The sequence below is a fragment of the Streptomyces sp. NPDC037288 genome (genome assembly GCF_055603265.1).
Window position 1 is genome coordinate 19029 of record NZ_JBVJVY010000011.1, and the last position, 56186, is coordinate 75214.

A 56186-nucleotide genomic window follows, 5' to 3' on the forward strand; every position below is an offset into this window, starting at 1 on the left:
ACACTGGGGACGGCAGCGGGGGGGGGTGTGGTGTGGGGGGGGGGGGGGGGCGAGGGGGGGGGGGGGGGGGGGCCCCCCCCCCCCCCCCCCCCCCCCCCCCCTCCCTCATGTCTTCTACTGGTTGCCGGGGTCGAGCGGGTCCTCGGGTGTGACGGGGTCCGTCGGCGGCGGGGTCGTCGGCGGCTCGGTCGTGGGCTGCGTGGGCGGCGGGGTCGTCGGCGGCTCGGTCGGCTTGTGCGAGTGCTTCGGCTTCGGCTTCGGCGAGTGCGACGGCTTGGGCGCCTTGCTGGTCGGCGTGTGCGACGGTGTGCTGGACGGCGTCGGGGAGTGCGACGGCGGCACGGTCGGCTGGATCGCCGCGCCCTGGGTGGTGTCCAGGTCGAACTTGGTGACGCCGTCCATCGCCTCGAAGGTGTAGGCGGCCCAGATCTTCGCCGGAATGGCGCCGCCGTTGATGCGGGCGGGGCGGCCCAGGTTGTCGAGCATGCCGGTCGCACCGGTCAGCGGCACCTGCGCGTGGGTCTTGGAGTCCTCGCCGAACAGGCCGACCGAGGTGACGAGGTCGGGCGTGTAGCCGGTGAACCAGGCCGACTTGTTCTTGTCGGACGTACCGGTCTTGCCGGCGACCTGCTGGCCGTCGCGCGCCGGGTTGGCCGCCACCGACTGGCTGGCCGTACCGTCGTCGACCACGCCGGTGAGCACGGAGGTGACCGTGTCGGCGGCCTCTTCGGGGATCACCTGGTCGCCGATCGGGTTCGGGATGTCGACGGTGCGGTCCTTGTGGTCGGCCGACTTGATGATCGCCGGGGTGACCTTCTTGCCGTGGTTGTCGAGGGTCGCGTAGATGCCGGCCATCTCCAGCGGGCTGGCGCCCATGGAGCCCAGCGTCTGCGCGGGCACCGGCTCCATGCCCTTGGTGTCCATACCGAGCTTGCCGGCGACGTCCATCACCTTGTCCATGCCCACGTCGATGCCCATCTGCGCGAAGACGGAGTTGACGGACTGGTTCATGGCCTTCTGGACGGTGATGGGGCCGTAGCTCTTGTCGTCCTCGTTCGGCGGGCCGAAGCCGACCTTGCTGCCGTGGTCCACGGCCTGGCGGCCGCTGGTGCCGTCGTAGATCGTGCTGGCGGTGATGGGCTGGCCGTCCTGCGTCGTGGCCCCCTCGGCCAGCGCGGCGGCCAGGATCACCGGCTTGAAGGTGGAGGCGGGCTGGTAGTCGGTGCGCGTGGCGTTGTTGCGGTAGTGCTTGAAGTAGTCCGCGCCGCCGTACATGGCGAGGACCCTGCCCGTCTTCGGGTCGACGGACACGGCACCCGGCTGGACGTCGGCGTCGACGGAGCGCTTCTTCGCGTTCAGCTGGCCGGTCAGCTGTTCCTTGACGGCCTGCTCCAGCTGGTGCTGCTTCTTCTTGTCGACGTTGAGCGTGATGGTCCAGCCGCCCTTTCTCACCAGCGCCTCGGCGTCACCGATGGTGGCGGCCTGGCCCTGGGCGACCAGCTGCTTCTCCAGCGCCGCGTTGGCCGCGTCCACCAGGTAGCCGGTCTGGCCCTTCATGCCGGGTGCGGCCTTGGGCGCCTTGGGCGTCGGGAACTGCATGGCCTGGCGCTTGCCCGCGTCCAGCCAGTGCTGCTTGACCATGTTGTCCAGCACGTAGTTCCAGCGGGCCACCGCCAGCTTCTTGCCGGTGTCGGTGGCGAGCGCGAAGTCGTACTGGTTCGGCGCCTGGAGCAGCGCGGCGAGGTAGGCGCCCTCCTGGACCTTGAGGTCCTTGGCGTCCTTGTGGTAGTACGCCTGCGCCGCAGCCTGGATGCCGTAGGCGCCGCGGCCGTAGTAGCTGGTGTTGATGTAGCCCGCGAGGATGTAGTCCTTGGACTTCTGGCGGTCCAGCTTCAGCGAGATGACCAGTTCCTTCAGCTTGCGCGAGACGGTCTGGTTCTGGTCCAGGTAGTAGTTCTTGACGTACTGCTGGGTGATCGTCGAACCGCCCTGCGTGCCGCGCCCCATGACGGTGTTGAGCACACCGCGGGCGGTGCCCCTCAGGTCGACGCCGGAGTCGTGGTAGAAGCTCTTGTTCTCGGCCGCGACGAAGGTGCGCTGGACGTCCTTGGGGACTTCGGCGAGGTCGACGCTCTCCCGGTTGAGCTGGCCGGTGCGGGCGAGCATCGTGCCGTCGCTGTACTTGTAGATGTTGCTCTGCAACTGGGCGTCGGCGTTGCCCTTCGGGATGTCCACGTACATGTACAGCCCGATGAAGGCCGCGATCACCAGCAGGCAGAGCGTGAAGAACGTGCCGAGCACCTTCTTCCAGGTGAACAGCCGGCGTATTCGGCCCTTGGGCGGCTTGCCGCCTGCGGGAGCGGCCGCCGCGGGCGCGGAGCGGCGGCGCTGGGGCGCCGCGCGGCGGCCACCGCGCTGTCGCGCTCGTCTCTCTTCCGCTCGTCCCATGGGTCCCTACGCTCGCTTCCGTCTCGGGGTCAGCTTCGAAAGCTAACACTCGCCTATATGACAAAGGGCGTCCGATCCGTTCTTTTGCGGACGTGAGAATCAGCACCTGCCCCGAGAGAACCGACGGTTCTGGCAGCCCCGGGGTTGCTTCGGGCGCTAAAAGTGCTATCACTTAGCTAGACGCAAGCTAGGCCTGCCGCCGCGGCAGGCCTCAATGAGAAACGGGCAGCACCCATGTCCGCACACGACCCGGCCGGATCGCCGAGGCGGACATCGTGGAACTGGACGAGGAACGGAAGGCGGCGATGGTGTCCAACCTGATGGTCGTGCTGTGCGGGGACCGGGCCCCGCAACCGGTCCTCAACACCGGGACCCTCTACCAGTGACGGACCCCTCGGAGACTCCGAAGCGACGACCGCAGCAGCGCAAGCAGGTGCTGCTGCGGCTGGACCCGTCGGTCTACGAGGCGCTGGCCCGCTGGGCCGGTGACGAGCTGCGGTCGGCCAACGCGCAGATCGAGTTCCTCCTCAGGAAGGCACTGGCGGAGGCGGGACGGCTGCCGAAGGAGACCGGCCCGCTGCCGCGCCGGGGCAGGCCTCCTGTGTCATAACCGTGACAATAGGCCGCCACCTGCACCGCCGTACCGCCCGCCATGATCTCCCCACTCCGCGTATACATGCGGCGTATACACCATGTGTAGAGTGCTCTGCATGTCCATCGGTCACACTCTTCTGGGGCTCCTGGAGTCCGGCCCGCGTCACGGTTACGACCTCAAGCGGGCCTTCGACGAGAAGTTCGGTCACGACCGGCCGCTGCACTACGGCCAGGTCTACTCCACGATGTCCCGGCTGCTGAAGCACGGCCTCGTGGAAGTCGACGGGATCGAGGCGGGCGGCGGGCCCGAGCGCAAGCGGTACGCAATCACCGACGCGGGCATCACCGACGTCGACCGATGGCTCGGCACCCCGGAGAAGCCCGAGGAGTACCTGCAGTCGACCCTCTACACCAAGGTCGTCCTCGCCCTCCTCACCCACCGCGACGCCTCCCTCATCCTCGACACCCAGCGCGCCGAGCACCTGCGCAGCATGCGCATCCTGACCGACCGCAAGCGCAAGGGCGACCTCGCGGACCAGCTGGTCTGCGACCACGCGCTGTTCCACCTGGAGGCCGACCTGCGCTGGCTGGAACTGGCCGCGGCCCGCCTGGACAAGCTGCGTGCGGCGGTGGCCGCGTGACTCCTCCCCCCGGCTCCCTGCTCGCCGCCGAGAACCTGTGCAAGGCCTACGGCCCGACGGTCGCGCTCGACGGCGCCGAGTTCTCCATCCACGCCGGCGAGGTCGTCGCCGTGATGGGCCCCTCCGGCTCCGGCAAGTCGACCCTGCTGCACTGCCTCGCCGGCATCGTGCCGCCCGACTCCGGGTCCATCACCTACGACGGCCGGGAACTGACCGGCATGAGCGACACCGAACGCAGTGCGCTGCGGCGCAGCGAGTTCGGGTTCGTCTTCCAGTTCGGTCAGCTCGTCCCGGAGCTGACCTGTGTGGAGAACGTGGCGCTGCCGCTGCGGCTGAACGGCGCCTCCCGCAAGCAGGCCGAGCGGGCCGCGCTCACCTGGATGGAACGGCTGGAGGTGGACGACCTCAAGGCCAAGCGGCCCGGCGAGGTCTCGGGCGGCCAGGGGCAGCGCGTCGCGGTGGCACGGGCGCTGGTCACCGGACCCCGGGTGGTGTTCGCCGACGAGCCGACCGGCGCCCTCGACTCCCTCAACGGCGAACGCGTGATGGAGTTGCTGACCGACGCGGCCCGCTCCACCAACGCGGCCGTCGTCCTGGTCACGCACGAGGCCCGGGTGGCCGCCTACTCCGACCGCGAGATCGTCGTACGCGACGGCAAGTCCCGGGACATGGAGCGCGCCGTATGAACGCCCGCCAGTGGTCCAGAGACCTCGGTATGGGCGTCCGGTTCGCCTTCACCGGCGGGCGCGAGGGCTGGATCCGGGTCCTGCTGACGGCGGTCGGGGTCGGCCTCGGCGTGGCACTGCTGCTGCTGACGACCGCGATCCCGAACGCGCTGGCCGTACGGCAACAGCGCGAGGACGCTCGCCAGGACTACACCTACGGCCCGTACCGGCCGAAGGCCGCCGACACCCTGCTGATCTCCGACGCCGACACCGTCTACCGCGGCAGCGACATCCGCGGCCGGCTGGTGGAACCGGAGGGGCCGCGGGCGCCGCTCGCACCGGGCCTGTCGAAGTACCCGGCGCCGGGCGAGATGGTCGTCTCCCCCGCGCTGAAGGACCTCCTCGGCTCCGATGCCGGAAAGCTGCTGCGCGAGCGGCTGCCGTACCGGATCGTCGGCACCATCGGCGAGCCCGGACTCATCGGCTCGCACGATCTCGCCTACTACGCCGGGGGGAAAGACCTGGCCCCGCAAGTCAACGGCTGGCGGACGGCCCGTATCACCCGCTTCGGACCGCCGCAGGAGGTCCCGCCCGACAAGACGGACCCGATCCTCCTGCTGCTCGTACTGGTCGTCTTCGTGGTGCTGCTGACACCGGTCGCCGTGTTCATCGCCACGGCCGTACGGTTCGGCGGCGAGCGGCGCGACCGCAGGCTGGCCGCGCTGCGGCTGGTGGGCTCCGACAGCCGGATGACCCGGCGGATCGCGGCGGGCGAAGCGCTCGCCGGCTCCCTGGTCGGACTGGTCTTCGGCACCGTCTTCTTCCTGCTCGGCCGTCAGCTCGCTGGCTCGGTCGAGATCCTGGACATCAGCGTCTTCCCCAGCTACCTCGACCCCTCCCCGGCGCTGGCCGCCCTGGTCGCGGTCGCCGTTCCGGCGGCGGCGGTGCTGGTCACCCTGTTCGCGCTGCGCGGGGTGGTCATCGAGCCGCTGGGCGTGGTCCGTGCGGCCAGGCCCAGGCGCCGCCGGCTGTGGTGGCGGCTGCTGCTGCCGCTGGGCGGACTGGCGTGCCTCGCGCCGATGATCGGACAGGGCCGCCAGGGCGACTTCAACCGGTATCTGGTGGTCGGCGGCGTCCTGCTGCTGCTCTTCGGCCTGACGGCGCTGCTGCCGTGGGCGGTCGAGGCGGCGGTGGCCCGGCTCGGGCGCGGCGGGGTGGCCTGGCAACTGGCGGTACGGCGGCTGCAGTTGAGCAGCGGTTCGGCGGCCCGGATGGTGAACGGCATCGCGGTCGCGGTGGCCGGGGCGATCGCGCTGCAGATGCTGTTCGCGGGCGTCCAGGGCGACTTCACCAAGTCCACCGGGCAGGACACCGACCGGGTGCAGATGCAGGTCAACCTGTCCCAGGGTCTCCCCTTCCGCCCGGCGGCCGAGAAGTTCGCCACGACCAAGGGCGTGCGCAAGGTCACCGCGCTGGGCAGCACCGACCTCGGCGACCGGCGCTTCCGCTCCGACGAGGGGCCGGAGAACTCCGTCGGCCTCACCGTCGGCACCTGCGCCGCGCTGCGCGAGGTGGCCGACCTGCCGGACTGCCACGACGGGGACGTCTTCACGGCGACCGGCGGGGAACGGGACGCCGACGTGGCGAAGCTCGCCCGTCCGGGCCGCACCCTCCACGCCAACTCGAGCGACGGCCTGCGCGACGGCCGCGACGTCGTGTGGACCGTGCCGAGGGGGCTGAAGCAGGCCCGGGCGATCACCAGCCCGAACGGGATCAAGGAGAGCGGCCTGCTGATGACACCGGCCGCCGTGCCCGGCCGGTTGAGCAGCACGCTGACCGGAGCGATGTACCTCTCGCTCGACGAGTCGGTGCCGGACGTGCACGACCACGTCCGCAACACGGCCGCCCGGATCGACCCGTTGGCGGACACGATGGTGTATTCGGCCATCGACCGGTCGGCTCAGTTCACCTCCATCCGCACCGGAACGTTCGCCGGCGCCCTCTGTGTGCTCGCGCTGATCGGTGTGAGCCTGCTGGTCTCCCAGCTGGAGCAGTTGCGCGAGCGCAGGAAGCTGCTGTCGGCGCTGGTCGCCTTCGGCACCCGGCGGCGCACCCTGGGCATGTCGGTGCTCTGGCAGACGGCGATCCCGATCGCCCTGGGCCTGCTGCTCGCCCTGGCCATGGGGCTGACGCTGGGCGCGGTGCTGCTGAACATGGTGGGCACGGCGGTGAGCGTGGACTGGCCGGGCGTGCTGTCGATGACCGGCGCGGGTGCGGCCGTCATCCTGGCCGTGACCTTGCTGAGCCTGCCGCCGCTGCTGCGGTTGATGCGGCCGGAGGGGCTGCGGACGGAGTAGAGCGGGGCTGGGACCCCGTCCCCGCAGCGCTAGTCCAGCACCCGTACCGGCAACGCGCACAGCGCCTCGCGCAAAGCGGCGGCCAGCTCCTCGTACTCCGCGGAGCGCGCCGCCCCCGACCGCATCGCCAGGGCGACCCGGCGGCTGGGGGCGGGCTCGGCGAAGGAGCCGGTGAGGAGCTGGCTGCTGCGGGTCGTCTCCAGCCTGAGCGCCGTACGCGGGAGCAGGGTGCACCCGAGGCCGCCCGCGACCAGCTGGACAAGGGTCGACAGTCCGGCGGCCGTGGTCGTCACCGGCGCGTCCTCACGCCCCGCCTCCCGGCAGATGTCCAGGGCCTGGTCGCGCAGGCAGTGGCCCTCGTCCAGGAGGAGCAGGTTCAGCTCCTTCAGCGCCTCGCGCGGAATGCCCTCACGACCCCCGAGCCAGTGGTCGAGCGGGGTGACGAGCACGAAGTCCTCGTCGAACAGGGGGAGTTCGACGACTCCGGGGACACCTAGCGGGACCGCCAGCAACAGCAGGTCGAGACGGCCGGAGCCCAGGCCGTCGATCAGGCTGGCCGTCTGCTCCTCGTGGACCTGGAGGTCGAGGTGCGGGTAGCGGTCGTGGACGAGCCGCAGCACCGTCGGCAGCAGATACGGCGCGACCGTGGGGATCACGCCGAGGCGCAGGACTCCGGTGAAGGGCGCCCGGACCGCCTCGGCCTCCTCCAGCAGCACCCCGACCGCGTCCAGCACCGCCTTCGCCCGTACGGCAAGACGCTCCCCGGCGGGCGAGAGCAGCACCTTGCGCGTCGTACGCTCGAGGAGGGTCACGCCCAGGGTCTCCTCCAGCGCCGAGACGGCGCCCGACAGGGCGGGCTGGCTCATCCCGATGGCCGCCGCCGCGTCCCGGAAGTGCAGATGCTCGGCGACGGCGGCGAAGGCACGCAGCTGCGCGAGGCTCGGCTGCCTCCGCTTCCCGTTACTCATGGTCACTGATAACCACCTCCGATCAACCTGACCGAGTGTAGCTATTTCACTAATCAATGCACCCTGTGCCAACATCGACAAAGTCCAACCCATGGGAAACATCCTCAAAAGGGGTGTTTCTTCGCTGCAAGGAGAGCATGTGCTCACTGTCGGTGACAAGTTCCCCGAGTTCGAACTGACCGCCTGCGTCTCGCTGGAGAAGGGCAAGGAGTTCGAGCAGATCCACCACAAGTCCTACGAGGGCAAGTGGCTGGTCGTGTTCGCATGGCCGAAGGACTTCACCTTCGTCTGCCCGACCGAGATCGCCGCGTTCGGGAAGCTGAACGACGAGTTCGCCGACCGCGACGCCCAGATCCTCGGCTTCTCCGGTGACTCCGAGTTCGTCCACCACGCCTGGCGCAAGGACCACCCGGACCTGACCGACCTGCCGTTCCCGATGATGGCCGACTCCAAGCACGAGCTGATGCGCGACCTGGGCATCGAGGGCGAGGACGGCTTCGCGCAGCGCGCCGTCTTCGTCGTCGACCCGAACCGCGAGATCCAGTTCACGATGGTCACCGCCGGTTCCGTGGGCCGTAACCCCAAGGAGGTCCTGCGGGTCCTGGACGCCCTGCAGACCGACGAGCTGTGCCCGTGCAACTGGAGCAAGGGCGAGGACACCCTGGACCCGGTCGCGCTGCTGGCTGGTGAGTGACCCATGTCGCTCGACTCGCTGAAGTCCCGCGTTCCGGACTACGCCAAGGACCTCAAGCTCAACCTGGGCTCGGTCATCGGCAACTCCGACCTGCCGGCGCAGCAGCTGTGGGGCACGGTGCTGGCGACCGCCATCGCCTCCCGTTCCCCGATCGTGCTGCGGGAGCTGGAGCCGGAGGCCAAGGCGAACCTCTCGCCGGAGGCGTACACGGCCGCCAAGTCGGCCGCCGCGATCATGGCGATGAACAACGTCTTCTACCGGACGCGTCACCTGCTGTCCGACCACGAGTACGGCACCCTGCGCGCCGGTCTGCGGATGAACGTCATCGGCAACCCGGGCGTTGAGAAGGCCGACTTCGAGCTGTGGTCGTTCGCGGTCTCCGCCATCAACGGCTGCGGCCTGTGCCTGGACTCGCACGAGCAGGTGCTGCGCAAGGCCGGCGTGGAGCGCGAGGTCGTCCAGGAGGCGTTCAAGATCGCTTCGGTGATCCAGGCGGTCGGCGTCACCCTCGACGCGGAGGCCGTGCTGGCCGAGTAGGGCCCGCGGCTCCACAGGCCCCGCTCACCCCACGTGAGCGGGGCCTTCCGCGTTCTCCTCGACGGTCCCGTCCGCGAGCTCCGCGGCGGCCTTCCGCTGCTGCAACTCCTCCGAGTACTGCCGCAGATACCCCACCACCGTGTTCGCCACCGCCACCAGCGGTACGGCCACCACCGCGCCGCCGATGCCGGCCACCATGCCGCCGGCCGCGACCGTGAGGACGACCGCCAGCGGGTGGACGCGGACCGCGCGGCCGAGGATGAACGGCTGCAGGACGTGGCCCTCGATCTGCTGCACCGCGAGGACGACCACCAGGGTCATGACGGCCGTGAAGACGCCCTGGGTCACCAGCGCCACGATCACCGCGAGCGCGCCGGAGGCGACCGCGCCGACCAGCGGGATGAAGGAGAACAGGAAGATGAAGACGGCCAGCGGGACGGCCATCGGCACGTCCAGGAAGTAGATGCCGATGCCGATGAAGATGGCGTCGATCAGGGCGACCAGGACCGTGCCGCGGACGTAGGCGGTCAGGGTGCGCCAGGCGCGCGGACCGGCGCCCGCCACGCCCGGGCGGGCCGCGGCGGGCACCAGCCTCAGGAACCACTCCCAGATGCGCTTGCCGTCGTAGAGCAGGAACAGCGTCGAGAAGAACACCAGCAGGATGCTGGTGAGGGTCTCGATGATGACCTGAACGCCCTCCAGGCCCGCGGACGTTATCTGGTCGGCGTTGGCGCCGATCGCCTCGCGGAGGTTCTTGGCGATCTGGTTGATCTGCTTGTCGGTGACGTGGAAGGGGCTCTTCAGCAGCCAGTCGCGCAGGTCGTCGATGCCGGACTGGATCTGGGTGGAGAGCGTGTCGATGTTCTCCATGACCTGCCAGGTCACGAACCAGCCCATCAGCCCGATGACGACGAACCCGCTGATCGCGGTGAGCGCGGTGGCGAGGCCGCGCGGGACTCCGCGGCGGGTGAGCCGGGCGACCGTCGGCTGCAGCAGCGCGGTGACGAGCAGGGCGATGACGAAGGCGAACACCACCAGCTGGACGGCGCTGATGACGCGCATCAGGACCCAGACGGTGCCGGCGAGGACCAGCAACCGCCAGCCGGCCTCGGCCGCCACCCGTACGCCCCAGGGCACGGCCTCGGCGGGGTCGGGGCGGGGACCGCCGGCCGGGGGTGCGGGCCGGCTGGCGGGGGGCGGGGTCTCGGCGGCGGCCGGGGCGGGAGGCGGGGACGCGGCGAGCGGATCGCTGTCCTGCTCCACCTCCGCGCGCCGCTCGTCGAGGCGCTCGCTCATCTCGGTGAGACCGGCGCCCAGCCGGCCGAGCCACCCTGGCACTCGCGACATGATCCGTCCTCTTCCCCCGCGTCCCCGCGTGCTCGCCACCTCTCCTCCCCCTGGAGGTATGCCGGGTACGACCGTACAGGGCGAAAGCCCCTCCCCTGAGGACGGGGAGGGGCTGCGCAAGGTTGAGCGTGGCCGACCGGGCCTAGTACCAGTGGTTGGCCGACCAGAACGACCAGGCCTGGCACGGACTGCCGTACCGGCTGTTCATGTAGTTGAGGCCCCACTTGATCTGGGTGGCCGGGTTGGTCTGCCAGTCGGCACCGGCGGACGAGTACTTACCGGCGGGCAGGGCCTGGAACAGGCCGTAGGCACCGGAGGAGGCGTTGACCGCCTGGTAGTTCCAGCTGGACTCGTGGTCCACGATGTTGCTGAAGCACTGGAACTGGTCGCCCGCCACCATCTGACGCGCCATCGCCTGGATCTGCGCGACGGTGTAGCTGCTCCGGACGGGGAAGCTGGAGGAATCGCGCGCGGCGGAGCGGCTGGCCACCTTCTTGGCCTCGGCGCGTTCCTTGGCCTCCTTGGCCGCCTGCTCGGCCGCCGCCTTCTTGGCGACCGCGGTCTCGGCGGCAGCCTTGCGGGCCGCCTCCTCGGCGTCCTTCTTGGCGCTCGTGTCCGCGGCGATGGCCTGGGCGTCGGCCTGCTGCGTCAGGGACGCGGACTGCACCTGGGCCTGCTGGCCCGCGGGTATGTCCGCGAGGAGCGTGGTGTCGGCTGCCGTCGCCTCGGCGTCGTTGTTGTTCTGCTGCGCGACGCTGCCCGAGGCAACTCCGACGACGCTTCCGACGGCGGTGACCGCGGTGGCCGAGGCCACTGCGAATCCCCGGACCGAAATCCGGCTCACACGGTTTCCTTCCAGCATCGCCCGCTTCGGTGACCCTGGCGGACGCAATCGTGCCCCTGACACTGGCCTCCCAACTGCGGGGTCACGGGAGGCACGGGCCCGGTGGGCAACTCCCCTTCGGGGAGCGCCGCGTGGTGCTCGGGCGGCATACGACGAACTCTATGGAGTTGGTGGTGCTTCTGTGGTGCTGTACCGCTGGGGGTACAGGTGTGTCGTATGCGGGGCCTGACAGGACTGAGACTCTGCCGTAACCGGACGCCGAGTGGCAATTCTGCGTTGAGTGTGAAAGGTCACATCTCGTTTGGCCCTCGGGATTTTCGGAAAGCTCCACACGCCGAGGCGCCGCCCGGCTAGGCTCTGATGCCTTTGCCGGACGGCGCCAACTGCGGTGCGGAACGGGTCAGATGTGGCCGTCCTCCAGCATTTCGGTCACAAGCGCGGCAATCTGGGACCTCTCGGACCGGGTCAGTGTCACGTGCGCGAAGAGCGGGTGTCCCTTCAGCTTCTCCACGACGGCGACCACACCGTCGTAGCGACCGACGCGCAGATTGTCCCGCTGTGCCACGTCATGAGTGAGAACCACTCGTGAATTGGCGCCGATTCGGGACAGAACGGTGAGAAGTACGTTCCGTTCGAGCGACTGCGCCTCGTCCACGATCACGAACGCGTCGTGCAGCGAACGGCCGCGGATGTGGGTGAGCGGGAGCACCTCCAGCATGCCGCGCGCGGTGACCTCCTCGATGACCTCGCGGCTGGTGACCGCGGACAGCGTGTCGAAGACGGCCTGCGCCCACGGGCTCATCTTCTCCGCCTCGGAACCGGGCAGATAGCCCAGCTCCTGTCCGCCGACCGCGTACAGCGGCCGGAAGACCATCACCTTCTGGTGCTGACGGCGTTCCAGGACCGCCTCCAGCCCGGCGCACAGCGCCAGCGCCGACTTGCCGGTGCCGGCCCGGCCGCCCATCGAGACGATCCCGACGTCCGGGTCGAGCAGCAGGTCGAGCGCGATGCGCTGCTCGGCGCTGCGGCCCTTGATGCCGAACGCCTCCCGGTCGCCGCGCACCAGACGGACGTTCCCCTCCGCGGTGATGCGGCCGAGGGCCTTGCCGCGCTCGGACTGGATGGTCAGGCCGGTGTGCACGGGGAGGCCCGAAGCCTCCGGGACATACACATGGCCTTCCTCGAAGAGGATGTCCACCTGTTCCCCGGGCAGCGTCAGTTCGGACATTCCGGTCCAGCCGGAGTTCTCCGTGATGGCGAGTTCGGCCCGGTACTCCTCGGCGAGCAGCCCGACGGAGGACGCCTTGATCCTCAGGGGCAGGTCCTTCGACACGACCGTGACGTCGTACCCCTCGGCCTGCAGGTTGCGGGCCACCGCGAGGATGCGGGAGTCGTTGTCCCCCAGGCGGTAGCCGGTGGGCAACACGCTGGGGTCCGAGTGGTTGAGCTCGACACGGACGGTCCCGCCCAGCTCCCCGATCGGGATGGGGGCGTCGAGGCGACCGTTCTTCACCCGGTAGTCGTCCAGCAGGCGCAGGGCCTGGCGGGCGAAGTAGCCGAGTTCCGGATGGTGCCGCTTGGCCTCCAGTTCCGTGACCACCACGATGGGGAGCACGACCTCGTGCTCGTCGAAGCGGGTCAGGGCGTTCGGGTCGGCCAGCAGGACGCTGGTGTCGAGAACATAGGTGCGCCGATCTGGCTTGTGGCGCTTTGTGCTGGTCACCACGGAAGGACGTACCCCCTCGGATGAGGTCGGGGAGCGACGAGGCTGAGCTGGACCGGTGTCTGGCCCCCGCGTACGGCGGGCCGTGAACCGGCCCTCCGCGGCTGCTTCCGTGCAGTGACCGCACGATCGGGCTGGTGCAAAGGGCCTCCCGGGCGGACGGCCCCGAGCCGCCCGCTGAGATCCGACACCCGTGGTTCGGGTGTCGACCTGTTTGCCTTATGCCCTCGAACATGCGCCGCCATGCAAAAGCGGCCATCGGCGTGCCGGTGAACTCCTTGTTAAGTCCGCCCGAACCGGGGTAAGCGGAACGCCCCGCTGCCGTGGCGGCCAGCGGGGCGTCCGGTGTGTCTCAGCCGCCGTAACGGCGGTGACGTGCGGCGTAGTCGCGCAGGGCGCGCAGGAAGTCGACCTTGCGGAAGGCGGGCCAGAAGACCTCGCAGAAGTAGTACTCGGAGTGCGCGGTCTGCCACAGCATGAATCCGGACAGCCGCTGTTCGCCGCTGGTGCGGATGACGAGGTCCGGGTCGGGCTGGTCGCCGGTGTAGAGGTGACGGCCGATCATGTCGACGTCGACGGACTCGGCGAGGTCCTCCATCGCGACGCCCTTGTCCCGGGCGTCGAGGAGCATGGAGCGCACGGCGTCGGCGATCTCCTGCCGTCCGCCGTAGCCGATGGCCACGTTGACGACTATGCCGTCGATGGGGGCGGTGGCCTCCTCGGCCTCCTTCAGGGTGCGCTGCATCCCGGCCGGCAGCAGGTCCATCGTGCCGACGTGGTGCACGCGCCAGCGGCCGTCGGCGGCCAGGGTGCGGACGACGTCCTCGATGATGCCGAGCAGCGGGACCAGTTCGTCCTGGGGCCGGTCGAAGTTGTCCGTGGACAGCAGCCACAGGGTGACGACCTCGACGTCGGTCTCGGTGCACCAGCCGAGGAACTCCTCGATCTTCTCGGCACCGGCCCGGTGGCCGTGGACGGTGGTGGAGCCGGACGCCTTCGCCCAGCGGCGGTTGCCGTCCATGATGACGCCGATGTGCTTGGGCACCTGATCGTGGTCCAGGTGTCCCTCCACCCGGCGCGCGTAGAGCCTGACGAGCAGGCTGCGCAGGTTGTCGCGCAGGTTCACGTGGCCCTCCGGGGTCTGGCGTGGGGGTCGGTGCGGACGGTTGCCCGAGCAGTTGAGCCTACCCCCGCCGGGGGCTTGGTTCTGGCCCGGGTTCGGGGATCGGGGGGCCGGTGTGGCCGCAACCTCGTCGCCGCCTGCCGGCCCGCCGTGGCCGGTCGCGCCCACGCTGCGGAACCGCATACCGAGCACAGTCCCGCGCCCCTGGGACTGGGACGCTCGTCGCATGCCGAGGGGTTCCCGGGGATTCCCGGAGTTCCCGGGGAAAGGCCCGCCGTCTGCCGGGGGACGAAAAAACGGGCCGGTCCGTGGGGGGGAGACGGACCGGCCCGAGGGGGGTTTCCACCATAACCCTTCGTAAGGGATGGTGGGTGCATCGGCGACCGACAACTACTCTCCGAAGTCACCCGGCGACGCCTCGGTGGGTGCGGAACGGTGGATTCAGGGGTGTTTCATGGCCGGTTCACAGCGCAATCCCAGGGAAAACCGGTCGGATACGAAAGGATTCGGAGGGGTTCCGGAAGGTTTGAGCCATCTTGAGGAGGGTCGGCGGGTCGCGGGCGGGGTCCCCCCGACGGGCTACCCGTGGGTGAATGCCGACTTGACGGTTCCGCTACGGGACGCGGGGGAGGACCACCCGGTTCACAGCGCCGCGCAGCCCCCTCCACTGCGCGGCGCCGCCCGCGCAGCTTTGCTTGCGCGAATAACCTTGGTCTGAACTTACGTGACCGGTGGGACAGGTGTGAACCGGAGCCGATAACAATGTGGAAACCCCAGGGAACGTCAGGGTGAACGACGTCGGTTTTCAGCTGTTTTCTCCGGATCGCCCGGTGCCTCAGCGAGTCGGCTTGCGGGCGTCGAAGAGGTGCCGGGAACTGTGCGCCACGAAGGGGCCCTCCTGCTGGATCCGCCCGTGCAGTGCGCGATCGACGGCGCGACCGGTGACCGTCCTGCGGTCACCGGCTCGGGCTCCGGCTGACCGTGTCGTACACCGTCTCGTGACTGACAACGCCCTGCAACGCCCCGCCACGTGCGGTTACGGCACCAGCGGCCGGACCTCCTCCGCCGCGAACCGCACGAACCCCTCCGGGTCGGGCTCGTCCCCGGTCGGCTGCAGTACGACGGTGTGGGCACCGGCCTCGGCGAGCCGTCGTACGGCCGCGGCGACGGCACCCGCGTCCCCCGCGACGCCCACATCCGTGGCTGCCTGCAGCCCCTCGGCGGCGAGTTCGGCCCGCAGCCGGTCATCGGCTCCGGCCCCGGTGGCAGCCAGCAGATAGACAACGACCCTGTGCTGCTCACTGCGCCCCGCCTCCCGCTGCCCCTCCTCGATGAGCCGCCGGGCCTGTCGTACGCCGTCCGGGGAGGTGGAGGCGGTGAGGAGCGTACCGTCCGCCTTGGCGCCGGAGAGGCGGAGCGTGCGTGGCCCGGTGGCGCCGGCGAAGACCGGCACGGCGTGCTCCGGGGGCCAGTCGAGGGCCACGCCGTCCAGCGTGACGTACCGCCCCTGGACGCTGAGCGTCTCCCCGTTCAACAGGGCACGCAGGGCGTCGAGATGCTCGCCGAGGAGGGTGAGCGGCGAGGCGGCCCGTGCCCCGACCTGCCCCATCCAGTCCTGCACGCCGTGCCCGACGACGACGGTCGCGCGGCCGGGGAACATCCGGTGCAGCGACGCGGTCTCCATCGCGGTCACGGCGACGTTCCTCAGGGGCACGGGCAGCAGCCCGACACCCACGCGCACACGTTCCGTCCACGCGAGCGCCGCGGCGGCCGTCGAGATCCCGCCCTCCAGGAAACAGTCCTCCCACAACCACAGCTCTTCGAGCCCCACGTCATCCGCTGTGCGGGCCACCGCCCGCAGCCGCTCGGGCGGAAGCTGGGGGCGAAACACGACACCGAGTCCTGTCATGGGTCTCTTCCTAGTGGGAGGCGGTCGCCCGGGCAACTCCTTTGATTTCTCGGCACCTTCCACCTGCAGGCGTCGCCCGCAGCGCTGTGGGTACCGTCACTGCGGAGGTGGCCTTCGGATGGCACGGTGGCGGGACGGACGGGGTCGGCTGGTCGTGCAGGGGAGCGGTGACGACGCCGCGGTCTCCGTTCCCCTGGAAATCGCGACCTCCTACCGGGCCCGTACCAGGGGGTTGTTGGGCCGCGACTCGGTAAAGGGGGCCATGCTGCTCTCCCCCGCCGGCGGAGTGCACACCTTCCGTATGCGGATCCCCATCGACGTCGCCTACCTCGACCGCACCCTCACCGTCATCGCCGTCCGGACAATGAAGCCGGGCCGCCTGGGCCTGCCTCGGCTGCGGTCGCGGCATGTACTGGAGGCGGAGGCGGGGGCAATGGCGGGCTGGGGAATGAAGACAGGCGTTCGGGTCGCCGTCGAGGCCGAGTAGACCTACCAAGTCACCAACGCGACCCTGGCGAGGGATTTGCGTTCTGGTTCGACGAACCGGCGGGCGGCCCGTCTCCAGTGCTTCGACCACGGAGGTGAACATGGCCCGCACGCTCGGTCACACCACAGCGCAGCGGTCGACCAGGTCCGGTTCGACTGGGACCCCGGAAAGGCCACTCCGATCGGACCGACGACCGTGACCGATGCGGACATGGCTCGTCTGCACAGGACGGGACTGGCGAAGGAGTACGACATGAGAGGCAGTGGGACGGTGCGGCACTACGACTTGGGCACCGGGTCGGGTTCGCTGCCTGCCCCCGCCGATCCCGGACGGGACGGGACGCGCACGGGCATCGGGCGCAACGGAGACGCCCGATGAGGAACACGCCCTCTCGCCCGATCTGCTCCGCGCGCCGACGCCGAGCGGTTCTCGGCGCCCTGTGTGCGGCCCTGGCCTGCTCGCTGGTTGCCTGTTCATCGTCTGCCGCACCAAGGTCACCGGCACATGAGGGGTCCGAAGGCGGACGCCGCATCCCGTACTGGGTCGAAGGCAAGACCCCCGCGCAGGTCGCGACACTCATGAATGTGACGCTTCCAGCGCGGGCCGCCGATCTCAGAGCCGCATACCAGCGAGGGTTCCAGGACGACGGCGTACTACTCGCCTTCACGCTGCCCAACGCCGACACCAAGGCATTCATTCGAAAGCTGCGTCCCGAGAGCCCCCTGCTGCATCGGAACACCCCTGTTACCTCGGGAAGGGAACAGTCGCCGACCACCCCCTTCGCCCACCTGGGCTTGAAGGAGCCGGAGACACTCGCCGATGTCAATGAAGGCCCGGTGTGCACCGTCTGTGACGGAAACTTGAACTGGCTGAACATCGCTGTGCATCCCATCAACGCTCAGCGCAACCAGGTGTACCTCAGCGGCGCCGTTTAGTTCTCAGGCCTGGGTCCGGGGGAACGACACCTCCACCCGGCGGTTCTTCCTCCGGCCCTCCTCCGTGGAGTTGTCGGCGATCGGGTACTGCTCGCCGTAGCCGCGGACCTCGAAGGTGATGTCCGGGTCGTTCAGGTCCTGGTCCAGGACGGCCTGTACGGCGTTGGCCCGCTGCCTGGACAGGATGTCGCCGTGGGCGGAGGAACCGAGGTCGTCCGTGAAGCCGAAGACGCGGACCTGGGTCGCGTTCTGCTTCTTGATCTCCTCGGCGATGGTGGCGATCCGGGCCTTCGCCTCGTCGCCGAGCTTGGCACTGTCCTTGCCGAAGAGGACCTCGGCCTGGAGTGCGAAGGTGACGTCGGCGTTGGTGTCCTCGCGGCGCTCGTCCCCGCTCTGGTCCTCGACGACCGACTTGATGTCCAGCACCTTGGGCGCGGCGAGGGTGGCGCCCTCGGGCAGCTTGAGGTCGGGGTCGGTGGGGTCGATTCTGACGGGGGCGGTGGCGGACGGTGCGGTGCCGGGGGGCTGACTCGGGTCCGTGCCGCCGGCGTGGGCCGGGGTGGCGGTGAGGAGGAGGGCGGCGGCGAGGGCGAAGGTGGCGACGGGGAGGCGGGTGGGGGTCACTTTGGCCTCATCAGGAGATCTTGATGGTGGCAGAGGAGAACGTCGGCAGCTGGAAGTCCACCTCGGCGGTGTTCGCGGGAGGGGAAGGGAACTGCATGAACACCGCCAGGGTGTCTCCGGCCTTGAGTGCGGAGAAGCCGGTGGTGGTCAGCGGCCGGCCCTCGGTGTCGCGCAGCACGTAGTACCGCTTCTTGCCCTGCGGATCGACCAGCGTGGCGCCGCCGAAGGACTTGCCGTTCTTGATGATCTCTGTTTCGTTTCCGCTCAGCGCGGAGGGAATCACCACGGTCTGAGCCCCGTCGTTCTTCAGGGTGCCGTTGACCGTCACGAAGCCGCCCGCATCACGTTGAGCGGAGGCGATCTGGAACAGCAGACCGTCGGTACCCTTCAGTTCGGCCAGCGGCTGGTCCGACTGCCCCTCCTGCGCGCTTGGCGCGGAACCACTTGTCCTGGAAGCCGACGCTGAACCGTCCGGCTTCTTGTCGTCTCCGCCGCTTCCACCACAACCGGCCACGCCCATGGCCAGACCAGCCGCAACGGTCAATGCGACCATCCCCCTGCGGGCCTTCGCAGTGAACCGAATGCTCATCGCTCCGCTTCCTTCGTCATCATTGATCGTTCGCTGGTGAGTCGGCCAGGTGGACGTCGAAGAGGTCTTCAGGCTTCGGGAGTCCTGCGGTGTCGTCCGGCTTCAGACGCCAGACCTTGCCGCCCCTGCAGGTGAGTTCGGGCAGCTCATCACCCTTGGCACCCTCATCGGGGAGCTTGAACTCGCAGAGGCGTTGGACCTCGGCGACGGCGGAAGCCGTGGACTTGTGGTTCTCACTGCCGGGTACGACAGATCGGCCGACGTCCTTGTTCGTCTGCACGTCCACCCGGTACTTCAGCAAGCCCGACGGAGAGCAGTTGTTCAGCGAGGCGTCGTTCAGTACCGCGAGCTGGCCGGCCTGTCGACATGGCTTGTCGGGGTCGTCGAGCGGCATCCTGCCGTCGAAGACGTTCTGCCACTTCGTGGGGTCGCGTAGCACCTTGCGCCACTCATCCGTGAGTTGGTGACGCTCGTCCTGGGCCGCCGCGAGCGCTGCCGCATCCGCCGCTGTCTGGGCCCCGCTCCGGTTCACCGACGCCTGTCCGACGGCGAGGTAGGCCAATGCAAGAAAGAGCAGGCCCGCCACCACCGTGAGGTATATGGGGAAGGCCTGCCCAGCGTCGCTACCTGGAGGAATCAGCCGCCGGTCACCTCGGTGATCTTGTTGGTGATCGCATCGAAGATCGTCTGACCGATACTCGTCCCGGTGATCGCCAACACGATCGCCACCACCACCGCGATGATGCCGAGGTACTCCACCGCGGTCTGACCCCTGTCGCTGCGAGCAACACGGGCCTGCAGATACGCGACGGTGGTGTTGAACCAGTTGCTCATGGTGGTCCCCTCCGGGTTCGCCTCCGATCCGGAAAACGTATGCCCGGCGGTGGCACCCGTCAGAGGGCCCCAGGACCCAACCCCGGACCCATTCACGGCCCTTGCCGCTCCCCCGCGCCCCCACCTCAGACCACCCCCAGCCACTTCGCGGCCGCCTGTGACCGGGTGGTGGTCTGGAGTTTGGCGAAGATGCGGTTGATGTGGTTCTTGACCGTCTTCTCGGAGATGAAGCAGGCGGCGGCGATCTGCTGGTTGGTCATGCCGGACGCGATGAGGTCCATGATCTCCGCCTCCCTCGTACTCAGCCGGAAACGCGAACGGAACGACTCTCCCACAGGGGATTGCAGTTGCGAAAGGGTTTGACTCCAGTTTTCCGCCAGAATGTCCGGCACTTGAGAATCTGTGTGTGCAGGTGCACTTATCCGTAAGGTCGCCAGCAACGCCTTCGCCGCCCCCGGTGTCACATGCGGCCGGCCCTCCCTGACATCCCGCACCGCCCGCACCAACTGCTCCGTCGTGAACTCGCCGTGCACCAGGTATCCCCCCGCGCCCAGCCGCAACGCCTCCCGCACGGTCTCCGTCTCGTGGCTGTAGGTGAGCATCATGACCGGCGCCAGCCGCACCAGGTGCGGCAATGCCGAGATTCCGTCGACTCGGGGCATCCGGACGTCGAGGAGGATCACGTCGGGGCGGTGTCGCAGGGCCGCCTCGTAGGCCTCGCGGCCGTCCGCGGCCTCCGCCACGACCGTGGTGTCCCCGCGGTCCGAGAGCAGGGCCGTCAGGCCCGCCCGGACCACCGGGTTGTCGTCGGCCACCAACAGCCGCAGCGGCGGAGGCGGCGGCGCGGGGGGATCCGGCCACGGGTGACTGTGCTGCATGGTCTGCCTCCTCTCAGGGGTTCCGGGGGGATGGACCGGGGCAGTGCGGGGCCGGTAGGGGGACTTCCACGCGGACCTCCGTGCCCCGTTCACGGCCGCCCCGGCCGATACGGATCCGGGCGCCCGCCTGCGCGGCCCGTTCCACCATGCCGAGCAGGCCGAAGTGGCCACGCTCACGGAGTCGTTCGAGCGTCGTACCGGGCGGGAGGCCGTGGCCGTCGTCGTGGATCGTCAGGCGCAGTACGTTGCCGTACACCGCCGCGTGGACGTCGACGCGGGTCGCGCCCGCGTGGCGGTGGGCGTTCTCCAGCGCTTCCGTGGCGATGGAGAAGAGGTCGCGGGCCACGGGTGCGGGCAACGAGGGAAGTGCGGGATCCGCATCCGGGGTGTCCGGCGGATTCGGCCAGGAGCAGGTGACCCGGAGGCCCGTGCGCCGTGCGAAGTCGCGGGTGAATGTGGTCAGCTCCGCCCAGAGGGCCGTCTCCCCCGGCGCGTCCGGGCGCTCCCGTCGCAGGTCCGCCAGCAGTTCCCTCGACTCCGCCGCCGCCCTGCGCGCCGAGCGGGAGACCAGTTCCGCCTGTTCCCTGATGCGGGCCGGATCGGGGGCCTCGGCCGAGGCCGTCGCCGCCAGGCCGTCCGCCGCGAGGGCCACGCCGTAGAGGGTCTTGGCCACGGAGTCGTGCATCTCGCGGGCCAGCCGGGCGCGTTCCGCGCTCACCGCCTCCGCCGCGGCCAGGCGTGCCCGGACCGTCGTCAGGGCCTGGGTCGCCGCACCGAAACGGAGCATCAGGTTGCGCAGGGTCGAGCCCATGGCCCCGGCGATGACGCACAGGCCGGGCAGGAGCAACGCCTCGGCGACCGGCGCGTGGCGGTCGGCCTTCAGGGTGGCGTGGACCAGCAGCAGGATCAGGGACTGGAGGGAGGCGAAGAACGCCGCGCCGCGCCAGCTGTAGACGAGGCCTGCCAGAAGCGGGGTGCAGACGCTGACGTAGGCCAGGGTGGTGTCCGGGCCGGCCGAGATCAGCAGGAACGAGCCGAAGAGGGTGTCGGCGGCCAGGAGGCTGGGGTGGCGCAGGAGGAGGGGGCCGAAGCGTTCCCAGTCGCGGAAGAGGACGTAGGACACCATGAAGGTGATGACGACGGCCGCGCCGACCAGGCGGACGCCCAGGCCGGGGGCCGCGTTGAGCAGGGCGGCGGGGGCGGCCACGGCGATCATGGCCAGGCGGAAGCCGAAGACCTGCCGGCACATCGCCTGCAGCGCGCTGACCTGGATCTTCTCCGAGGGTTCGGCAGAAGCGGTGGCGGGATGCGTCGTACCTGCGGTCGGCCTCCGGCGCCGTGACAACCAGCCCGTCATCCCCTTCAGCCGGCTCAGGCGGCCCTCGAAGGCCGAGTTCCCTCCACGCCCCGTCCACCCCATCACCGTCACGTCCGCCTCACTTCCCCGTGAGGGATCCGAAGTCCACTCCGGAGCCGAGGATCAGGCCCGCGCCCAGCAGGAGCATCGTGGCCGGGACCATGAAGGTGGTGATCATCAGCGTTGCCTTGGGCACCGCGCGGGCGGCCTTGCGGCGGGCGTTCTGCGCGTCGGTCCGACGCATGTCCTTCGCCAGGGAGACCAGCGTGTCCACGATGGGCGCGCCGAGTTCCTCCCCCTGCTGCAGTGCCGTCACGAACATCGCCACCTGTTCCGAGTCGTTGCGCCGCCTCAGTTCCGCGAAGGCCTGGCGGCGGCTCATGCCCAGGTCCATCTGGCGGAGCGTGATGCGCAGTTCGTCCGCCCAGGGGCCCTCGTAGCGGGAGGCCACCCGGTCCAGGGCCTGGCGGAAGCCGAGCCCCGCGCTGACCACCACCGCCAGCACGTCCAGGAAGTCCGGCAGGGTGCGCTCGATGACGTCCTTGCGGACCCGGATCGCCGACCAGATGCCGACCTCCGTCCAGAACGCCCCGAACAACAGCAGGAGTACGGCCACGAACCACTGGCCGCGCAGCAGGAAGACCAGGAAACCGACGGATCCGAGCGCGCCGTAGACCGCGCGGCGGGCCGCGTAGCGGTCGATGGTCAGGCCTCCGGGGTTGCCGGCGAGGTCGATCTTGCGGCGGTACCTGGCGACCAGGCGCGGGCCCATCAGGCGCAGCACGGCGGGGGCGTAGCGCATGCCCATCCGGTCGATGACCGAGCCCACGGCGCCGGTGCGGGTGGCGCCGACCTCCAGGGCCACCGCCAGGTCCCCGGGGAGTTTCGCGTCCGCGCGGTACATGCGGATGCCCGCGAAGGCGCCCCAGACGCCGAGGCCCGTCAGCAGTGCCAGCAGGAATCCCACCATCAGGCCTGCCCTCCCCTCACACGTCGATCCGGCTCAGGCGCCGGATGAGGACGAAACCGACCGCGTACATCCCGAAGGCGATGAGTACGCAGGCCTGGCCGACCGGTGAGCCGGTCATACGGGCCAGCGCGCCGTCCTTGACGCCGTTCATCAGGAAGAGCGCGCCGACGCCCAGGACGGGGACGGCGTACGACGTCATCGTCACCTGACTCAGCTGGGTGCGGATCTCACGCCGGGTCTCCTTGCGTTCCTCCAGGGTCTCGGTGAGGTTCCGCAGGGCGGACACGACCTGGCCGCCGGCGCGGTTCGAGAGGACCAGGGTGGTGACCAGGACGACCAGCTCGCGGGACGGGAGGCGGTCGGCCAGCTCACCGAGCGCGTCGTCGAGGGACTGGCCGATGGCCAGTTGGTCGGCCACCTTGCCCAGTTCCTCGCCCGCCGGGGCCTCCAGTTCCTCCGCCGCCATGCCGATCGCGGTGCGCAGGGCCAGGCCTGCCTGGGTGGCGTTGGCCAGGATGCGGGCCAGTTCGGGGAGTTGGTTGATGAAGCGCTCGATGCGTTTCTGACGCTGCCAGTTGAGGAACTGGACCGCCGCCCAGATGCCGAGCAGGCCGGCGAGCGGGCCGAAGAAGGGGGCCAGGGTGGCCTGGCCGATCAGCCAGAGCGCGGCGACCGTGGCGAGCATGTGGACGAAGAACTCGCCCGGGGTGACGTCCAGACCGGTCGCCGCCAGGCGCAGCTCCAGCCAGCGGCCGACGCGGGTACGGCGCAGCCGCCGGTCGAGGTCGCGGAAGCGGCGCCTGCGGCCGGTCCCCGGGACCGGACCGGTGTGGGTGAGCCGGTCCACGAGGGCGGCGCGCTGGGCCCGGCCCGAGGCGTAGGCGTGCACGCCGGCCACCGCCAGTGCGCAGGTCAGCAGTGTCACGCCGGTGGTGAGCTGGACGAGGGTGTGGAGTTCCATGGGGGCCTACCTGGCTTCTCGGGTGGCGAGCTGGTCCGCGGAGTGGGCGACTCCGAAGGCCTGCGGGATGGGCTGGCTCGCCATGTAGAGGCGGTCGGCGGTGCGGCGGGGCAGCGGGAAGTACTGGAAGGCGCCGTACACGCGGCCGTCCGGGGTCATGGGCCGGGCGTCGAACCGGGCCGCGGTCGCGAGCCGGTACGGCTCGCCGCCGTGGCTGTCGAGGAGGGCGATCTCGGTGATCCGGCGGGCCCCGTCGGCGAACCGGGTGAGCTGGACGATGACGTCGACCGCACTGTTGATCTGGTCGTGCAGCGCGACGAAGGGGACCTCGACGTCGGACATGGAGGCGAGGGTCTGGAGCCGGGTGAGCGCGTCCTCCGCGCTGTTCGCGTGCACCGTCGCGAGCGATCCGTCGTGCCCCGTCGACATCGCCTGGAGCATGTCGAGGGACTCGCCGCCGCGGACCTCGCCGACCACGATCCGGTCCGGGCGCATCCGCAGCGAGTTGCGGACCAGGTCGCGGATGGTGACCTGCCCCTTGCCCTCGACGTTCGGCGGCCGGGACTCCAGACGGACCACGTGCGTCTGCTGGAGCTGGAGTTCGGCGGAGTCCTCGATGGTGATGATGCGCTCGTGGGAGGGGATCAGCCCGGAGAGGGCGTTCAGCAGGGTCGTCTTCCCGGTGCCCGTGGCGCCCGACACGATGACGTTGAACTTCGCCTGCACCAGCCCCGCCAGCAGATACACCATGTGCTCGTCCAGCGAGCCGAAGGAGACCAGCTCCTGCAGGGTGAAGGAGCGCGGGAAGCGGCGGATGGTCAGGATCGGGCCGGTGAGCGACAGCGGCGGGATGATGACGTTGACGCGCTCGCCGGAGGGCAGGCGGGCGTCCACCATCGGGTTCGACTCGTCGACCCTGCGGTTCACCGTCGAGACGATCCGCTCGATGGTCTGCATCAGCTGGTCGGCGGAGACGAAGCGGAGCGGCAGCTGCTCCACGCGGCCGCCTCGTTCGACGAAGATCGCGTCGGGGCCGTTCACCATGATCTCGGTGATCGACGCGTCCTCCAGCAACGGCTCCAGGATGCCCAGGCCCAGCGCCTCGTCCACGACCCGGCGGATCAGCTGCGAGCGCTCGGCCGTGGAGAGCACCGGGCCCTCACGGCTGATGATGTGCCCGAGCACCCGCTCAAGGCGCGCCCGGCGTTCGGCCGCCGCGAGCGAACTCATCTCCGCGAGGTCGATCTCCTCCAGCAGCTTGGCCCGGTAGGAGGCGACCAGATGCCCGTCCTCACCCCGGCTGCCGTGCTCCTCCGGAGTGCTGATGCGTGCCCGCAGGCTCATGTCGGCATCTCCTCGCCTAGTGGTCGAGCGGCATGGTGGCGGACTTGACGGCGCGGCCGAAATCCCAGCCGGGGACGATCCGGGGGATGTCCACGGTGGCGGTGACGGTGACCGTGCCGGCGCCCTTGGCGTCGCCGCACGACACCCTGAGCGGCCCGCTGACGGCCTCCGCGCAGGCCTGCGTGTACGACTGCCCGAGCGAAGCCGCCCGCGCCCCGGCCCTGGCCGCCGTACCGGCCTGCTCGGCGGCGTAGGCGATCGCCCCGATCTGGATGCCCGCCATGGCCACGATCAGGAGGACCGGGACGAACCCGAGGTACTCGATGGCCACCTGGCCCGCGTCCCGTCGTCTGCGCCGGTACGACATCTCAGTCCTTCACCTCCTCGACGGCTCCGGCGTGGCCGTGCACGGTGGCGGGGAAGGAGATCAGTCCGGGAAACAGGACCGGGACCGTGAGCGAGACGTCGGCCGTGACATACCCGGACCGACTGCAGTCCACCGACGCGTCCCCCTTCCACGCTCCCGACAGGTGCTTGATCGCCGCCGCCGAGCAGGCCGCCTGCCGTGCGTCACCCCGCGGCGCCGCCGTCCCGGCCCGTACCCCTTCGTCCGCAGCGTTCCCGGCCAGCGTGAAGGTGTATCCCACCAGTACGGCCTGCCACACGAGCACCAGGGTCAGAATGATCAGCGGGGTCATGCCCAGGAACTCGATGCTCACCTGTCCCCGGTCCCCGCCCGGCCTTCTCCTTCTCATGGAGCGCTCACTCCTTCCGCCGCCGGAATCCGGCCGAGCCCCGCCCGCTTCCGCGATGCGTCCCCTCGGCCGCCTTCACCAGTCCCAGCTCTCCGGCGAGCGCCCACAGCGCCTGCTTCACCGTGCTCCTGCCGTCCAGCTCGTGCAGCCGTCCCGCGTCCACCACCCCCTGCAGCTCCTTGAAGTTGGCGGGGACGGCGGTACGCGCCAGAGCGGTCCCGGTGATGCGCTGCACCAGCGCCGGCTGGATCTCCGTGCTGCGCGTGTGCCGGTTGACGACCGCCGTGGTCTCCTCGGCCTTGCGGATCTGCAGCCGGTCCCACATCCGTACCGTCCGCTTGGCCGCCCGTACGGAGATCACGTCCGGGGTGGTCACCAGCAGCGCGGTGTCGGCCATCTCCACCGCCGCCGCACCCGCACCGCTCAACTGGGCTCCGCAGTCCACCACGACCACCTCGTAGCGGGAGCGCAGCGCGCTGACGATCTGGCGGGCGGCGCGGTCGGTGACCTCCTCGCCGCGTTCGCCCTCGGCGGGGGCGAGGAGCAGGGCGAGCCCGGTGTCGTGGCGGAAGACGGCGTCGGCGAGGACGCGTGGCGAGATGTCGGTGATGGTGGCGAGGTCGACCACGGACCGGCGGAACTGGATGTCCAGGTAGGAGGCGATGTCACCGGTCTGCAGGTCCAGGTCGACCAGGGCGGTCGCCCGCCCGGAGGCCTGCGCGGCGAGGGCCAGCTGGATGGCCGCCAGCGTCGCTCCCACGCCCCCCTTGGCACCGCTGACCGTGACGACCGTGCCGCCGACTCCGCCGAAGACGTCCGCGCTGTGGCCCAGGTGGCGGCGTACCCCCGTCGACCACTGGGCGACGGCCTGGACGCGGCTGGCGAGTTCCTCGTACGACAGCGGGAGGGCGACCAGGCCGCGGGCGCCGGAGTCCATCGCGGCGGAGAACAGGCCGGGGCTCGTGTCGGTGGTGACGAGGATGACGCCGACGGCGGGGAAGCGGAGCGCGACCTCGCGGATCAGTTCCAGGGCCGGGACCGGGCCGATCCGCTCATGGACGACGACGACCTCGGGCAGTTCGTCCACGGACTCGGCGGCGAGCCGGGCCAGGGTGTCGACGAGCTGGGTGGAGTCGCCGACCGGTGGCTGCGGCTCGGCGTCCGGGAGCTGGCTGAGCAGAGTGGTGAGGGAGCGTACGGCGTCCGGGTCGGCTCCGGCCGGAAGGATCCTGGTAGGCATGCGGGCCGCCTCTCACTTGTCCGTCGCGAGTTCGTAGGTGCGGTCCTTGTCCGGGACGCTGGTCTCGCTGCCGGGGGCCACCAGCGCGAGCCGGACGCGCTGGGCGAACGACTCGGCGTAGGTGATGCGCTGGGCGTCGAGGGTGGACAGCGCGAAGGTGATGGGGACGGCCTGGCTGGGCTGCTGCTGGTTCTTGCTCTGGTCCGGGTCGAGGGCGGTGATCTGGCCGACGTCGAGGACCCGGGCGTCGGTGACGATGATCTTCGACTGGTCCGGGTCGCCCTCCTTCTTTCCCGCGAAGGTGGCGAACACGTTGACGTGCGATCCCGGAGTGATCTTCCCGGCCACGCCCGTCGCCGCGTCGATCATGATGGCGACCTCCTGCTGTCCGGGCTGGAGGGCGGGCTGGTCGACGATCATGTCGCTCTGGAGCAGTGAGCCCGCGCGCAGGGTGGTGACGGCGATCTTGCCCTGGATCTGCCGCAGGTCGGTGACCGCGTTCCCGGACAGCCAGCGCTTCGGCATCGTGGTCTTCTCGAACTGACCGGCGTCCAGCGCGGTGTACGGCTTCACGTCGGACCGGACCCGGTAGGCGGTGACCTCGGGTCCGACCTTGGAGTTCACGTCGTGGACGACGGAGAGCACGCCGGCGAACGCGCCGAGAGCGCACAGGACCGACAGGATCAGGAGTATCACGCCGCGGCGCTGACGGGAGTTCATGAGCCGTGCAACCTCATTGGGGGAATCGGTCGAGCGGGGTGTGGACTGGCGGAGCTGGTCAGGCGGACGTGCGCTGTTCCAGGGCGCGGGGTGCGGCGGGTTCGTAGCCGGGCGGGGTGGCGGAGCAGAAGACACAGCGGTCGCCGATGACGTCCAGGCCGCACCAGTGGCAGCCGGCCTGCCGGACCGACGTGACGAGTTGATACAGAACGGACAGGTCGGCGAGGTAGCTGCAGAACTCGGTGATCCGGGCCGTCCCCCACCACGCCGCGGACTCGGCGGGCAGGGGGACCTCGCGCAGACCGTGCACGCTCCACTGCCCGGCGAGTCCGGCGACCCAGTCGCCCTGCATCTGCCGCGCCTTGGCGACGAGCATCCAGGTGTTGAACTCGGGCCCCTTGAGGGTGACGCCTGGCACGACCTTGACCAGCTGCGGCTCCGGATGGGCGAGTACGGCGAACTGACTGCCGGGCATCCAGGACTTGGCGTGCGCCTTCAGCCCGACCGGCACCCGGTCCAGCTTGGCGACGGAGCCCAGGACGGCTCCGGCGTGGACGTAGTGGGTGAGCAGCCGCCCGGCGGAGGCGAGGACACCCGGGCTCAGGTCGCAGGAGGCGAGCTGGCGGAGCTGACGGGCGAGCACGGCGACGCCGAGGGGCGGCAGTTCGGGCCGGAAGAGGGCGATGCGGTCGCTCTCCAGCAGCGAGCGCAGGGTGTGCAGGCGCCGTACGACGGGTTCGGGAGTGGCGGCCGAGCAGACGACGACGACATAGCCGTACTGCTCGGTCAGGGCGTGCAGTTCGGTGAGCGCCTGCTCCAGTGGCCGCTGGTCGAGGCCGCTGAGCACGACGGCCGGCATGGTCCGTTCGTCCTGCGCCGGCAGCGCCATGTCGGCACTGGTCACGGCGATGGCAGTTGGCACGCGCAGCTCCCCGCTCTTCACACCCGCCGGCCCACCGGGGTAACTCCCGTGTGCCAGGACGACTTCACTGCGTGACTACCTGAGCACTGTATCCACGGCCCTATGGCCGGAGAACAGCGTTTGTGAAGCTCGCGTGGAACTTCCCGGTCACAACTCCGGCCAAATCCGGGCAGCTTGAGCGGATACCCGGAAACAGTTTTGGTCTGAACCTCTTGACACCCAGATTGGTCTGGACCAACTTGTAGCCCAACGGTGGCCACCGCCCTTCTCCCCTTCCCCAGGCTCCCTCGCGCGCCGAACTCGACGACTTCCCCACGGAGGCCCCAGTGGACCATGCACCAGGCATACCCAGACCCCGCGGACGCCGAATCACCCTGTGGTCCGCCGCCACGGCCCTGGCCCTCTCCGCAGCGGGCCTCGCCGCCGCCCCGGCCACCGCGGCGGACGTCGACAACGTCAGGAACGCGGGCTTCGAGTCGGGCCTCGCCGACTGGACGTGCACGGCGGGCAGCGGTACGGCCGTCTCGTCCCCGGTGCACAGCGGAACCGCCGCCCTGAAGGCGACCCCGGCCGGCCAGGACGACGCCCGGTGCACCCAGACGGTCGCGGTCAAGCCCGGCTCGACGTACACGCTGAGCGCATGGGTGCAGGGCGGCTACTCCTACCTGGGCGTGACGGGCACGGGCACGACGGACGTGTCCACGTGGACGCCGGACACCTCTACCTGGAAGCAGCTGTCGACGACGTTCACGACGGGCGCGTCGACGACATCCGTCACGATCTACACGCACGGCTGGTACGGCCAGGCGCCCTACTATGCCGACGACGTCTCGGTCTACGGCCCCGACGGCGGCGGAGGCGGCGACCCGGCGCCCACGGTCCCCTCGGCTCCCACCGGCCTGACGGTCTCGGGTACGACCTCCTCCTCGGCTTCCCTTTCCTGGTCCCCGGTGTCCGGCGCGACGGGCTACAGCGTCTACCAGGACGGCACGAAGGTGACGGCGGTGTCCGGCACTTCTGCGACGGTGACCGGCCTGTCGCCCTCGACCTCGTACTACTTCCAGGTGACGGCGACGAACGCGGCGGGCGAGTCGGCGAAGTCGGCGTCGGTGACGGGCACGACGGCCTCCGGCGGCAGCAGTGGTGGTGGCGGCTCCCTGCCCAAGCACGCGGTGACCGGCTACTGGCAGAACTTCAACAACGGCGCCACGGTCCAGAAGCTGTCAAACGTCCCGTCGTCGTACGACATCATCGCGGTCGCCTTCGCGGACGCCACCTCGACGCCGGGCGCGGTGACCTTCAACCTGGACTCGTCCGGCCTCGGCGGCTACACGGCCGACCAGTTCAAGGCGGACATCAAGGCGAAGCAGGCGGCCGGCAAGAAGGTCGTCATCTCGATCGGCGGCCAGAACGGCACGGTGTCGATCAGCGACTCGGCCTCGGCGGCGAACTTCGCGAACTCCGTGTACGGGTTGATGCAGACGTACGGCTTCGACGGCGTGGACATCGACCTGGAGAACGGCCTGAACGCCACCTACATGACGCAGGCACTGCGCGCCCTGTCCGCAAAGGCCGGCTCTTCTCTCGTCATCACGATGGCCCCGCAGACGATCGACATGCAGTCGACGTCGAACTCCTACTTCCAGACGGCCCTGAACGTCAAGGACATCCTCACGGTCGTCAACATGCAGTACTACAACAGCGGTTCGATGCTGGGCTGCGACGGCAAGGTCTACAGCCAGGGCTCGGTCGACTTCCTCACCGCCCTCGCCTGCATCCAGCTCCAGGGCGGCCTCGCCCCGTCCCAGGTGGGCCTCGGCCTCCCGGCCTCGACCAGCGCGGCGGGCAGCGGCTACGTCTCACCGTCCGTGGTGAACAACGCCCTGGACTGCCTGACGGCCGGCACCCACTGCGGCACGTTCAAGCCGTCGAAGACCTATCCGGACCTGCGGGGCGCGATGACCTGGTCGACGAACTGGGACGCGTCGGCGGGGAACGCGTGGTCGAACGCGGTGGGGGCGCACGTGCATGCACTGCCGTAGCCAGTCCGGTTCTGATGTTGCGCGCGTTCCGCCCGCCCGGTCGAGACCAGGGCGGGCGGAACGCCCGTAGGAACAGCGCAAGCCCCTACGCGGACCCTTCGACCGCGGAGTCCTCGAAGTACGCGTCCATGACCGCGTCCAACTGCTCGTCCCACTCCTTGAAGCGGGACTTCGACGTCGCCTCGATCTCGATCGGGTACCAGCGGCGGTCCGGGGTGTGGACGGTCACCGTGAAGCGCTTGCCGAAGCGGGGGGACTCCGTCTCGACCGCGGCGATCTCGTCCCAGCGGAACTCGCAGGCCTCCTCGTCCAGCCGGAGGCGGACGCCCTTGTGGTCGGCCACGATCTTCGCGCGGCGGTCGGAGGCCTCGAAGACCGGACCGCCGGAGGCCGGTTCGTCGGTCTCCGCGGGTTCCGGGGTGTCCTCGGAACCCGACAGGACGTCCGGCGTCACCGAGTCCTCCGGGTGGCCCGGGGCCTCGGCGTCCCGCCGCTCCGGCTCGGCGTCCTGCCGCTCCGGATCGGCGTCCGCCGGCTTCGCCTGCGCCGGGGCCGTGATGCCGGGGATGAACGCCGGGTCGAAACCGGCGCCCGTCACGGGCTCGGCCTTCAACGGCTCACCCTTGGACGGCTTGCTGCTCGCTCCTATGCGCTGCTCCACGGCGGCAGTATGGACGACTTCCCTGTGCCGGAACCAGTCAGCCCGCTCATCCCGTGCTTCACTCACGTCACACTCACACGCACACCCACCCTCACACGAACACACTCACCGCCGCCGCCACCGCGAATCCCGCCACCGACAGCACCGACTCCAGGACCGTCCACGTCCGCAGGGTGTCGCGTTCGCTGATGCCGAAGTACTTGGCCACCATCCAGAAGCCGCCGTCGTTGACGTGCGAGGCGAAGATCGAGCCTGCGGAGATGGCGATGATGACCAGGGCCACGAAGGGCTGGGAGTGGTGGTCCTCCGCCAGAAGGGGAGCCACGATGCCCGCCGTCGTCACGATCGCGACCGTCGCCGAGCCCTGGGCGACCCGCAGGACCAGGGAGATCAGGTACGACAGGGCGATCACCGGCAGGCCCACGCCGTGGAAGGTGTCCGACAGCGCCTGCGCCACCCCGCTCGCCTTCAGTACGGCGCCGAAGATCCCGCCCGCGCCGACCACCAGCAGGATGTTGCCGACCGGCTTGAGCGAGGAAGTCGACACCGTCTCCAGGGACTTGCGGGACCAGCCCCGGCGGATTCCCAGGAGGTGGGAGGCGAGGAGGAGGGCCAGGGTCAGGGCCACGAACGGGTTGCCGAAGAACTCCAGGACCGAGCGGGCGGGGGACGGGTCGAGGGCGACCGAGGAGAAGGTGGCCGCGAGGATGAGGATCAGGGGTGTGCCGATGATGACCAGGACCGTGGCGAGCGGTACCGGGTGCTCCCGGGCTGTCACCCCCTGGGCTCGCTGCTCCGCCACGACCGCCCGCCTCGCCTCCTCCGCCGCCTCGACCATGTCCTGCGGTACGGCGACGAAGATCCGCTGTCCGATCCAGGCGGAGTAGGCCCAGGCGGCCAGTACGGCCGGGATGCCGCAGACGACGCCCATGAGGATGATCCAGCCGAGCTGGACGTGCAGCAGGCCCGCGGCGGCGACCGGGCCGGGGTGCGGGGGCAGGAAGGCATGGGTCATGGAGAGGCCGGCGAGCAGCGGGAGGCAGTAGAGGAGGATCGACTTGCCGCCGCGCTTGGCGGCCGCGTAGACGAGCGGCGCCAGGACGAAGATGCCCACGTCGAAGAAGACCGGGATGCCGAAGATCAGGCCGGTCAGGCCCATGGCCAGCGGGGCGCGGCGTTCACCGGACAGCCCCAGCAGGCGGGCCGTCAGAACCTCTGCGGCGCCGCTGACTTCCAGGATCGCGCCGAGCATCGTACCGAGGCCGATGATGATCGCGACGTGGCCGAGGATGCCGCCCATGCCGGACTCGACGGTGGAGACGGCGTCGGAGCGCTGGACGGTGCCGAAGAGTTCGGTGACCGAGAGGCCGGCCAGCAGGCCCACGGCTGTGGAGACGGCAAGGAGCGCTACGAAGGGCTGCAGCCGGACCTTGATGATCAGGAAGAGGAGGAGGGCTATGCCGAGGGCGGCGACGGTGAGGAGGCCGGGAGTGCCGTCGAGGAGGAGGAGCAGGCCTCCGGTGTGGGGTGGCGGGGCGGTGGGCGCGGTTGCGGCGAGCAGGGTGAGCGGGAAGGACATACGGGGGTCCTCTTCGTCCATGCATGGGGATTTCCGGCAGGGGGGATCGCGGTACGGCGGCCCGGGGGGTGGGCGTGGGGGCCGCCGTACCGTCGACGCAGGTGCGGGAGGTGCGGGAGGTGAGGGGTCGTCAGGGGCTCAGCCGAGTACGGCGAGCGCGTCGGTCTCGATGAGGAGGCCGGCCGGGAGACCGACGTAGACCGTGGTCCGGGCGGCGGGCGGCTGGGTGAGGCCCTGCTCCTCGAAGTAGGTGTTGTAGATGTCGTTCATCTCCGCGAAGTGGTCCACGTCCGTCAGATAGACGCGGATCATCATCACGTCGTCCCAGCTCGCGCCGCCCTCTTCGAGGATCGCCTTGACGTTGGCGAGGGTCTGGAGGGTCTGCTCGCGCAAGGTGGGGCCGGCCGGGGTCGGGGGCTTGCCCTCTTCGGCGGGCAGGAAGCCGACCTGGCCGGCGACCTGGAGGATGTTGCCCTTCCTCACGCCGTGGGAGAACCGGGCGGGCGGGGTGGTGTGCGTCTTCGGGGTGAGCGCGGTCTTGTCCGTCATTCAGGGTCCCTTACTGGAGTTCTGCCGGAGTACTCGCCGCTGATCGCGTCCGCGGTACGGCGGACCTGCGGGAGCAGGGTGAGGAGGTCCTCGGCGGTGACGACCACGTTCGGCGCGGACACCGACATGGCGGCGACCACCCGGCCGTCGGCGCCGCGGATCGGGGCGGCGACGCAGTTGATGGACTCCTCGTGGCCACCGAGGTCGGTGGCCCACCCCTGTTCGCGCACTGTGGCCAGTTCCCTGAGGAATGCCTCGGCGTTCGGGGTCGAACGGGCCGTGTAGTGGGGGTAGTCGAGCTTGTCCGCGACGGCGCGGCGCTCGTGCTCGGGGAGGTCGGCGAGGAGGAGTTTCGCGACGGCCGCGACCGTGATGGCGACGGGCTTGCCGATCCGCGAGTACATGCGGACGGGGTAGCGGCTCTCCACCTTGTCGATGTAGAGGACCTCGTTCTCCTCGTAGACGGCGAGGTGCACGGTGTGGCCGCAGGTCTCGTTCAGCCGTACGAGGTGGGGGTGGGCGATCTCGCGGATGTCGAGGTTCTCCATCGCCTCCTGGGCGAGGGCGAAGAGGCGGGCGCCGAGGCGGTAGCGCTGGTCGGACTGGCGGTAGACCAGGCCGTGCTCGTGCAGGGTGCGCAGGAGGCGCAGTGCCGTTGATTTGTGCACGCCCAGGCGGTCGGCGACCTGGCCGAGGTCGGCGGGGCCCTCTGCGAGCAGCGGCAGGATGCTCAGGGCGCGGTCGACGGTCTGGCTCATGGGGTGTTCGCCTCCTCCTCGTCCCACTCGGCCTGGGTCCAGCCGGGGGCGAGTCGAAGTCTCCCCCATGCGGTGTCGTCCAGGGCGGTCAGGCGGTCGGCGTGGTCCCGGGCGGGCGGGGTGGCCAGGTCGGCGGGGGTGGTGAGGGTCGCGGCGGCGAAGAGGTGGCCGTATCTCAGCCGCGTCTTGAGGGGCAGGCCGCGCAGGGTGCCGGAGAGGAATCCCGCGGCGAAGGCGTCGCCCGCACCGACGTGGGCGACGACGTCGACCTTCGGTGCGCGGACGAACGTCGCGGTGCCGTCGGCGTCCTCCATGCCGTCGCTGTTCCTGTCGAAGGCGGTTGCTCCGCCCTTTCCCTGCTTGACGACGACGGTCGCCGGTCCGGGCAGCGCTTCGGCAACGGCTCGCCCGCCGTGCAGTCCCCAGGCCTCGCGTGCCTCGTCGTCGCCCACGAACACGAGGTCCGCGCGTCGCGCCAGTTCCAGCAGCGCGCGCGGCCCGTCAGGGGTGTGGCGCCACAGCGCGGGCCGGTAGTTGACGTCGAAGGAGACCAGGGGGCGGCCGGGACGGGGTGCCGTCAGCGCGTACATCAGCTCCAGGCACTCAGCGGAGAGTGCCGCCGTGATCCCCGACAGATGCAGCACCCGTCCCGCCCGCACCGCCACCAGGTCCACGTCGGCCACGGACATCGCCGACGCCGCCGAACCGGCCCGGTAGTACGCCACCTCGTGCGCACCGGTGCCGCGGTCGCCGGCCGTGCGGAAGTACACCCCGGTGGGCCGGAACGGGTCCCGGCGCACGGACGAGACGTCGACGCCGTACCCGGCGATCCGCTCCACCAGGTGGTCGCCGAAACCGTCCGCGCCGACCCGGCCGACCCAGCGGGCGGTGTGGCCGGCGGCGGCCAGCAGGCAGGCCACGTTGGACTCGGCGCCGCCGATCGCGCGGTGGAAGCAGGGCACGTCCGCGAGGCGGCCCGGCCGGCCGGGCAGGAAGGTGACCATGGACTCGCCGAGCGCCACGACGTCCACGGTCGCCACAAGGCCCACGCGGTCGTGCGCAACGGGCGAGACGTAAGCAGCGTCGTTGATGATGACTCCTGTCCGATGACCGGGTGGCGGCTCCGTTGACCCGGTGTCGGCGAGATGCTAGACACCCGTCAGCAGTACATGCAATGACCGTTGCAGGTAGTGCAACGGTCGAGAGAGGGGCTCCATGAGCACCGAAGCGCTCGCCCGGCTGGCCGAGGACCGCCTCGACCACCGCTTCAAGGGCCTCCCGCCGGACGCCGACGGCCTCACCGTCGGCGAGCTGGCCGCCCAGCGCCGCAACCTCTTCACGGACGGCTTCCCCACCCCCGTCCTCGTCCTCTCCGCCGAGCGGCTCGCGCACAACCTGGCGCTCATGCAGACGTACACCGCCCGGCACGGCCTCGCCTTCGCCCCGCACGGCAAGACCTCCATGGCTCCGCAGCTCTTCCACCGCCAGATCGAGCACGGCGCCTGGGGCATCACGCTCGCGATGCCGCACCAGGTCCGCGTCGCCCGGGCGTTCGGCGTCCAGCGGGTCTTTCTCGCCAACGAGCTGGTGGACGCCCCGGCGCTTGGGTGGATCGCCGCGGAACTCGCCGCCGACCCCGGCTTCCGGTTCGTCTGCTACGTCGACTCCGTGCGCGGCGTCGAGCTGATGGACACCGCCCTGCGCGACGGCGGCGGCACCCGTCCCGTGGACGTCGTGGTCGAGCTGGGTGCGGGCGACAGGGCCCGGACCGGTGTGCGCACGGAGGCGGAGGCGCAGGCCGTCGCCGCTGCGGTGGCCCGGACCGGGACGCTGCGGCTCGTGGGTGTGGCGGGCTACGAGGGCGAGGTGCCGCGGGCGGACCCGGAGCGCGTGCGGGCGTATCTGCGGCGGCTGGTGGCGCTCGCCGTGGAGCTCGACAAGGGCGGACGGTTCGGGAAGGCCGAGGAGATCATCGTCAGCGCGGGCGGCAGCGCCTGGTTCGACGCGGTGTCCGACGTCCTCGCCGAGCTCCCCGGGCTGTCCGCGCCCGTGCTGAAGCTGCTGCGTTCGGGGGCGTACGTCTCGCACGACGACGGGCACTACCGCAGGCTCACCCCTTTCACCCGCGTGCCCGAGGAGGGCGCCCTGGAGCCCGCCTTCCGGCTGTGGGCGCAGGTCGTCTCCCGGCCCACCCCCGAGCAGGCCTTCGCCAACGCGGGCAAGCGCGACGCCGCCCACGACCTGGACCTGCCCACCGCGCAGGTGGTACGCCGGAACGGTGTCGAGCGACCGGCCGCCGGCATCACCGTGTCCGGCCTGTCCGATCAGCACACCTGGCTGCGCACGGAACCGGGCGCGGACATCGAGGCGGGCGACTGGATCGGCCTCGGTCTGTCCCACCCGTGCACGTCCTTCGACAAGTGGCAGCTGATCCCGGTGGCCGAGGCGGACGGGACGGTCGTCGACTACATCCGTACGTTCTTCTAGGAGCCGGTGAGAGGGAGGCGGGACATGGAGGACCTGGTCATCCGGGACGCCGACGTCGTCGACGGCAGCGGCGAGGCGTCGTACCGGGCCGACGTGGTGATCGACGGCGGCCGGATCGTCTCGATCGTCAAGGAGGCCGCCGCGGCCGGCTGCCAGCGCCCGTGCGCCGTGCGGGAGCTGGACGCCGAGGGCCTGGTCCTCTCCCCCGGCTTCATCGACATGCACGCCCACTCCGACCTCGCCCTGCTGCGCGATCCCGACCACGGCGCGAAGGCGGCGCAGGGGGTCACGCTGGAGGTCATCGGCCAGGACGGGCTGTCGTACGCGCCGGTGGACGACCGCACCCTGGAGGAGGTGCGGCGGGCGATCACCGGGTGGAACGGGTACGGCGAGGACATCGACTTCGACTGGCGGTCGACCGGCGAGTACCTGGACCGGCTCGACCGGGGGATCGCCGTCAACGCCGCGTACCTCATCCCCCAGGGAACCGTCCGCGCCCTCGTCGTCGGCTGGGAGGACCGCCCGGCCACCCCCGAAGAGCTGGACCGGATGCGGCAGTCGGTCGCGGAGGGACTGGAGCAGGGCGCGGTCGGGCTCTCCTCCGGGCTCACCTACACGCCCGGCATGTACGCCCCGGACGCGGAACTGACCGACCTGTGCCGGGTGGTGGCGTCGTACGGCGGCTACTACTGCCCGCACCACCGCTCCTACGGCGCCGGTGCCCTGGAGGCGTACGCCGAGATGGTCGCCCTCACCCGGGAGGCCGGCTGTCCGCTCCACCTGGCCCACGCCACGATGAACTTCGCCGTGAACGAGGGCCGGGCGCCGCAGCTGCTGACCCTGCTGGACCAGGCCCTGGACGCGGGCGCGGACATCACCCTCGACACCTATCCCTACACGCCCGGCTGCACCACCCTGGCCGCGCTGCTGCCGGGCTGGGCGGGCGAGGGCGGTCCGGAGAGGATCCTGGCGCGGCTCACCGACCCGGCGACGGCCGCGCGGATCCGGCACGACCTGGAGGTGACCGGCTCGGACGGCTGCCACGGCGTGCCCGTGGAGTGGGAGACGATCGAGATCTCCGGGGTCACGGACGCGGTCACCGATCCGGCGCTCGGCGACCTCGTGGGCCGTACCGTCCGGGAGGCGGCCGAGATGCGCGGCGAAGCCCCCTGGGACACGGCCCGCCGCCTCCTGATCGAGGACCGGCTCGGTACGACGGTCCTCCAGCACGTCGGCCACGAGGACAACGTCCGCACGATCATGCGGCACCGCACGCACACGGGCGGCTCCGACGGCATCCTGCGGGGCGACAAGCCGCACCCGCGCGCCTACGGCACCTTCCCGCGCTATCTCGGCCACTACGTACGGGAGTTGGGAATCCTCTCGTTGGAGGAGTGCGTCGCCCACCTCACGTCCCGGCCCGCGGCCCGGCTGCGACTGCCGGACCGCGGGCTGGTGCGCGAGGGGTACCGGGCCGACCTGGTGCTGTTCGACCCGCGGACGGTGGCGCCCGGCGCGACCTTCGCCGCGCCGCGCACGCTTCCCACGGGGATCCCGCACGTCCTCGTCGACGGCCGGTTCGTCATCGAGGACGGGAAGCGGACGGACGTGCTCGCGGGCCGGTCCGTCCGCCGTACGCCGGTGTGAGCGCCCTTACGGCTTCGGCAGGGTGCAGCCGGCCGCGCCGAGGTCGAGCTTGTTGCCGGTGGTGAAGCAGGCCGGGATGTCGTACGTCTCCTCGGCGTAGTTGATCCCCTTGCGGACGGTGACGTTGCCGCTCTCGTCGACCTCGCAGGGGTTGTTCTCGGTGCAGCGCTCGCCGTCCTCGTTGCCGGTGTTGTTGACGGCGACGACCTTGCCGGTGGCGGTGTCGATCACCGGGGAACCCGAGGTGCCGCCGATCGTGTTGCAGGAGGAGGTGTAACGGACCGAGTCCTTCCAGGTCCAGTCGCCCTCCTTCAGCCGGTACACGAACCCGTCGACGTTGCAGCTGTAGGTGCGCTTCCAGTAACCGGAGACGACCTTGATGGCGGTGCCGGCGGCCGGGTGCGTGTCCTGCACGGTGAGCGGGGAGATGCCGTACGAGTTCTTGATCGCCGCGTAGGTGGTGGTGGTGCGGTAGATCGTGACGTCCGTGTCCGTCATGGTCGAGTAGACGACCTGGTTGGCGCGGAGGGTGGCGACCTTGCCGCCGTTGGCGTTGAGCAGGCCGAAGCTACGGCTGGAGGACTGGCCGGTGATGACCTCGCCGGGCTCGGGGAAGCCGGTCTCCAGGCAGTGGCCGTTGGTCAGCACGAGCGCCGGGTCGGTGTCCGCGGAGTTGGGGAAGCGGATGACCGAGCCGGAGCAGTTGCTGAGCGAGACGGTGCCGGCGAAGTTCACCGTGACCGCGGGGGCCTTGGCGGCGTGCGGCGCGGCGACCGCGGGGGTGGCGCCCAGCCCGGCCAGGGCCAGGGAGGAGAGTGCGGCAAGGAGAGGCTTGTTCATGTGGGGGTCCCCTCTGACGACTTGGGCGGCCGGACATCTTCCGGCCCCCCTACTTGTCATGCGCATTCTCAGTGCTGGGCGGGGTGCGAACAAGGAACGGCGTCAGGTCATAGGGGTTTCCCTGTGCCTAGGCCCCATGCAACTCCGTTACTTCTCGGGTGCTTTGGTGACAACAGCCCCGAACCGGGCGAGACCCTTGACGACTTGACCTCGACGTCGATGTCGTCCGGGACGACGATCCCGGTGCCGCCCCACAGGGCGACGGCCCGGATCACGGTCTCCTGCGCGGCGAAGCGGGCCTCGGTCAGATCGAGCCGGCCGCCGCCTGCGTCATCGCGAGCGTGACCAGCTCGGCGTCGGTCAGCTGCGGCACGGTCCCTGCCATGGGCCGCCATGGCGTGAGATGCGGCGACTCCTTCAGCAGGGCGTCGGTTTGGCATGGAGCGCGGTCGCGAGGGGGCCCAAGTCGGGCGCCGCCACCAGACCGTGGGCCTTCTCGCCCTGTGCGGGCCGGGACGGGCCGAGCGTTGTCAGTGGTGACATATAGCGTGCGTGGACCGACTGGTGCGACGCGACGGGGGATGTACGGATGGAGTTCCAGATCGAGCGCGGCGCTCTCGCCGAGGCCGTGGGCTGGGCGGCAAGGTCGTTGCCCGCACGTTCGCCTGTACCTGTCCTGGGCGGCTTGATGCTGGACGCGGCGGAGGGACGGCTGCGTATCTCGGGCTTCGACTACGAGGCGTCCGCGACCATCGAGGTCCCGGCGGAGACGCCGACAGCCGGTCGGGTGCTCGTGCTCGGGCGCAGACTGCTGGACATCTGCCGGGTATTGCCCGATGCGATGGTGGCGTGCGCGCTGGAAGGAACACGCTTCACGATGGAAGGGGGCGGTACGCGCTTTGGGCTGTCGACCTTGCCCACGCAGGAGTATCCGGCCCTTCCCGAGCTTCCCGACTTTCGCGGAACGTTGGATGCGGCGGAGTTCGCGGCGGCGGTCGCACAGGTCGTGGTAGCCGCCAGCCGTGACGACTTCCTCCCGGTGCTCACGGGGATCCAGCTCCGGCTGGATGGCGAGTCCATGACGTTGGCCGCTACGGACCGATACCGGTATGCCGTGCGTATGGTGCCGTGGAAGCCGGAGGGGGCGGTTTCCGACGCGGTGGAGGTGGTGGTTCCCGGCCGCAGGCTGACCGAGATCTCCCGGGCACTGGCGAAGTCGGGGCTGATCCGCATCGGGCTGAACGGCACGGGTGGCTCGGGTGGTGGCTTGATCGCCTTCGAGGGAACCGGGATGCGTACGACACTGCGGTTGCTGGAGGGGCGGCTGCCGCGCTACGACACGTTGTTCACACTGGACAGCCCGGCAGTCGCGGTCACACAGCGGGAGGCGCTCGCCGACGCGGTCCGCCGTGTCGCGGTCGTCGCGGAGCCGAACAGCCCGGTCCGGCTCGACTTCTCCACCCGGGGAACCGTCCTCCTGCAAGCGGGGTACGGAGACGACATCGCTTCGCAGCAGCTCGCGGCTACGTTGGCCGACGCCGATGACATGGCGGTCGCCTTCAACCCCGCGTACTTGCTGGACGCCCTCAACTCCTTCAACGCCTCCCAAGTGCGCCTTGAACTTCTGGGCCCCGGCCAGCGGGCACTACTCAGTGGCGTACCGGACGAGGATGACGCGGCACACGAAGACCACCGGCACCTACTCATTTCCGTACGGCAACTGAGCTGACGAACCCCCGGAGCGACCCCTTGGAACAGATCTAGGCGGTTGGACCGGCCACCGACGCGGTGGAGTGGCCGGAGCACAGGACGAAGCGGCCCTGGGGCCACCCGCCCGGCCGACACGGAAGCGGCCCCGCCGGTCAGCGGGGGCGTTTGGTGGCGCCGTGACCGCGGCCCCGGCTGCTGGGCAAGCTCGATGGGGAGGCGGTCGGGGTGGCCGTCGTTGTGGTGAGGGTGGGCGTGGGGGTGGGGGGAGCGGTGGGCGCGGCGGTCGTGGTGCCGCTCGGGCCGCCGGTTGACTGGGACGCGCGGACGGCCGGGGCGGCCGTCGAGCCGGACGACACGACCGAGGGCGAGCCGGCGGCGGCCGTCGAGACGGGCGGGGGCGGGGAGCCGTTGTCCGTGCGGGGGCTCGCGGTGGCCGAGTCACCGACGGCGACGCGTCCGGCACCGGCCGGCCGGGACCCGTCCGGGGGTGCGGAATCCGAGCCGCCCGCCACAGCGGCGATCACCGCGACCGCGCCGGCCACACCCAGCACCCCGGCGACGGCCGCCACCCGCCGGCGACCGCCCGCGCGCTTCCCGGCGCGCCGCCGCGCGGCCCTGCCCTCACCCGGCGGGGCCGGCTCGGTCAGCGGGGGCAGCTCGCGCGTCTCGTCGTAGGCGCTCTGCCAGCCGTGCGCGGCGGCCGGGTCGGTGTACTCCTCGTACGCCGGCGCCGGGGCCGGCCGGAGGTACACGCTCGGCGGTGCCGGAGGCGACGGCTGTGCGAGGGGCGTGTCCGGCAGCTCCCGATGCTCACCGCCCGGGCCCTGTGCGCCGTACGCCCCCGCCTGGTGCTCCCGTTCGGTGGACATGACAGCGGATTGTAGGGACGCAAGTGACCGCTGAGACAGCCTTCGGCGATATCCGGGCAAACCTCCGGTCTCACGTGGTGGAAAACACGACCCATGAGGCATTACCGGGCCGTAAGCTCACGACATGCAGGTGATCCAGTCGACCAAGCTCGCCAACGTCTGTTACGAGATCCGGGGCCCGGTTCTCGAGGAGGCCATGCGGCTCGAGGCGGCGGGACACCGCATTCTCAAGCTCAACACGGGCAACCCGGCCGCCTTCGGCTTCGAGTGCCCGCCGGAGATCCTCGAGGACGTCCTCCGCAACGTCTCCAGCGCGCACGGCTACGGCGACGCCAAGGGCCTGCTGGCCGCCCGCCGCGCGGTCGTCATGCACAACCAGACCCTCGGCATCGAGACGGACGTCGAGCACGTCTTCATCGGCAACGGCGTCTCCGAGCTGATCGTGATGGCCATGCAGGGCCTTCTCGACGACGGCGACGAGGTCCTCGTCCCGGCCCCGGACTACCCCCTGTGGACGGCGGCCGTCTCCCTCTCCGGCGGTACGGCGGTGCACTACCGCTGTGACGAGCAGTCCGACTGGATGCCCGACCTCGCCGACGTCGAACGCAAGGTCACCGACCGCACCAAGGCGATCGTGATCATCAACCCCAACAATCCGACGGGGGCCGTGTACGACGAGGCGATGCTCAAGGGGCTCACCGACATCGCCCGCCGGCACAACCTGCTGGTGTGCTCCGACGAGATCTACGACAAGATCCTCTACGACGGCGCCACCCACACCCCGACCGCCAAGGTCGCCCCCGACCTGCTCACCCTCACCTTCAACGGCATGTCGAAGGCGTACCGGGTGGCCGGCTACCGGGTCGGCTGGATGTCGGTCTCCGGCCCGCGCGCCCACGCCGACTCCTACATCGAGGGCCTGACGATCCTGGCGAACATGCGCCTGTGCGCGAACATGCCGGGACAGCACGGGGTGGTCGCCGCGCTCAGCGGACGCCAGTCGATCAACGACCTGGTGCTGCCGGGCGGCCGGCTGAAGGAGCAGGTGGACACCGCCTACGAGCTGCTGACGCAGATCCCGGGCGTGAGCTGTGTACGGCCCAAGGGCGCGCTGTATCTCTTCCCGCGCCTCGACCCCCAGGTCTTCAAGATCAAGGACGACCGGCGGATGGTCCTGGACCTGCTGCGCCAGGAGAAGATCATGGTCGTCCAGGGCACGGGCTTCAACTGGCCGGAGCCGGACCACTTCCGCGTGGTGACCCTGCCCACGGTCGGCGATCTCCGGGACGCGATCACCCGGATCGGGCACTTCCTGGACGGGTACGGCCAGCCTTGACGCCCTCACCCGGCCCGGGGTGGGAGCTCGACCGGGGCAATCCGTGACCCGACTCAACTTTAGACGAAATCCAAGCTAGGATGGCTTCCTGTCAGAGCACAGGAGGCCATCACCCATGTACGAGCCGATCCGCACCAAGTCGGTCCACCGCACGATGGCCGGCACCACCTCCGACTTCCCCCACCGCTCGCGCGAGGAGGAGCTGGACATCCAGCTCGCCGGGCACCTCGCGGCCCTGCTCGCCGTGACCGACGAGCTGCGCGGGCTGACTCCGTCGGCCGACCTGGAGACCTCCGCCGAGCGGCTCGCCGCCCAGGTGGCCCGGCTCCGGGGAGGACGCGCCCCGCTGCGGGCGACGCCGTCCGCCGCCGGGGACCCCGCAGCGCTGCACCGGCGCGCGCACGCCCTCGCCGGGCGCGCGCTCGTGGTCGCCGCCTCGCGCGCGGACACGGCGGCGGCGATCCTCGCGGCCGAACGGATGGACGCCCACGGTGCCGCCTTGCCGGCCGACCCGAAGGAACTCAGCACGGCCCACTGACCCCACCTGCGGGGTCCCTCGATCGGCCCCGGTCCGCGTGCACCCGCAGCGACGCGCGGACCGGGCGCCCCTGCACTGCGCCGACTCCGGCTCCGGCTCCGGCCGGCTTCCCGGGGTGTAGCCGGGGCCCCGCACTCCGTTGTGCGGGGCCCCGGTGGGTGGTCACCACGGCCGGCCGTGACGATCGCTGGTCAGGGCATCCGGACCGGCCGTGGGGTCGCAGGCGGGACTAGCCCAGGCGCTCCACCAGCGCGCGGTACTGGTCCCACAGCTCCTTCGGGGTGTGGTCGCCGAAGGTGTTGAGGTGCTCGGGGACCAGGGCGGCCTCCTCGCGCCAGACCTCCTTGTCGACCGTGAGAAGGAAGTCCAGGTCGGACTCGGACAGTTCGAGGCCCTTGGTGTCCAGCGCGCCCTTGGCCGGCAGCACGCCGATCGGGGTCTCGACGCCCTCGGCCTTGCCGTCCAGGCGCTCCACGATCCACTTCAGGACACGGGAGTTCTCGCCGAAGCCCGGCCAGACGAACTTGCCCTCGTCGTTCTTGCGGAACCAGTTGACGTAGTAGATCTTCGGCAGCTTGGCCTGGTCCTTGCCCTTGGCGACGTCGACCCAGTGGCCCATGTAGTCGCCCATGTTGTAGCCGCAGAACGGCAGCATCGCGAACGGGTCGCGGCGCAGCTCGCCGACCTTGCCCTCGGCGGCGGCGGTCTTCTCGGAGGCCACGTTGGCGCCCAGGAAGACCCCGTGGTTCCAGTCGAAGGACTCCGTCACCAGCGGCACCGCGCTGGCGCGCCGGCCGCCGAAGAGGATCGCCGAGATCGGCACGCCCTTCGGGTCCTCCCACTCCGGCGCGATGATCGGGCACTGGGACGCGGGGACCGTGAAACGGGCGTTGGGGTGCGCGGCCGGGGTCTCGGACGCCGGCGTCCAGTCGTTGCCCTTCCAGTCGGTCAGGTGGGCCGGAGCCTCCTCGGTCATACCCTCCCACCACACGTCGCCGTCGTCGGTGAGCGCGACGTTGGTGAAGACCGCGTTGCCCCACAGGGTCTTCATCGCGTTGGCGTTGGTGTGCTCGCCGGTGCCGGGCGCGACGCCGAAGAAGCCGGCCTCGGGGTTGATCGCGTACAGGCGGCCGTCCTCGCCGAACCGCATCCAGGCGATGTCGTCGCCGATGGTCTCCACGGTCCAGCCGGAGATCGTGGGCTCCAGCATGGCGAGGTTGGTCTTGCCGCAGGCGCTCGGGAAGGCGGCGGCGACGTACCTGGACTCGCCCTGCGGCGGGGTGAGCTTGAGGATCAGCATGTGCTCGGCCAGCCAGCCCTCGTCACGCGCCATGACCGAGGCGATACGCAGCGCGTAGCACTTCTTGCCGAGCAGGGCGTTGCCGCCGTAGCCGGAGCCGTAGGACCAGATCTCGCGGTCCTCGGGGAAGTGGGAGATGTACTTGGTGGAGTTGCACGGCCACGGGACGTCGTCCTGGCCCTCCTCCAGCGGGGCGCCGAGGGAGTGGACGGCCTTGACGAAGAAGCCGCTGTCGCCGAGTTCGTCCAGGACGGCCTGGCCCATGCGCGTCATCGTGCGCATGGAGACGGCGACGTAGGCGGAGTCGGTGATCTCCACGCCGATCGCGGACAGCGGGGAGCCGAGCGGGCCCATGCAGAACGGGACGACGTACATGGTGCGGCCCCGCATGGAGCCGCGGAACAGGCCCTTGTCGCCGCTGAAGATCTCCCGCATCTCGGCGGGGGCCTTCCAGTGGTTGGTCGGGCCGGCGTCCTCCTCCTTCTCGGAGCAGATGAACGTCCGGTCCTCGACACGCGCGACATCGGTCGGGTCGGAGGCGGCGTAGTAGGAGTTGGGGCGCTTGATCGGGTCGAGCCTCTTGAAGGTGCCCCTGGCCACCAGCTCCGCGGACAGCCGGTCGTACTCGGCCTCGGAGCCGTCACACCAGACCACGCTGTCCGGCTGCGTCAGTTCGGCGATCTCGTCGACCCACGAGATCAGTTCCTGGTGTCGGGTGGGAACGCTGGAAGCCGAGTTGTCGCGCGCCACGGTTGCTCCTAAGTGAGGGATTCATGCCCTTGTAAGGGATTTTTTCCTTGTTGCCCCGTGGGGGCTGCGACCCGGACGCTTCACTGATGCTCATCCGGTGCCGACTGCACTCATTTGATCATCCGACGCGAGTGCCCATATGTCCAGGGGGCCTCACAGGTGAGCGACGTGAGGAAAACCACGGTTTCCAGGCCCGTTTACGTTTCCTTTACGTCCAGGTTTGCGACACCTGAAGGTCTTTTTGCGTTCGATCGACCAAGAGCCGCACTGATAGCCGACTTACGGCGCCGTAGGTACCATGCCCGCATGACTGCGTCCGCCCCCGACGCGCCCACGGAGACGCCGGCCAGCGGCCGCGGTCCCGTCGCGCTCTCCTTGTCGCACCCGGTCAAACCCAGGCTCCGCGGCTGGCTGCACCTCGGCATGTTCCCGGCCGTACTCATCGCGGGCCTCGTGCTCACCGCCCTCGCCGACTCCGGCAGAGGCCGCATCGCCTGCGGGATCTACGTCCTGACGGCCTGCCTGCTCTTCGGCGTCAGCGCGCTGTACCACCGGGGCGACTGGAGCCCCCGCATGGACGGTGTCCTGCGCCGCCTGGACCACGCCAACATCTTCCTGATCATCGCGGGCACCTACACCCCGCTGACCCTGCTGCTCCTGCCCGGCGCGAAGGGCCAGTGGCTGCTGTGGAGCATCTGGGCCGCCGCCGCGGCCGGCATCGTCTTCCGCGTCTTCTGGGTCGGCGCCCCGCGCTGGCTCTACACGCCCTGCTACATCGCGATGGGCTGGGCAGCCGTGTTCTTCCTGCCCGACTTCCTGCGCACCGGCGGCATCGCGGTACTGGTCCTGGTGATCGTCGGCGGCCTGCTCTACAGCGTCGGCGGCGTGGTCTACGGCATCAAGCGGCCGAACCCGTCCCCGCGCTGGTTCGGCTTCCACGAGGTCTTCCACTCCTTCACGCTCGCCGCGTTCGTCGTCCACTACGTCGGCATCTCGCTGGTGGCCTACCAGCACGCGTAACCCCACTCCCCCGCTCCTTTCCGGCCACGGCTCACCTGCCGTGGCCGTTTTCGTGCGCCTGAGACCAGCTCGCCATTGACAGGCTGACCATTTTGAGAGTTACTCTCAATTCATGGTTACAGTCACGCACGTCGATGAGACGCGGCACGACCCCCGCCGCTGGTGGGCCCTCGGGGCCCTGGTCGCGAGCATGCTGGTGCTCGGTTTCGACACCACGATCCTCAACGTGGCGCTGCCGACGATGGCCGGGCAGCTCGGCGCCACGACGGGCCAGCAGCAGTGGATGGCGGACGCGTACGTCGTCGTCTTCGCCGCGCTGATGCTCCCGGCCGGACTGCTCGGGGACCGGTTCGGGCGCCGCCGGATGCTGATCACCGGGCTCCTGGTCTTCCTGGCCGGCTCCCTACTGGGCACCCTGGCCGGCGAGGTGAACGTGGTGACCGCCGCGCGCGCGGTGATGGGCGTCGGCGCGGCGCTGATCATGCCGCTGGCGATGTCCGTGCTGCCGTCGCTGTTCACGCCCGACGAGCAGGGCAGGGCCATCGCCCTCGTCTCCACCGGCTCGGCGCTGGGGATGCCCCTGGGCCCGATCATCGGCGGCTGGCTGCTGGAGCACTTCTGGTGGGGCTCGATCTTCCTGATCAACGTCCCGATGGTCGCGATCGCCGTCCTCGCCTGCGTGTTCCTGCTGCCCGAGACCCGAGACCCGGCCACTCCGAGGGTCGACGCGCTGTCCACCGCGTTCACCACCGCCGGCCTCGGCGCCCTCATCTACGCGATCATCGAGGCACCCGACCGAGGCTGGGGCGGCCCGCTGGTTATCGGCATGTTCGCCGGGTCGGCCGTCCTGCTCGCCGGGCTGGTCCTGCGCTCGCGCCGCGTCGAGCGCCCCATGCTCGACATGACACTCCTGGCCCACCGCGGTTTCCTGCTCAACACCGTCGCCGCGACCCTGGTGATGTTCGTCCTGTCCGGCCTGATGTTCGTACTGCCGCCCTATCTGCAGGCGGTCCTCGGCAACGACACCCTCGGCACCGGCGTACGGATGCTGCCGATGGTCCTCGGTCTGTCCGTCGCCGCGAAGCTCGCCCCGCCGGTCGCCGCCCGCTTCGGTGCGCGCGCCTCGGTCAGCGCCGGCCTGGTGGTCCTCGCCTTCGCCGCGCTCCTCGGCAGTCGTACGACGACCGACTCCGGCTACGGTTTCACCGCACTGTGGCTCACCGTCGCCGGACTGGGCTTCGGCTTCGCGCTCGTCCCGGCCATGACCGGGGCGCTCGCCACCCTGCCCCGGGACCGGGCCGGCAGCGGCTCCGGGCTGCTGATGACCCTGCGCCAGGTCGGCTCCGCCACAGGCATCGCCCTGCTCGGCAGCCTGCTGGCCAACGCCTTCCGCGACCGGCTCGACGTGGCCGGCCTTCCCGCACCCGCCGCCGACACCGCCGGGGACTCGGTCGTCGCCGCCCGAGTGATCGCCGAGAAGACCCACTCCGCCCACCTCGCCGCCTCCGCGAACAGCGCGTACGTCCACGGCATGACCGTCGTCCTGCTGGTGTGCGGTGCCGCCGCCCTGGTCTCCGCGCTGCTGGCGGCGGCGTTCCTGCCCGGGACGGCGGCGGCGCGGCCCACGGAGGCCGTCGCTCCCGGCGTGGCCGCTCCCGCGGAGGATGCCCGACAATGACCCGCATGACGGCCGCACGTTCCCCCCTCTCCCCCGCCGACCGCCCGCAGCTGAGTCTCCGCGAGCGCAAGAAGATCAAGACCCGGGAGGCGATCCGCACCGCGACGTACGAACTGGTCACGGAGCAGGGGTACGACGCCACGACGATCGACCAGATCGCCGATCGGGCCGAGGTGTCGCCGTCGACCGTCTTCCGGTACTTCCCGACCAAGGAGGACATCGTCCTCACGGACGAGTACGACCCGCTCATCCTGGAGGAGATCCGGGCGCGGCCCGCCGACGAACCCTGGTTCGAGACCATGCGGTACGTCCTGCACCGGGCCGTCGAGTTCGGCATCGACAACGACCCCGCGGTCTCCCGGCTGCGCACCCACCTCATGGTCCAGGTCCCGGCGGTGCGCTCGCGGATGATGGAGAGCATGTCGTCCACCGGTCGCATGCTCTGCCAGGCCATCGGCGAGCGCACCGGACGCGACCCCGACGGCCTGGAGGTCCGGGTACACGCCATGTCCCTGATCGGCGCCCTGATGGAGACGTCCATGTACTGGGCGGAGAACGACCACCGGGACGACTTCCACGGCCTGATCGACCGCGCCCTCGACGTCCTGGAGCACGGCCTGCCCACCGAAAACCACTGAGGTCCGGGCAGCGCCCCGTGCGATGCTGACGGGGTGAACCGACCCGAGATCCACGTCGAAGTCGCCCCCGCGCTCCACCTGTTCGTGCCGGCCGCCCGCCGGACCGGCGCCACGCCGCTCGGCACCGACGGCGTCTCGACGCTCGGCCATGTCATCGAGTCCCTCGGCGTGCCGTTGACCGAGGTCGGCGCACTGGTCGTGGACGGCCGCGAAGTACCCGTCTCGCACATCCCGGCGGCGGGCGAGACGGTGTCCGTCCGTCCCGTCCCCCGCCCCCAGCAGGTCCCCGGCGCCCCGCTCCGCTTCCTCCTGGACGTCCATCTCGGCACCCTGGCCCGCCGGCTGCGCCTGCTCGGCGTGGACACGGCGTACGAGTCGACGGACATCGGCGACCCGGCGCTGGCCGCTCGCTCGGCGGCCGAAAAGCGGGTGCTGCTGAGCCGCGACCGGGGCCTGCTGCGCCGCCGCGAACTGTGGGCGGGGGCCTTCGTCTACAGCACCCGCCCCGACGACCAGCTGCACGACGTCCTCGACCGCTTCGCCCCCGACCTGAACCCCTGGACCCGCTGCACCGCCTGCAACGGTCTGCTGAAGCAGGCCACGAAGGCCGAGGTCGCCCACCAGCTCAAACACGGCTCACAACGCTCGTACGACGTCTTCGCCCAGTGCACGGCATGCGGCCGCGCCTACTGGAAGGGCGCACACCACGACCGGCTGGAGGCGGTCGTGGAGCGGGCGTTGAACATGCGTACCCAGGGGAATTGACCACGGCGCCGGACTCGGCACCGGCTCAGCGGCGCGTGACGTCCCCCTTCCCGCACGCCACCCCGTCCCGGTTGCGGTCCAGGCCCAGCGGGTCGTCGCCGCCGTCTTCTTCACCCTGGGCGGGAAGACCGTCGGCACACAGACATTTGGACAGTTCACCCGCATGACGCTCCCGCGCGCTCACGCAGCTCGGCGATCTTCCGGACTGTTCCCGGACCGCTCCGGGACTGTTCCGGACCGCTCCCGGACTGTTCAGCGGCCGGCGAGTACGGCCCGCAGCCGCTCGGGATCGGTCGTCGGCGCGTCGCAGGTGAAGTGCCGGCAGACGTACGCCGCCGGTTCACCGGCCGCGAGCGGGCGGCCGGCGAGAAGCGGGAACTCGTCGCTCTCCGCAGCGCCGACCGCGACCACGGCACCCGGGGCGGTACCCAGAAGTGCCGTACGGTGCAGGAGGGTTGTCCGCTCGTCCGCGAGGTCGGGACCGACGACGGCGACCTCCTTCGGCCCGTCGAGGAGGGCCTCGGCGACGGCGAGCCCCCAGCCGATGAACCTGGGCACACGCGGTCCGAGGGTCTTCACGACGCCCAACGCGCGTTCCGCCGCGGTGCGATGGGCCTCGGACCCGGTGTGGGCGGCATAGCCCAGCAGGGCGCCGGCCGCGGCGGTCCAGCCGGACGGGGTGGCGTTGTCGGTGGGGTCCTGCGGCCGGCGGATGAGCCGCTCGGCGTCGGAGGCGGTGTCGTAGAGCGCACCGGTCTCCGGGTCGGCGAAACGGGCGAGCACATGGTCGAGGAGAAGCCCGGTGAAATCGAGCCAGACGCCCTCCCCCGTTACGGACGCGAGCGCGAGGAAGCCCTCGGCGACATCGGCGTAGTCCTCCAGCACACCGGCGTTGGGGCCGACCCGGCCGTCCTTGCTGGTACGGGCGAGGCGGGCGTGTTCGTCGAGGTGGACGCGGACGAGGAGGTCGGCGGCGCCGAGGGCGGCCTCGATCAGGTCGGGCCGGTCGAAGTAGGCGCCGGTCTCGGCGAGCGCGGCGACGGCGAGTCCGTTCCAGGCGGCGACGACCTTGTCGTCCCGGCCGGGCGCGGCTCGCTGCGCCCGCTTCCGGAGCAGGCGTTCCCTGATGGAGGCGATCCTCCGGGCGTCGGACAGGACGTCTTCCTGGGGGAGCTGGAGGACGGACTGCCCGTGCTCGAAGGTCCCTTCGTCGGTCACGCCGAAGTACTGGGCGGCGAGTTCCCCGTCCGCGTCCCCGAGGAGCGCGCGCAGCTGCTCGGGCGTCCACACGTAGTACGCGCCCTCGACATGCCGCCCGCTGCCGTCGTCACTGTCGGCGTCGAGCGCGGAGGCGAACCCGCCATCTTCCGTACGCAGTTCACGTACGAGGAAGTCGGCGGTCTCCACGGCGACACGCCGGGCGAGGTCCGAGCCGGTGGCCCGCCACAGGTGCGCGTACACCCGGCACAGCAGGGCGTTGTCGTACAGCATCTTCTCGAAGTGCGGCACGACCCAGTCGCGGTCGACGGAGTAGCGGGCGAACCCGCCGCCGAGCTGGTCGTAGATACCGCCCCGGGCCATGCGCTCACAGGTGTCCTGCGCCATCTGCAGCGCGCCCTCGGCGCCCGTGCGCGCGTGATGCCGCAGCAGGAACTCCAGCACCATGGACGGCGGGAACTTCGGCGCCCCGCCGAATCCGCCGCGCTGCGGGTCGTACTCGCGGGTCAGCCCGAGGAGGGCCTGGGCGAGTTCCGCTTCGCCGGGCGGCTGCGGGGCGTGGCGCACGATCTCCCGCTGCGCGAGGTCACGGACGATCTTCCCGGCCACCTCGGAGACCTCGTCACGCCGGGTGTCCCAGGCCTGCCGGACCCCTTCCAGCACCTGCCGGAAGGAGGGCATCCCGTGCCGCGGCGCGGGCGGGAAGTACGTCCCGAAGTAGAACGGCTCGGCATCCGGGGTGAGGAACACCGTCATGGGCCAGCCACCCTGACCGGTGGCGGCCTGCACGGCTTCCATGTAGACGGCGTCGACGTCGGGCCGCTCCTCGCGGTCGACCTTGATGCTGACGAAGTGCTCGTTGAGGTAGTCGGCGGTGGCCTGGTCCTCGAAGGATTCGTGAGCCATGACATGACACCAGTGACAGCTGCTGTATCCGACGCTCAGCAGCAAGGGTTTGCCGGTCCTGCGGGCCTCGTCGAAGGCCTCGGCCGACCAGGGCCACCAGTCGACGGGGTTGTCGGCGTGCTGGAGCAGGTACGGGGACGTCTCATGGGCCAGTCGGTTCACCGTTCCACTCTCCCACGGGCTCGGGTACCGCGTAGAAACGCATGGACACCGGGCGCGCCTCGTCCGGGGCCTCCTCGCGCGGGCGGCCGTACCGACCGAGCAGGGCGTGGTACTCCCGCATGAAATCGAGCAGTTCCTCCCTGGTCATCCAGGTGCCGTGGCGCTGGATCTGGGCCCAGCCCTCGGGGCCGCGGTACTCCTGGTAGGCGCGGCGGTAGAGGGCGGTGTCCAACTCGATCTTGATGTGGGCGACCTCGGTGGCGGCCGCGTACTCCTCCGGGGGCATCGCGGCCGGGTCGGGGGTGGTGTGGTCGAAGGGCAGGCTCCGCCACCAGCGCTCCCGGCCGCCGGACTTCTCCGGGATCTCCTCGATGAGCCGCTGCTCGGCGAGTTTGCGCAGGTGGTAGCTGGTGGTGCCGGAGCTTTCGCCGAGTTCGCGGGCGAGGACGGTGGAGTTCGCCTCGCCGTGCCGGCCGAGGTACTCGAGGATCCGGCGGCGCAGGGGGTTGCCGAGGGACTTGTAGAGGGCGGTGCGCTCCAGGCTGGTCATCTCGGGCATGCCGTCGGTCATGCGGCCACCGTAACCCTGGAGAACCCTGAGAAGTCCCTGAGGTCCGCCTACTTTTCTTTGCAGAATTTTCTCTGCGGTCTACGGTGGAGGCAGTCGGGAGACGACGGTGAAGGGGAGGGCGTGACCGTGCGGAAGAAGTGGCTGTGGGTCCTGCTGGGGGCGGCGGGGGCTTCACTGGTGCCGTGGATGGTGGTGCTGGCCCTGACCCTGCCGGGCAGCACCAAGGTGGACAACTGGCCGCTGACCTGGATCGGTCTCGACGTCCTCATGGCGGCGGGCTGCGCGGCAACCGCCTCGCTCGGCCTGCGCGGCGACGCCAGGGCCCGCCTGACGGCCTCGGCGACGGCGTCGGTGGCGGTGCTGGACGCCTGGTTCGACATAACGACGGCGGGCACGGGAGCTCCGCTGGCCGAGGCGCTGCTGTGCGCGGTGGCGGAGGGGGCACTGGCAGGGGCGTGCGTGTACCTGGCGGTGTCCGAACGGCGAGGACCGGTGGACACCCGCTGAGACGCCCGAGCACGCCCCGGGACGCGCTCAGCCGGTGAGCGTGCCCGGCACCCGCACCGGGTTTCTCCGGATCACCACACGCGTCACCTCCGGTGACAGTGCCCGATACTCCCGGCCGGCGCCCCCCTCGTACTCGACGTAACGCGGCGGGTCCGCCGGGCCGTACAGGGTCAGCCTCACTCGCGCGTCCCGGCGGCCGTTCCGTTCCCTGGGCCGCCCGGCGGCCGTTGAGCACGAGCGGGTCATCCCCCTCCCTCCCCGCCCGGACGACCGAGGCCCGGGGCTCCCGTCCGCGTTGACGGTGGCCAGGACCGCCGGGACCGGATCGTCCGGCAGCTTGCGTACGGCATCGTCCAAGGGGACTGTCACAACCGGAACCCAGACCGCCCGGCGACTGCCTGCCACTCGGATCACCTCCGCCCGACCGCCTTTCCCGCACACCGAACGGCACCCGCCCGCAGGGACGTTGCCGCACCCGCCCGACTCGCCGTCGATGACCACCCCTCCCGCTTCCGCCCCCGCCGAAGGACACTCGTACGCAATGACGGTGCGGCCGGAGGGGGACGGGACATGCGGGACGGGCATCGGGCGGAGGCCGAGCGGCTGCTGGTGCGGGCGGTCGAGGAGGAGGTCCGGCGCTCGGGCGGGCGGATCGACGGGCAGGTGCTGCTGTCCCGGGCGCGCGGTGCGCTGGACACGATGGCGGGGGCGGCCGGCGAGGAGTACGAGACCTACACCCGCGCCCTGGACGAGGCCGAGGCGGGCCGGCTGACCTTCGGGCAGCGGTACGCCCGCCAGGGCGCCGGAACCGCCTTACTGGTGGCGGCCGTTGCCGCGGTGGCCGCCACCGTGGCCGACCTGTCGCTCGGCACCGGTACCGGTACGGCCGTCGGCGCGGGCGTCACCGCGGGCGTGGTCGGGGCCGCCGGCTCCGTGGTGAAGGCGGCCGGGACCCATGTGCCCGCCGCGCATCACCGCGCGGGCGCCGCCGGACAGCCGGGCGGAGCCGAGCAGTTGCGGCTGCAGTGGCTGACCGCGCTGGAGGTGCGCGGCATCCGCCCGTTCCTCGACCAACAGCGGGTGATCAGCGCCTCCACGGGCCCGAAGAAGACCGGCGGCCCCGCGCTGCGCGGCGCGGACAAGAGCGCCGCGGCCCGCCGGCGCACGGTGCTGGAGCAGTCCTTCGGGCAACTCCCGGAACCGGACGGCCCGTTCGCGGGGCGCCGGGCGGAGCTGGCACGGATCCGGCAGTGGGCGCAGGCGGCCAGAGCGGCCACGGAGACGCGGCCGACCGTCGTCGTGCTGCACGGCGAGCCCGGCTCCGGCCGGACCACGCTCGCGGTGCGCGCGGCGCACGATCTGCGGGACCACTTCCGCGGCGCGGTGGTCGTGGACCTGCGCGGCGGCACCCGCGGGGAGGCACCGCTCGCCACCCGGGACGCCCTGCTGCATCTGCTCAACCGGCTCGGCGCACCCCGCGAACAGCTGCTGTTCCGGGAGCGCTCCTCCCCCGACCAGCAGGTCAAGCGACTCGGCGAGCTGTACCACCAGCAGCTGACCGGGCTGCCGGTGACGATCGTGCTGGACGACGCCTCGGACCCGGAGCAGGTGCGGGCGCTGGTGCCCGAGCGCTCCGACAGTCTGATCCTGGTCACCGCCCGTACCGCCCTCGACCTCCCGGCCGACCTGCCGGCCTGGGTGCACCACCTGCCGGTCGAGGCACTGGACGCGGCCGGTGCCGAGGAACTGCTCGGCGCGGCGGCCGAGGACGCGTCGGGTCCGTACGACGCCGAGTCCGCCGAACGGATCCAGGCGTTGTGCGCGGGGCTGCCGCTGGCGCTCAGGATCGCGGGCTCCGCGCTCGGCCCTCGCTCGCCCCGGCAGCTGGCCGCGGACCTGGGCGCGTACGGCCCGGTGGAGCCGGTGGAGCGGGCCCTGTGGCTGCGCTACACCGACCAGCCGGAGCCCGCGCGCCGGCTGCTGCGCAGGCTCGCGCTCGCGGGCCGGGCCTCGCTGGGCGCCGCTGCGGCTGCCGCCCTGCTCGCCACGAACGAGGCGGAGGCCACGCGCCACCTCGCCGCGCTCGCCGCAGCCGGCCTCATCGACCATGTGCGCGGCAGCCGCTACCGGCTGCACGACCTGGTGCGCGCCTTCGCCCAGGCCCGGCTGCTGGACGAGGAGGACCCGGCCGAGCGCACGGCGGCGCAGGAACGGCTGATCGTGAACTACGCCGAGCTGGCCGATTCGGTGCTGCGCCTGGTCGACGGGAACATGTCGACGCGCGCGCACCAGTTCGGTTCGCACGGCTTCACCTCGCTGGACGAGGCGCTGCGCTGGCTGGACGACGAGTCCAGCTTCATCACCGCGGCGCTGCGGCACGCGGAGGGCGTGGACCAGTCGGCGGTGCTGAACCTTCTGGGCGCGCTGTGCGACTACTGCCTGCTGCGCGGCGACCTGTACCGGCTCGGCGAGATCAGCGAGCTGACGCAGGCCGTGGACCAGGGGCTGCTGGTGCGGTCGGTCCAGTGGCGTACCGGTATCGCGGCCCGGCAGCTGGGCGAGCTGGACAAGGCGCGCGCCACGCTGACCTCGGTGGTGGACCTGTACCGGGAGGCGCACCACGACGCCGGTGCGGCCCGCGCCCTGTGCTCCCTGGGAATCACGCTGCACCACCAGGGCAACCTCACCGAGGCCGCCGCCAGGCTGCAGGAGGCGCTGGACCTGCAGGCGGCGCCGGAGCTGGCGACGGACCGGGCGTGGACGATGCACGCCCTGGCCGCCGTCCAGCGCGACCGGGCCCGGCTGGCCGAGGCGCTGGAGCTGCTCACCCGCTCCCTGGTCCTGCACCGCGAGGGCGGCTCGCTGCACGGTGAGGCCTGGGCGCACTTCCAGCTCGGACAGCTGGCCCTGCGACTGGGGGACGCGCCGCGCGCGGAGACCGAGCTGCGGGCCGCCCTGGAGCGGTACGGCCGAACGCACGACGCACGCGGCGAGGCCTGGGCGCTGACCCAGCTGGCCCGGGCCCGCCTGGTGGACGGCGACGCCTCGCCGGCCGTGGAGGGCCTGAGGCGGGCCGCCGCCCGGCACCGGGAGAACGAGGACGCGCGCGGCGAGGCGTGGACGTTGTACTACCTGGGCCAGGCGCTGGAGGAGACCGGCGAGCTGGATCCCGCGGTCCGCGACCTGGAG

Annotated in this window: 51 protein-coding genes and 3 pseudogenes (1 of these 54 only partly in view); 21 read left to right on the forward strand and 33 right to left on the reverse strand. The window is 70.7% G+C overall.

The window, feature by feature from the left end; translation table 11 throughout:
- Positions 1-114: 114 nt before the first annotated feature.
- Complete coding sequence (locus ACZ7GZ_RS15465; protein ID WP_471024407.1) at positions 115-2448, reverse strand: transglycosylase domain-containing protein; 2334 nt, start codon at positions 2446-2448, stop codon at positions 115-117.
- A gap of 254 nt (positions 2449-2702) precedes the next feature.
- Here ACZ7GZ_RS15465 and ACZ7GZ_RS15470 point away from each other — a divergent pair.
- The 5 genes and pseudogenes from ACZ7GZ_RS15470 to ACZ7GZ_RS15490 all read left to right on the forward strand — a co-directional run.
- Positions 2703-2834: pseudogene (locus ACZ7GZ_RS15470) on the forward strand (SPFH domain-containing protein); the annotation flags it as partial.
- A complete protein-coding gene (locus ACZ7GZ_RS15475; RefSeq protein WP_471024408.1) occupies positions 2780-3058 on the forward strand; it encodes a type II toxin-antitoxin system antitoxin in 279 nt (92 codons plus the stop codon). The pseudogene ACZ7GZ_RS15470 and the gene ACZ7GZ_RS15475, both read left to right, overlap by 55 nt.
- A 100-nt stretch (positions 3059-3158) precedes the next feature.
- Positions 3159-3683 carry a PadR family transcriptional regulator gene (locus ACZ7GZ_RS15480; protein WP_471024410.1) on the forward strand — a complete coding sequence of 175 codons (525 nt, stop codon included), beginning with the start codon at positions 3159-3161 and terminating at the stop codon, positions 3681-3683.
- Positions 3680-4369 carry an ABC transporter ATP-binding protein gene (locus ACZ7GZ_RS15485; RefSeq protein WP_471024411.1) on the forward strand — a complete coding sequence of 230 codons (690 nt, stop codon included), beginning with the start codon at positions 3680-3682 and terminating at the stop codon, positions 4367-4369. The genes ACZ7GZ_RS15480 and ACZ7GZ_RS15485 overlap by 4 nt, the downstream gene beginning before the upstream one ends.
- Positions 4366-6705, forward strand: coding sequence for an FtsX-like permease family protein (locus tag ACZ7GZ_RS15490; protein WP_471024413.1), 2340 nt, complete (start codon positions 4366-4368; stop codon positions 6703-6705). The genes ACZ7GZ_RS15485 and ACZ7GZ_RS15490 overlap by 4 nt, the downstream gene beginning before the upstream one ends.
- Positions 6706-6734: 29 nt before the next feature.
- On the opposite strand, the gene ACZ7GZ_RS15495 is transcribed toward ACZ7GZ_RS15490, so the two are convergent.
- Positions 6735-7673 (reverse strand): LysR substrate-binding domain-containing protein, encoded by a 939-nt coding sequence (locus ACZ7GZ_RS15495; protein WP_471024415.1) that lies wholly within the window; start codon positions 7671-7673, stop codon positions 6735-6737.
- Between the two features lie 139 nt (positions 7674-7812).
- Between ACZ7GZ_RS15495 and ACZ7GZ_RS15500 the strand changes: the two genes are divergently transcribed.
- Both ACZ7GZ_RS15500 and ACZ7GZ_RS15505 read left to right on the forward strand, forming a co-directional pair.
- Positions 7813-8367, forward strand: a complete 555-nt coding sequence (locus tag ACZ7GZ_RS15500) for a peroxiredoxin (protein ID WP_023547062.1) — start codon at positions 7813-7815, stop codon at positions 8365-8367.
- A gap of 3 nt (positions 8368-8370) precedes the next feature.
- Positions 8371-8904: an alkyl hydroperoxide reductase gene (locus tag ACZ7GZ_RS15505; RefSeq protein WP_471024416.1), complete on the forward strand. Its 534-nt coding sequence runs from the start codon at positions 8371-8373 to the stop codon at positions 8902-8904.
- Between the two features lie 24 nt (positions 8905-8928).
- Here ACZ7GZ_RS15505 and ACZ7GZ_RS15510 read toward each other — a convergent pair whose 3' ends face one another.
- From ACZ7GZ_RS15510 to ACZ7GZ_RS15535, 6 genes and pseudogenes are all read right to left on the reverse strand, one after another.
- Positions 8929-10251, reverse strand: a complete 1323-nt coding sequence (locus ACZ7GZ_RS15510) for an AI-2E family transporter (protein WP_471024417.1) — start codon at positions 10249-10251, stop codon at positions 8929-8931.
- Positions 10252-10393: 142 nt separating this feature from the next.
- On the reverse strand, positions 10394-11095 hold the full coding sequence (locus ACZ7GZ_RS15515) for an aggregation-promoting factor C-terminal-like domain-containing protein (protein WP_471024418.1): 702 nt from the start codon (positions 11093-11095) through the stop codon (positions 10394-10396).
- 400 nt (positions 11096-11495) lie between these two features.
- Positions 11496-12821, reverse strand: a complete 1326-nt coding sequence (locus ACZ7GZ_RS15520) for a PhoH family protein (RefSeq protein WP_450799149.1) — start codon at positions 12819-12821, stop codon at positions 11496-11498.
- 349 nt (positions 12822-13170) lie between these two features.
- On the reverse strand, positions 13171-13944 hold the full coding sequence (locus ACZ7GZ_RS15525) for an isoprenyl transferase (protein WP_471024419.1): 774 nt from the start codon (positions 13942-13944) through the stop codon (positions 13171-13173).
- An 832-nt stretch (positions 13945-14776) separates the two neighbouring features.
- Positions 14777-14866 (reverse strand): annotated as a pseudogene (locus ACZ7GZ_RS15530) (SAM-dependent methyltransferase); the annotation flags it as partial.
- A gap of 111 nt (positions 14867-14977) precedes the next feature.
- The gene (locus ACZ7GZ_RS15535; protein ID WP_471024420.1) at positions 14978-15850 is read right to left on the reverse strand and encodes an LLM class flavin-dependent oxidoreductase; all 873 of its coding nucleotides are present in this window, start codon (positions 15848-15850) and stop codon (positions 14978-14980) included.
- Positions 15851-15968: 118 nt separating this feature from the next.
- Between ACZ7GZ_RS15535 and ACZ7GZ_RS15540 the strand changes: the two genes are divergently transcribed.
- On the forward strand, positions 15969-16337 hold the full coding sequence (locus tag ACZ7GZ_RS15540; RefSeq protein ID WP_360081508.1) for a DUF192 domain-containing protein: 369 nt from the start codon (positions 15969-15971) through the stop codon (positions 16335-16337).
- 584 nt (positions 16338-16921) lie between these two features.
- The gene (locus ACZ7GZ_RS15545) at positions 16922-17272 is read left to right on the forward strand and encodes a hypothetical protein (RefSeq protein WP_471024422.1); all 351 of its coding nucleotides are present in this window, start codon (positions 16922-16924) and stop codon (positions 17270-17272) included.
- Between the two features lie 3 nt (positions 17273-17275).
- On the opposite strand, the gene ACZ7GZ_RS15550 is transcribed toward ACZ7GZ_RS15545, so the two are convergent.
- The 14 genes from ACZ7GZ_RS15550 to ACZ7GZ_RS15615 all read right to left on the reverse strand — a co-directional run bounded on the left by ACZ7GZ_RS15550 (position 17276) and on the right by ACZ7GZ_RS15615 (position 28433).
- Complete coding sequence (locus ACZ7GZ_RS15550) at positions 17276-17896, reverse strand: OmpA family protein (RefSeq protein WP_471024423.1); 621 nt, start codon at positions 17894-17896, stop codon at positions 17276-17278.
- Positions 17897-17906: 10 nt separating this feature from the next.
- Positions 17907-18485, reverse strand: a complete 579-nt coding sequence (locus ACZ7GZ_RS15555) for a hypothetical protein (RefSeq protein ID WP_471024424.1) — start codon at positions 18483-18485, stop codon at positions 17907-17909.
- Positions 18486-18504: 19 nt separating this feature from the next.
- Positions 18505-19125, reverse strand: a complete 621-nt coding sequence (locus ACZ7GZ_RS15560; protein WP_471024637.1) for a pilus assembly protein TadG-related protein — start codon at positions 19123-19125, stop codon at positions 18505-18507.
- On the reverse strand, positions 19122-19319 hold the full coding sequence (locus ACZ7GZ_RS15565) for a Flp family type IVb pilin (protein WP_471024425.1): 198 nt from the start codon (positions 19317-19319) through the stop codon (positions 19122-19124). Before ACZ7GZ_RS15565 ends, ACZ7GZ_RS15560 begins: the two co-directional genes overlap by 4 nt.
- Positions 19320-19444: 125 nt before the next feature.
- Positions 19445-20197, reverse strand: coding sequence for a response regulator (locus tag ACZ7GZ_RS15570; RefSeq protein ID WP_471024427.1), 753 nt, complete (start codon positions 20195-20197; stop codon positions 19445-19447).
- Positions 20198-20210: 13 nt separating this feature from the next.
- Complete coding sequence (locus tag ACZ7GZ_RS15575; RefSeq protein WP_471024638.1) at positions 20211-21554, reverse strand: sensor histidine kinase; 1344 nt, start codon at positions 21552-21554, stop codon at positions 20211-20213.
- A 79-nt stretch (positions 21555-21633) separates the two neighbouring features.
- Positions 21634-22521: a DUF5936 domain-containing protein gene (locus tag ACZ7GZ_RS15580; protein ID WP_471024639.1), complete on the reverse strand. Its 888-nt coding sequence runs from the start codon at positions 22519-22521 to the stop codon at positions 21634-21636.
- A 19-nt stretch (positions 22522-22540) separates the two neighbouring features.
- Positions 22541-23485: a type II secretion system F family protein gene (locus ACZ7GZ_RS15585; RefSeq protein WP_471024428.1), complete on the reverse strand. Its 945-nt coding sequence runs from the start codon at positions 23483-23485 to the stop codon at positions 22541-22543.
- Between the two features lie 6 nt (positions 23486-23491).
- Positions 23492-24829: a CpaF family protein gene (locus ACZ7GZ_RS15590; RefSeq protein ID WP_471024430.1), complete on the reverse strand. Its 1338-nt coding sequence runs from the start codon at positions 24827-24829 to the stop codon at positions 23492-23494.
- A gap of 16 nt (positions 24830-24845) precedes the next feature.
- Positions 24846-25196 carry a TadE/TadG family type IV pilus assembly protein gene (locus ACZ7GZ_RS15595; protein WP_471024432.1) on the reverse strand — a complete coding sequence of 117 codons (351 nt, stop codon included), beginning with the start codon at positions 25194-25196 and terminating at the stop codon, positions 24846-24848.
- 1 nt (position 25197) lies between these two features.
- Complete coding sequence (locus ACZ7GZ_RS15600) at positions 25198-25584, reverse strand: TadE/TadG family type IV pilus assembly protein (protein ID WP_471024433.1); 387 nt, start codon at positions 25582-25584, stop codon at positions 25198-25200.
- A gap of 7 nt (positions 25585-25591) precedes the next feature.
- Positions 25592-26824, reverse strand: a complete 1233-nt coding sequence (locus ACZ7GZ_RS15605; protein ID WP_471024435.1) for a P-loop NTPase — start codon at positions 26822-26824, stop codon at positions 25592-25594.
- A 12-nt stretch (positions 26825-26836) separates the two neighbouring features.
- Positions 26837-27544 carry a Flp pilus assembly protein CpaB gene (gene cpaB / locus ACZ7GZ_RS15610; protein WP_471024437.1) on the reverse strand — a complete coding sequence of 236 codons (708 nt, stop codon included), beginning with the start codon at positions 27542-27544 and terminating at the stop codon, positions 26837-26839.
- 58 nt (positions 27545-27602) lie between these two features.
- Positions 27603-28433 (reverse strand): hypothetical protein, encoded by an 831-nt coding sequence (locus ACZ7GZ_RS15615; RefSeq protein ID WP_471024640.1) that lies wholly within the window; start codon positions 28431-28433, stop codon positions 27603-27605.
- A 359-nt stretch (positions 28434-28792) separates the two neighbouring features.
- Here ACZ7GZ_RS15615 and ACZ7GZ_RS15620 point away from each other — a divergent pair, with 359 nt between their 5' ends.
- The gene (locus ACZ7GZ_RS15620) at positions 28793-30508 is read left to right on the forward strand and encodes a chitinase (protein WP_471024439.1); all 1716 of its coding nucleotides are present in this window, start codon (positions 28793-28795) and stop codon (positions 30506-30508) included.
- Positions 30509-30593: 85 nt separating this feature from the next.
- Here ACZ7GZ_RS15620 and ACZ7GZ_RS15625 read toward each other — a convergent pair whose 3' ends face one another.
- From ACZ7GZ_RS15625 to ACZ7GZ_RS15645, 5 genes are all read right to left on the reverse strand, one after another.
- On the reverse strand, positions 30594-31169 hold the full coding sequence (locus ACZ7GZ_RS15625) for a hypothetical protein (RefSeq protein WP_471024440.1): 576 nt from the start codon (positions 31167-31169) through the stop codon (positions 30594-30596).
- A gap of 91 nt (positions 31170-31260) precedes the next feature.
- Positions 31261-32748, reverse strand: coding sequence for a GntP family permease (locus ACZ7GZ_RS15630; protein WP_471024641.1), 1488 nt, complete (start codon positions 32746-32748; stop codon positions 31261-31263).
- 138 nt (positions 32749-32886) lie between these two features.
- Positions 32887-33297 carry a RidA family protein gene (locus ACZ7GZ_RS15635; protein WP_471024442.1) on the reverse strand — a complete coding sequence of 137 codons (411 nt, stop codon included), beginning with the start codon at positions 33295-33297 and terminating at the stop codon, positions 32887-32889.
- Positions 33294-34055, reverse strand: coding sequence for an IclR family transcriptional regulator (locus ACZ7GZ_RS15640; RefSeq protein WP_471024443.1), 762 nt, complete (start codon positions 34053-34055; stop codon positions 33294-33296). Before ACZ7GZ_RS15640 ends, ACZ7GZ_RS15635 begins: the two co-directional genes overlap by 4 nt.
- On the reverse strand, positions 34052-35104 hold the full coding sequence (locus tag ACZ7GZ_RS15645) for a sugar kinase (protein WP_471024444.1): 1053 nt from the start codon (positions 35102-35104) through the stop codon (positions 34052-34054). Before ACZ7GZ_RS15645 ends, ACZ7GZ_RS15640 begins: the two co-directional genes overlap by 4 nt.
- 166 nt (positions 35105-35270) lie before the next feature.
- On the opposite strand from ACZ7GZ_RS15645, the gene ACZ7GZ_RS15650 reads away from it, so the two are divergent.
- Both ACZ7GZ_RS15650 and ACZ7GZ_RS15655 read left to right on the forward strand, forming a co-directional pair.
- Positions 35271-36542, forward strand: coding sequence for an amino acid deaminase (locus tag ACZ7GZ_RS15650; protein WP_471024446.1), 1272 nt, complete (start codon positions 35271-35273; stop codon positions 36540-36542).
- Positions 36543-36566: 24 nt separating this feature from the next.
- Positions 36567-38189, forward strand: coding sequence for an N-acyl-D-amino-acid deacylase family protein (locus ACZ7GZ_RS15655; RefSeq protein ID WP_471024447.1), 1623 nt, complete (start codon positions 36567-36569; stop codon positions 38187-38189).
- Positions 38190-38195: 6 nt separating this feature from the next.
- On the opposite strand, the gene ACZ7GZ_RS15660 is transcribed toward ACZ7GZ_RS15655, so the two are convergent.
- Together ACZ7GZ_RS15660 and ACZ7GZ_RS15665 are read right to left on the reverse strand one after the other, a co-directional pair.
- Positions 38196-39029 carry a trypsin-like serine peptidase gene (locus tag ACZ7GZ_RS15660; RefSeq protein WP_471024448.1) on the reverse strand — a complete coding sequence of 278 codons (834 nt, stop codon included), beginning with the start codon at positions 39027-39029 and terminating at the stop codon, positions 38196-38198.
- Between the two features lie 313 nt (positions 39030-39342).
- Positions 39343-39509 (reverse strand): annotated as a pseudogene (locus ACZ7GZ_RS15665) (IS982 family transposase); the annotation flags it as partial.
- Positions 39510-39618: 109 nt separating this feature from the next.
- Here ACZ7GZ_RS15665 and dnaN point away from each other — a divergent pair.
- Entirely contained in the window at positions 39619-40758 is a 1140-nt protein-coding gene (dnaN, locus tag ACZ7GZ_RS15670; RefSeq protein WP_471024450.1) for a DNA polymerase III subunit beta, read from the forward strand.
- A 133-nt stretch (positions 40759-40891) separates the two neighbouring features.
- On the opposite strand, the gene ACZ7GZ_RS15675 is transcribed toward dnaN, so the two are convergent.
- Positions 40892-41608 carry a hypothetical protein gene (locus ACZ7GZ_RS15675; protein WP_471024451.1) on the reverse strand — a complete coding sequence of 239 codons (717 nt, stop codon included), beginning with the start codon at positions 41606-41608 and terminating at the stop codon, positions 40892-40894.
- A gap of 124 nt (positions 41609-41732) precedes the next feature.
- Here ACZ7GZ_RS15675 and ACZ7GZ_RS15680 point away from each other — a divergent pair, with 124 nt between their 5' ends.
- Together ACZ7GZ_RS15680 and ACZ7GZ_RS15685 are read left to right on the forward strand one after the other, a co-directional pair.
- Positions 41733-42944, forward strand: a complete 1212-nt coding sequence (locus tag ACZ7GZ_RS15680; protein WP_471024452.1) for a pyridoxal phosphate-dependent aminotransferase — start codon at positions 41733-41735, stop codon at positions 42942-42944.
- A 115-nt stretch (positions 42945-43059) separates the two neighbouring features.
- Positions 43060-43482, forward strand: coding sequence for an SCO4983 family protein (locus ACZ7GZ_RS15685; RefSeq protein ID WP_471024454.1), 423 nt, complete (start codon positions 43060-43062; stop codon positions 43480-43482).
- 229 nt (positions 43483-43711) lie between these two features.
- Here the strand turns inward: ACZ7GZ_RS15685 and ACZ7GZ_RS15690 are convergent, their stop codons facing one another.
- Positions 43712-45532, reverse strand: coding sequence for a phosphoenolpyruvate carboxykinase (GTP) (locus tag ACZ7GZ_RS15690; protein WP_471024455.1), 1821 nt, complete (start codon positions 45530-45532; stop codon positions 43712-43714).
- A gap of 306 nt (positions 45533-45838) precedes the next feature.
- Here ACZ7GZ_RS15690 and trhA point away from each other — a divergent pair, with 306 nt between their 5' ends.
- The 4 genes from trhA to ACZ7GZ_RS15710 all read left to right on the forward strand — a co-directional run bounded on the left by trhA (position 45839) and on the right by ACZ7GZ_RS15710 (position 49633).
- Positions 45839-46552 (forward strand): PAQR family membrane homeostasis protein TrhA, encoded by a 714-nt coding sequence (gene trhA, locus ACZ7GZ_RS15695; RefSeq protein WP_471024456.1) that lies wholly within the window; start codon positions 45839-45841, stop codon positions 46550-46552.
- 112 nt (positions 46553-46664) lie between these two features.
- Entirely contained in the window at positions 46665-48230 is a 1566-nt protein-coding gene (locus ACZ7GZ_RS15700) for an MFS transporter (RefSeq protein WP_471024458.1), read from the forward strand.
- Between the two features lie 5 nt (positions 48231-48235).
- Entirely contained in the window at positions 48236-48868 is a 633-nt protein-coding gene (locus ACZ7GZ_RS15705) for a TetR/AcrR family transcriptional regulator (RefSeq protein WP_471024459.1), read from the forward strand.
- A gap of 33 nt (positions 48869-48901) precedes the next feature.
- The gene (locus tag ACZ7GZ_RS15710; protein ID WP_471024460.1) at positions 48902-49633 is read left to right on the forward strand and encodes a Mut7-C RNAse domain-containing protein; all 732 of its coding nucleotides are present in this window, start codon (positions 48902-48904) and stop codon (positions 49631-49633) included.
- Between the two features lie 252 nt (positions 49634-49885).
- On the opposite strand, the gene ACZ7GZ_RS15715 is transcribed toward ACZ7GZ_RS15710, so the two are convergent.
- Both ACZ7GZ_RS15715 and ACZ7GZ_RS15720 read right to left on the reverse strand, forming a co-directional pair.
- On the reverse strand, positions 49886-51919 hold the full coding sequence (locus tag ACZ7GZ_RS15715) for a thioredoxin domain-containing protein (RefSeq protein WP_471024462.1): 2034 nt from the start codon (positions 51917-51919) through the stop codon (positions 49886-49888).
- Positions 51900-52490, reverse strand: coding sequence for an ArsR/SmtB family transcription factor (locus ACZ7GZ_RS15720; protein ID WP_471024464.1), 591 nt, complete (start codon positions 52488-52490; stop codon positions 51900-51902). The genes ACZ7GZ_RS15715 and ACZ7GZ_RS15720 overlap by 20 nt, the downstream gene beginning before the upstream one ends.
- A gap of 120 nt (positions 52491-52610) precedes the next feature.
- Here ACZ7GZ_RS15720 and ACZ7GZ_RS15725 point away from each other — a divergent pair, with 120 nt between their 5' ends.
- Both ACZ7GZ_RS15725 and ACZ7GZ_RS15730 read left to right on the forward strand, forming a co-directional pair.
- A complete protein-coding gene (locus ACZ7GZ_RS15725) occupies positions 52611-52997 on the forward strand; it encodes a hypothetical protein (protein WP_471024465.1) in 387 nt (128 codons plus the stop codon).
- Positions 52998-53567: 570 nt separating this feature from the next.
- Positions 53568-56186: the 5' portion of a tetratricopeptide repeat protein gene (locus ACZ7GZ_RS15730; RefSeq protein ID WP_471024467.1), read on the forward strand. The gene runs 585 nt beyond the window's last position; the window shows 2619 of its 3204 coding nt (coding positions 1-2619); the start codon lies at positions 53568-53570; its stop codon lies beyond the right edge, outside the window.

What these genes read in the sequence shown, in the direction of transcription:
- ACZ7GZ_RS15575 (WP_471024638.1), bottom strand. Translation starts at nt 21,554, where the DNA reads ATGACGGGCTGGTTGTCACGGCGCCGGAGGCCGACCGCAGGTACGACG.
- ACZ7GZ_RS15480 (WP_471024410.1), top strand. Translation starts at nt 3,159, where the DNA reads ATGTCCATCGGTCACACTCTTCTGGGGCTCCTGGAGTCCGGCCCGCGT.
- ACZ7GZ_RS15615 (WP_471024640.1), bottom strand. Translation starts at nt 28,433, where the DNA reads ATGGCGCTGCCGGCGCAGGACGAACGGACCATGCCGGCCGTCGTGCTC.
- ACZ7GZ_RS15505 (WP_471024416.1), top strand. Translation starts at nt 8,371, where the DNA reads ATGTCGCTCGACTCGCTGAAGTCCCGCGTTCCGGACTACGCCAAGGAC.
- ACZ7GZ_RS15595 (WP_471024432.1), bottom strand. Translation starts at nt 25,196, where the DNA reads ATGTCGTACCGGCGCAGACGACGGGACGCGGGCCAGGTGGCCATCGAG.
- ACZ7GZ_RS15675 (WP_471024451.1), bottom strand. Translation starts at nt 41,608, where the DNA reads ATGTCCACCGAACGGGAGCACCAGGCGGGGGCGTACGGCGCACAGGGC.
- ACZ7GZ_RS15510 (WP_471024417.1), bottom strand. Translation starts at nt 10,251, where the DNA reads ATGTCGCGAGTGCCAGGGTGGCTCGGCCGGCTGGGCGCCGGTCTCACC.
- ACZ7GZ_RS15570 (WP_471024427.1), bottom strand. Translation starts at nt 20,197, where the DNA reads ATGCAGCACAGTCACCCGTGGCCGGATCCCCCCGCGCCGCCGCCTCCG.
- ACZ7GZ_RS15680 (WP_471024452.1), top strand. Translation starts at nt 41,733, where the DNA reads ATGCAGGTGATCCAGTCGACCAAGCTCGCCAACGTCTGTTACGAGATC.
- ACZ7GZ_RS15585 (WP_471024428.1), bottom strand. Translation starts at nt 23,485, where the DNA reads ATGGAACTCCACACCCTCGTCCAGCTCACCACCGGCGTGACACTGCTG.
- ACZ7GZ_RS15630 (WP_471024641.1), bottom strand. Translation starts at nt 32,748, where the DNA reads ATGTCCTTCCCGCTCACCCTGCTCGCCGCAACCGCGCCCACCGCCCCG.
- ACZ7GZ_RS15720 (WP_471024464.1), bottom strand. Translation starts at nt 52,490, where the DNA reads ATGACCGACGGCATGCCCGAGATGACCAGCCTGGAGCGCACCGCCCTC.
- ACZ7GZ_RS15600 (WP_471024433.1), bottom strand. Translation starts at nt 25,584, where the DNA reads ATGAGAAGGAGAAGGCCGGGCGGGGACCGGGGACAGGTGAGCATCGAG.
- ACZ7GZ_RS15660 (WP_471024448.1), bottom strand. Translation starts at nt 39,029, where the DNA reads ATGAACAAGCCTCTCCTTGCCGCACTCTCCTCCCTGGCCCTGGCCGGG.
- cpaB (WP_471024437.1), bottom strand. Translation starts at nt 27,544, where the DNA reads ATGAACTCCCGTCAGCGCCGCGGCGTGATACTCCTGATCCTGTCGGTC.
- ACZ7GZ_RS15635 (WP_471024442.1), bottom strand. Translation starts at nt 33,297, where the DNA reads ATGACGGACAAGACCGCGCTCACCCCGAAGACGCACACCACCCCGCCC.
- ACZ7GZ_RS15650 (WP_471024446.1), top strand. Translation starts at nt 35,271, where the DNA reads ATGAGCACCGAAGCGCTCGCCCGGCTGGCCGAGGACCGCCTCGACCAC.
- ACZ7GZ_RS15535 (WP_471024420.1), bottom strand. Translation starts at nt 15,850, where the DNA reads ATGACAGGACTCGGTGTCGTGTTTCGCCCCCAGCTTCCGCCCGAGCGG.
- ACZ7GZ_RS15605 (WP_471024435.1), bottom strand. Translation starts at nt 26,824, where the DNA reads ATGCCTACCAGGATCCTTCCGGCCGGAGCCGACCCGGACGCCGTACGC.
- ACZ7GZ_RS15590 (WP_471024430.1), bottom strand. Translation starts at nt 24,829, where the DNA reads ATGAGCCTGCGGGCACGCATCAGCACTCCGGAGGAGCACGGCAGCCGG.
- ACZ7GZ_RS15655 (WP_471024447.1), top strand. Translation starts at nt 36,567, where the DNA reads ATGGAGGACCTGGTCATCCGGGACGCCGACGTCGTCGACGGCAGCGGC.
- ACZ7GZ_RS15540 (WP_360081508.1), top strand. Translation starts at nt 15,969, where the DNA reads ATGGCACGGTGGCGGGACGGACGGGGTCGGCTGGTCGTGCAGGGGAGC.
- ACZ7GZ_RS15700 (WP_471024458.1), top strand. Translation starts at nt 46,665, where the DNA reads ATGGTTACAGTCACGCACGTCGATGAGACGCGGCACGACCCCCGCCGC.
- ACZ7GZ_RS15555 (WP_471024424.1), bottom strand. Translation starts at nt 18,485, where the DNA reads ATGAGCATTCGGTTCACTGCGAAGGCCCGCAGGGGGATGGTCGCATTG.
- ACZ7GZ_RS15685 (WP_471024454.1), top strand. Translation starts at nt 43,060, where the DNA reads ATGTACGAGCCGATCCGCACCAAGTCGGTCCACCGCACGATGGCCGGC.
- trhA (WP_471024456.1), top strand. Translation starts at nt 45,839, where the DNA reads ATGACTGCGTCCGCCCCCGACGCGCCCACGGAGACGCCGGCCAGCGGC.
- ACZ7GZ_RS15565 (WP_471024425.1), bottom strand. Translation starts at nt 19,319, where the DNA reads ATGAGCAACTGGTTCAACACCACCGTCGCGTATCTGCAGGCCCGTGTT.
- dnaN (WP_471024450.1), top strand. Translation starts at nt 39,619, where the DNA reads ATGGAGTTCCAGATCGAGCGCGGCGCTCTCGCCGAGGCCGTGGGCTGG.
- ACZ7GZ_RS15640 (WP_471024443.1), bottom strand. Translation starts at nt 34,055, where the DNA reads ATGAGCCAGACCGTCGACCGCGCCCTGAGCATCCTGCCGCTGCTCGCA.
- ACZ7GZ_RS15465 (WP_471024407.1), bottom strand. Translation starts at nt 2,448, where the DNA reads ATGGGACGAGCGGAAGAGAGACGAGCGCGACAGCGCGGTGGCCGCCGC.
- ACZ7GZ_RS15705 (WP_471024459.1), top strand. Translation starts at nt 48,236, where the DNA reads ATGACGGCCGCACGTTCCCCCCTCTCCCCCGCCGACCGCCCGCAGCTG.
- ACZ7GZ_RS15490 (WP_471024413.1), top strand. Translation starts at nt 4,366, where the DNA reads ATGAACGCCCGCCAGTGGTCCAGAGACCTCGGTATGGGCGTCCGGTTC.
- ACZ7GZ_RS15495 (WP_471024415.1), bottom strand. Translation starts at nt 7,673, where the DNA reads ATGAGTAACGGGAAGCGGAGGCAGCCGAGCCTCGCGCAGCTGCGTGCC.